Annotated in this window: 44 protein-coding genes, 3 tRNA genes and 1 riboswitch (1 of these 48 running past the window's edge); of the genes, 9 read left to right on the top strand and 38 right to left on the bottom strand. The window is 36.9% G+C overall.

The window, feature by feature from the left end:
• From JCM15579_RS13730 to nagB, 9 genes are all read right to left on the bottom strand, one after another.
• On the bottom strand, window positions 1-510 hold the start of the coding sequence (locus JCM15579_RS13730) for an AmpG family muropeptide MFS transporter (RefSeq protein WP_054721027.1). Its footprint begins 795 nt before the window's first position; the window shows 510 of its 1,305 coding nt (coding positions 1-510); it begins with the start codon at window positions 508-510; the stop codon falls past the left edge of the window.
• Between the two features lie 342 nt (window positions 511-852).
• Complete coding sequence (locus tag JCM15579_RS13725; protein ID WP_054721026.1) at window positions 853-2,175, bottom strand: SpoIID/LytB domain-containing protein; 1,323 nt, start codon at window positions 2,173-2,175, stop codon at window positions 853-855.
• A gap of 116 nt (window positions 2,176-2,291) precedes the next feature.
• The gene (locus JCM15579_RS13720) at window positions 2,292-3,203 is read right to left on the bottom strand and encodes a GNAT family N-acetyltransferase (RefSeq protein ID WP_054721025.1); all 912 of its coding nucleotides are present in this window, start codon (window positions 3,201-3,203) and stop codon (window positions 2,292-2,294) included.
• Between the two features lie 162 nt (window positions 3,204-3,365).
• Window positions 3,366-4,352, bottom strand: a complete 987-nt coding sequence (locus JCM15579_RS13715; RefSeq protein ID WP_054721024.1) for a DUF4922 domain-containing protein — start codon at window positions 4,350-4,352, stop codon at window positions 3,366-3,368.
• 20 nt (window positions 4,353-4,372) lie between these two features.
• Window positions 4,373-5,254: an N-acetylmuramoyl-L-alanine amidase-like domain-containing protein gene (locus JCM15579_RS13710; protein WP_054721023.1), complete on the bottom strand. Its 882-nt coding sequence runs from the start codon at window positions 5,252-5,254 to the stop codon at window positions 4,373-4,375.
• Between the two features lie 95 nt (window positions 5,255-5,349).
• Window positions 5,350-6,804 carry a glycosyltransferase family 2 protein gene (locus tag JCM15579_RS13705; RefSeq protein WP_054721022.1) on the bottom strand — a complete coding sequence of 485 codons (1,455 nt, stop codon included), beginning with the start codon at window positions 6,802-6,804 and terminating at the stop codon, window positions 5,350-5,352.
• Window positions 6,805-6,833: 29 nt separating this feature from the next.
• A complete protein-coding gene (locus JCM15579_RS13700) occupies window positions 6,834-9,947 on the bottom strand; it encodes a golvesin C-terminal-like domain-containing protein (protein WP_083464689.1) in 3,114 nt (1,037 codons plus the stop codon).
• Between the two features lie 82 nt (window positions 9,948-10,029).
• On the bottom strand, window positions 10,030-10,668 hold the full coding sequence (locus JCM15579_RS21540) for a PIG-L family deacetylase (RefSeq protein WP_245625903.1): 639 nt from the start codon (window positions 10,666-10,668) through the stop codon (window positions 10,030-10,032).
• Window positions 10,665-12,011 carry a glucosamine-6-phosphate deaminase gene (gene nagB, locus JCM15579_RS13695; RefSeq protein ID WP_245625902.1) on the bottom strand — a complete coding sequence of 449 codons (1,347 nt, stop codon included), beginning with the start codon at window positions 12,009-12,011 and terminating at the stop codon, window positions 10,665-10,667. The genes JCM15579_RS21540 and nagB overlap by 4 nt, the downstream gene beginning before the upstream one ends.
• A 271-nt stretch (window positions 12,012-12,282) precedes the next feature.
• On the opposite strand from nagB, the gene JCM15579_RS13690 reads away from it, so the two are divergent.
• Window positions 12,283-13,113: a hypothetical protein gene (locus JCM15579_RS13690; protein ID WP_054721021.1), complete on the top strand. Its 831-nt coding sequence runs from the start codon at window positions 12,283-12,285 to the stop codon at window positions 13,111-13,113.
• A 10-nt stretch (window positions 13,114-13,123) separates the two neighbouring features.
• Entirely contained in the window at window positions 13,124-13,960 is an 837-nt protein-coding gene (gene murQ, locus JCM15579_RS13685; protein WP_054721020.1) for an N-acetylmuramic acid 6-phosphate etherase, read from the top strand.
• Between the two features lie 85 nt (window positions 13,961-14,045).
• Here the strand turns inward: murQ and JCM15579_RS13680 are convergent, their stop codons facing one another.
• From JCM15579_RS13680 to JCM15579_RS13660, 5 genes are all read right to left on the bottom strand, one after another.
• Window positions 14,046-14,762, bottom strand: coding sequence for a FadR/GntR family transcriptional regulator (locus JCM15579_RS13680; RefSeq protein WP_054721019.1), 717 nt, complete (start codon window positions 14,760-14,762; stop codon window positions 14,046-14,048).
• A gap of 320 nt (window positions 14,763-15,082) precedes the next feature.
• Complete coding sequence (locus JCM15579_RS13675) at window positions 15,083-16,456, bottom strand: dipeptidase (RefSeq protein WP_054721018.1); 1,374 nt, start codon at window positions 16,454-16,456, stop codon at window positions 15,083-15,085.
• A gap of 359 nt (window positions 16,457-16,815) precedes the next feature.
• Window positions 16,816-17,397: a DUF3109 family protein gene (locus tag JCM15579_RS13670; protein ID WP_054721017.1), complete on the bottom strand. Its 582-nt coding sequence runs from the start codon at window positions 17,395-17,397 to the stop codon at window positions 16,816-16,818.
• 96 nt (window positions 17,398-17,493) lie between these two features.
• A complete protein-coding gene (gpmI, locus tag JCM15579_RS13665) occupies window positions 17,494-19,023 on the bottom strand; it encodes a 2,3-bisphosphoglycerate-independent phosphoglycerate mutase (RefSeq protein WP_054721016.1) in 1,530 nt (509 codons plus the stop codon).
• A 242-nt stretch (window positions 19,024-19,265) separates the two neighbouring features.
• Window positions 19,266-19,338, bottom strand: a tRNA-Phe gene (locus tag JCM15579_RS13660).
• 243 nt (window positions 19,339-19,581) lie between these two features.
• Between JCM15579_RS13660 and JCM15579_RS13655 the strand changes: the two genes are divergently transcribed.
• On the top strand, window positions 19,582-20,880 hold the full coding sequence (locus tag JCM15579_RS13655; RefSeq protein ID WP_054721015.1) for a S41 family peptidase: 1,299 nt from the start codon (window positions 19,582-19,584) through the stop codon (window positions 20,878-20,880).
• 46 nt (window positions 20,881-20,926) lie between these two features.
• Here the strand turns inward: JCM15579_RS13655 and JCM15579_RS13650 are convergent.
• Window positions 20,927-20,999 (bottom strand) — tRNA-Phe (locus JCM15579_RS13650).
• A 32-nt stretch (window positions 21,000-21,031) separates the two neighbouring features.
• Window positions 21,032-21,104, bottom strand: a tRNA-Phe gene (locus JCM15579_RS13645).
• Window positions 21,105-21,231: 127 nt separating this feature from the next.
• Between JCM15579_RS13645 and JCM15579_RS13640 the strand changes: the two genes are divergently transcribed.
• Both JCM15579_RS13640 and JCM15579_RS13635 read left to right on the top strand, forming a co-directional pair.
• Window positions 21,232-22,452: a M16 family metallopeptidase gene (locus JCM15579_RS13640; RefSeq protein WP_054721014.1), complete on the top strand. Its 1,221-nt coding sequence runs from the start codon at window positions 21,232-21,234 to the stop codon at window positions 22,450-22,452.
• Between the two features lie 2 nt (window positions 22,453-22,454).
• On the top strand, window positions 22,455-23,096 hold the full coding sequence (locus JCM15579_RS13635; RefSeq protein WP_054721013.1) for an O-methyltransferase: 642 nt from the start codon (window positions 22,455-22,457) through the stop codon (window positions 23,094-23,096).
• A 4-nt stretch (window positions 23,097-23,100) separates the two neighbouring features.
• Here JCM15579_RS13635 and JCM15579_RS13630 read toward each other — a convergent pair whose 3' ends face one another.
• On the bottom strand, window positions 23,101-23,874 hold the full coding sequence (locus JCM15579_RS13630; RefSeq protein WP_054721012.1) for a histidine phosphatase family protein: 774 nt from the start codon (window positions 23,872-23,874) through the stop codon (window positions 23,101-23,103).
• Between the two features lie 130 nt (window positions 23,875-24,004).
• Between JCM15579_RS13630 and selD the strand changes: the two genes are divergently transcribed.
• Both selD and yedF read left to right on the top strand, forming a co-directional pair.
• Window positions 24,005-25,045 carry a selenide, water dikinase SelD gene (selD, locus tag JCM15579_RS13625; protein WP_054721011.1) on the top strand — a complete coding sequence of 347 codons (1,041 nt, stop codon included), beginning with the start codon at window positions 24,005-24,007 and terminating at the stop codon, window positions 25,043-25,045.
• Between the two features lie 2 nt (window positions 25,046-25,047).
• A complete protein-coding gene (yedF, locus tag JCM15579_RS13620) occupies window positions 25,048-25,389 on the top strand; it encodes a sulfurtransferase-like selenium metabolism protein YedF (RefSeq protein WP_054721010.1) in 342 nt (113 codons plus the stop codon).
• A gap of 195 nt (window positions 25,390-25,584) precedes the next feature.
• Here the strand turns inward: yedF and JCM15579_RS13615 are convergent, their stop codons facing one another.
• Complete coding sequence (locus JCM15579_RS13615) at window positions 25,585-26,529, bottom strand: endonuclease/exonuclease/phosphatase family protein (protein WP_218186174.1); 945 nt, start codon at window positions 26,527-26,529, stop codon at window positions 25,585-25,587.
• Between the two features lie 167 nt (window positions 26,530-26,696).
• Between JCM15579_RS13615 and JCM15579_RS13610 the strand changes: the two genes are divergently transcribed.
• Window positions 26,697-27,059: a hypothetical protein gene (locus JCM15579_RS13610; RefSeq protein ID WP_054721009.1), complete on the top strand. Its 363-nt coding sequence runs from the start codon at window positions 26,697-26,699 to the stop codon at window positions 27,057-27,059.
• Window positions 27,060-27,150: 91 nt separating this feature from the next.
• Complete coding sequence (locus tag JCM15579_RS13605) at window positions 27,151-29,388, top strand: TonB-dependent receptor domain-containing protein (RefSeq protein ID WP_054721008.1); 2,238 nt, start codon at window positions 27,151-27,153, stop codon at window positions 29,386-29,388.
• A 1-nt stretch (window position 29,389) separates the two neighbouring features.
• On the opposite strand, the gene JCM15579_RS13600 is transcribed toward JCM15579_RS13605, so the two are convergent.
• The 20 genes from JCM15579_RS13600 to JCM15579_RS13505 all read right to left on the bottom strand — a co-directional run bounded on the left by JCM15579_RS13600 (window position 29,390) and on the right by JCM15579_RS13505 (window position 57,617).
• Window positions 29,390-30,814, bottom strand: coding sequence for a bifunctional metallophosphatase/5'-nucleotidase (locus JCM15579_RS13600; protein WP_054721007.1), 1,425 nt, complete (start codon window positions 30,812-30,814; stop codon window positions 29,390-29,392).
• Window positions 30,815-30,941: 127 nt separating this feature from the next.
• Window positions 30,942-31,430, bottom strand: a complete 489-nt coding sequence (locus JCM15579_RS22000) for a cobalt-precorrin-5B (C(1))-methyltransferase (protein ID WP_054721006.1) — start codon at window positions 31,428-31,430, stop codon at window positions 30,942-30,944.
• A gap of 23 nt (window positions 31,431-31,453) precedes the next feature.
• The gene (cbiD, locus tag JCM15579_RS13590; protein WP_054721005.1) at window positions 31,454-32,773 is read right to left on the bottom strand and encodes a cobalt-precorrin-5B (C(1))-methyltransferase CbiD; all 1,320 of its coding nucleotides are present in this window, start codon (window positions 32,771-32,773) and stop codon (window positions 31,454-31,456) included.
• Window positions 32,774-32,960: 187 nt separating this feature from the next.
• Window positions 32,961-34,733, bottom strand: coding sequence for a precorrin-4 C(11)-methyltransferase (gene cobM / locus JCM15579_RS13585; protein ID WP_054721004.1), 1,773 nt, complete (start codon window positions 34,731-34,733; stop codon window positions 32,961-32,963).
• A gap of 249 nt (window positions 34,734-34,982) precedes the next feature.
• A complete protein-coding gene (cbiE, locus tag JCM15579_RS13580) occupies window positions 34,983-36,161 on the bottom strand; it encodes a precorrin-6y C5,15-methyltransferase (decarboxylating) subunit CbiE (RefSeq protein ID WP_054721003.1) in 1,179 nt (392 codons plus the stop codon).
• A 569-nt stretch (window positions 36,162-36,730) separates the two neighbouring features.
• Complete coding sequence (gene cobJ, locus JCM15579_RS13575; RefSeq protein ID WP_054721002.1) at window positions 36,731-38,134, bottom strand: precorrin-3B C(17)-methyltransferase; 1,404 nt, start codon at window positions 38,132-38,134, stop codon at window positions 36,731-36,733.
• Window positions 38,127-38,816: a precorrin-2 C(20)-methyltransferase gene (cobI, locus tag JCM15579_RS13570; protein WP_054721001.1), complete on the bottom strand. Its 690-nt coding sequence runs from the start codon at window positions 38,814-38,816 to the stop codon at window positions 38,127-38,129. Before cobI ends, cobJ begins: the two co-directional genes overlap by 8 nt.
• Window positions 38,813-40,132 (bottom strand): cobyrinic acid a,c-diamide synthase CobB, encoded by a 1,320-nt coding sequence (locus tag JCM15579_RS13565; protein ID WP_054721000.1) that lies wholly within the window; start codon window positions 40,130-40,132, stop codon window positions 38,813-38,815. Before JCM15579_RS13565 ends, cobI begins: the two co-directional genes overlap by 4 nt.
• 233 nt (window positions 40,133-40,365) lie before the next feature.
• The gene (locus JCM15579_RS13560) at window positions 40,366-41,175 is read right to left on the bottom strand and encodes a nitrilase-related carbon-nitrogen hydrolase (protein ID WP_054720999.1); all 810 of its coding nucleotides are present in this window, start codon (window positions 41,173-41,175) and stop codon (window positions 40,366-40,368) included.
• Window positions 41,172-42,191 (bottom strand): ABC transporter ATP-binding protein, encoded by a 1,020-nt coding sequence (locus tag JCM15579_RS13555; RefSeq protein WP_054720998.1) that lies wholly within the window; start codon window positions 42,189-42,191, stop codon window positions 41,172-41,174. Before JCM15579_RS13555 ends, JCM15579_RS13560 begins: the two co-directional genes overlap by 4 nt.
• A 2-nt stretch (window positions 42,192-42,193) precedes the next feature.
• Window positions 42,194-43,240, bottom strand: coding sequence for a FecCD family ABC transporter permease (locus JCM15579_RS13550; RefSeq protein ID WP_054720997.1), 1,047 nt, complete (start codon window positions 43,238-43,240; stop codon window positions 42,194-42,196).
• A complete protein-coding gene (locus JCM15579_RS13545; RefSeq protein ID WP_054720996.1) occupies window positions 43,237-44,358 on the bottom strand; it encodes an ABC transporter substrate-binding protein in 1,122 nt (373 codons plus the stop codon). Before JCM15579_RS13545 ends, JCM15579_RS13550 begins: the two co-directional genes overlap by 4 nt.
• Before the next feature lie 10 nt (window positions 44,359-44,368).
• Complete coding sequence (locus JCM15579_RS13540) at window positions 44,369-45,244, bottom strand: sirohydrochlorin cobaltochelatase (protein WP_054720995.1); 876 nt, start codon at window positions 45,242-45,244, stop codon at window positions 44,369-44,371.
• A 4-nt stretch (window positions 45,245-45,248) separates the two neighbouring features.
• Window positions 45,249-46,727 carry a PepSY domain-containing protein gene (locus JCM15579_RS13535; RefSeq protein WP_157471479.1) on the bottom strand — a complete coding sequence of 493 codons (1,479 nt, stop codon included), beginning with the start codon at window positions 46,725-46,727 and terminating at the stop codon, window positions 45,249-45,251.
• 2 nt (window positions 46,728-46,729) lie between these two features.
• Window positions 46,730-48,913: a TonB-dependent receptor gene (locus JCM15579_RS13530; RefSeq protein ID WP_054720993.1), complete on the bottom strand. Its 2,184-nt coding sequence runs from the start codon at window positions 48,911-48,913 to the stop codon at window positions 46,730-46,732.
• 115 nt (window positions 48,914-49,028) lie between these two features.
• Window positions 49,029-49,246: riboswitch (cobalamin riboswitch) on the bottom strand.
• A 407-nt stretch (window positions 49,247-49,653) separates the two neighbouring features.
• Window positions 49,654-50,322, bottom strand: coding sequence for a hypothetical protein (locus tag JCM15579_RS13525; RefSeq protein WP_054720992.1), 669 nt, complete (start codon window positions 50,320-50,322; stop codon window positions 49,654-49,656).
• A 233-nt stretch (window positions 50,323-50,555) separates the two neighbouring features.
• The gene (locus JCM15579_RS13520) at window positions 50,556-53,366 is read right to left on the bottom strand and encodes a M16 family metallopeptidase (RefSeq protein WP_054720991.1); all 2,811 of its coding nucleotides are present in this window, start codon (window positions 53,364-53,366) and stop codon (window positions 50,556-50,558) included.
• 94 nt (window positions 53,367-53,460) lie between these two features.
• Entirely contained in the window at window positions 53,461-54,834 is a 1,374-nt protein-coding gene (locus JCM15579_RS13515; protein WP_054720990.1) for a thioredoxin family protein, read from the bottom strand.
• A gap of 44 nt (window positions 54,835-54,878) precedes the next feature.
• Entirely contained in the window at window positions 54,879-56,207 is a 1,329-nt protein-coding gene (locus tag JCM15579_RS13510) for a thioredoxin fold domain-containing protein (protein WP_054720989.1), read from the bottom strand.
• 54 nt (window positions 56,208-56,261) lie between these two features.
• The gene (locus tag JCM15579_RS13505) at window positions 56,262-57,617 is read right to left on the bottom strand and encodes a thioredoxin family protein (RefSeq protein ID WP_054720988.1); all 1,356 of its coding nucleotides are present in this window, start codon (window positions 57,615-57,617) and stop codon (window positions 56,262-56,264) included.
• Window positions 57,618-57,671 lie beyond the last annotated feature (54 nt).

Genomic DNA, 57,671 nt, shown 5'->3' with positions numbered 1-57,671 from the left:
TAGATCTGTTGTTTCAAAAATCCCGGCAAGGAAAACCAATGCACCTTGTCCAACAATCATAGCCAATCGATAAAAAGTACTTCGTATACCTATAAAATAAGCCTGTTGACTATCATCGATCCCATACATGTAAAAACCATCAGCAGCAATATCGTGAGTAGCTGAACTAAATGCCAACAACCAGAAAAATGCCAGTGTAGATTGAAAAAACAATGATGTTGGAACGGTAAAGGCTACTCCAGCCAATCCTGCTCCAATAAACAATTGCATGGTCACAATCCACCAACGCTTGCTTTTCAGAATATCAACCAATGGACTCCAAAATGGTTTGATTACCCATGGCAAATACAACCATGATGTGTACAAAGCAATATCGGTATTCGAAATTCCCAATCGTTTGTACATGATTACAGCAACTGTCATCACTACCACATATGGAAGTCCCTCAGCAAAATACAAGGATGGAATCCATGCCCAAGGCGAGCGAGTTTTTGATTTTGTTTTAGACATTATTTATAATTTTTCAATCTGACTAATAACTTTCAATTTTATATTCTCCCTTTTAGGGGAGATCCCGACAGGGAGAGGGGTGCTTTTAATATCTTATCCTCCTTCACCCTTTAGTCTGTCGACAGTTTCCCTTTTAGGGAAACATTCATCTAGAAACCTAGATTCAAATTTTGATCCTATCTCTTAGAAAGGGCGCCAATATGTTTCTTTTACCTCACCTTAAATCCCTCTCCTAAAGGCGAGGGATTTTTGATGTTTAGTTTTGGTGCTCTCACTTCAAGTGAGGGTATCAATATTTTTTATTTGAGATTCTCACTTAGAGTGAGAATCTCAAATAAGCAATTAATATCTTTTCTCTAATTCGGCCCCTCTAAAATAGTGAAGCAAAATTTCATCGTGTTTATATCCTTTTGTACCCATTACAGCAGCACCAATCTGACAAAGTCCTACACCATGTCCCCAGCCTGCTCCAATCAATACAAATTTCGAAGGTACTTCATTAACTACATCTAGCTTGTCTACCACAAATTCTGAACTGTAAAGATGCGATTCTGAAAGCACTTTGCGGATTTCCAATTCTTTTCCGATAGTTAATGTACGCTTGCTACCCACAATTTTTAAGGTGATTAATCTACCTGATTCTCCACGTTCGCCTGGAATCAAATCTAAAATCTGACCAAATTCTTTTCCTGTTTTTCTTTCAATCAGTTCAGCAATTTCCTCTTGGGTATATTCAACTTTCCAGCGGTAGAAATCCATGGTTTCCTGATCGTAATCATTCAGTACCTGAGATAAAATTTCCTTATCGGTAGTATTACAGAATGCTTCTGGTGAAGTACGAATAAATTTATCTGCAGCTTCCTCCTTGGTCAAATCCATATCATATCCCTTTGGAGCTTGAGGATTATCGATTACAGCCTGCAGGTATTTGTGGTTTTCAGGTTCCCAAACATTCTCAAAGGTTTCTGCTACACCTCCACAACATTTTGAGAATCGTGCATCACAAATTTTTCCTTCACTGGTCAATACAAGACCACGCGTTTCATTAATTGCATCCACCACCAATGGAGTCGATTGCTTTGTCATTCCCTGGTAACGCTGACAATGGTCGTCCGCACAAACATCAAAGTTTACATGGTCTTCTCTGTCATACCAACGAACAAAAGAGTCTTCTGTTTCTACAATACTCTGATATTGAGTGTCCGAATTCTGTAACTCTTCTCCCTTTATAACCTGAGCCATTAGCCATGAACGGGAAATAACCGCATGCGCCTTTAACAGCTCAAAACTACTGGTCGCACTCATCTCTGAAGAAATCACACTTACCAAATAATCCTCAAGTGATAACACATTGATTGCAGTTAGTTTTTCATCCTCACAAATAAAATGCAAACTTCCTTTGAATCTCTGATCTTCCTTACGCTCCCAGTGAAATTTAATTCCGATGGTAACTCCAAACAAATCAAAGTTACTTGCATCATACTCTTTAGGATTGAAAATTAATTCTTCCTCAATGATTCCATCGAAAGAGATTTTGCCATCAATATATTTTGCCTGTTGTTTTCCAGTGTATTCTTTTCCATTTTGCTGTAGTACGTAGGCTCCATTCAATTGAAAGGAAATTTCCTTTTCGTACATGATTCCAACTCGTAATTGTGGTTCCATAATGTTTAGGTGTTAAACTTGCTACTCTCACTCTAAGTAAGGGTACCAATATGTTCTTATAACCTCACCCTAAGTTCCTCTCCTCGGGGAGAGGAACTTTTGAGGCATCTTTGTTTTTAGTTCAATTTTTTCTCGTATCTCCAAAATATTCTTTCTACAACAGCACCGGTATGATGCGAATAGAAATCAATTGGGCCAACCCAAGGAATGATTGCTGTTTTATACCCTAAGTTTTTCAAATCTTCCAAACAATGATACAATAATACTCTTCCCATTCCTTTTCCTCTTAAATCGGGATGTGTACCCATTGGACCAAACCAAGGCAAGCCTTTATTATTTGCTGAATGCGCCGAAAAAGCACGAATCTTACCATTTAGCTTTGCGATATGAATACCGATTGGTTCAGTTTTGTAAGCCATTTCCAATTCATATTGCCACAACTTCCATTCTTCTTCAACAAAATCCATTAGCTCTTGCTTGTCTTCTGGTGTAGCTCGACAAACTTCAATTTTATCCGCCTTTAGAGCTTCTATCTTTTTGAGATCATTCCAATCTCTATTATCCAGATCTACCAAAAGATTTGAGGTATCCATGAATCTATGGAATCCCATTCGGATGGCGAAACAAAGAGCTGGCGTATATTTTGGATCGATACCCGGCATGAAATAATTCATTGGCACATCGCCCAAACGCATTACCCCCACTTTTCTCTGTTTCAGTTCAGATTCCAATAACTCATACATCGATCTTGCAATTCGATTTCTTCTGTATGCATTATCTACAGCCATCATTTTTACATAGCCATAGTTCACTCCTCGAATATCCATTCGACAAGTTCCCATCAGGAATCCAACAATTTTATCCTGATCGCATGCAATCCAAACTAATTCTTGCTCATAAAACGGATCCTCGTAGATTTTCTCCTTTAGCAAATCCTCACTAATCACATCCAGATGATAGCTTTCCTGACACAATGGTAATACCTGTTCAAAATCGGAATCCTGATATTGGCGAATGGTGTAATTCATAGTTTTCTTTAATAACTCGCCCTGTATCCTTCTACTAAAGGCGAGGGACTTTAGGGTAGATTGTTTTTAAAGTTTGGTATTCCGACTCAAAGTCGGATTACCAATATTCTCTTATTACTGAGAGCCTCACGTGGAGTGATCCCCTCAGATTATTAACTCTGACTAAGCTTTTATTTTTTCGCAAAGCAATGAGAAAACATCCTCATCAACACAAACCTGATTGAAAATATCTTCTATATCCTCAGCCGTAATTTTCTCAAAGTCCTCTCTTCTTGGAGTAATAAAAACACCTCCAAAATCAACAGATGCAGGACTAATCAATATCTGATCATCCCCTTCTGCAAAATATTGAGTTGGGCGATGTAATTTTCTTGGGAACAAATGCATGATGTATTTTCCATCAACATATGAACAAATCACATTCAACATTGGCTCTTTTTCTTCTGCTTGCATTGATGCAAATGCATTGTAAAATTTACTTACAACAGCTATCAATTCTTCAACACTAGTAGTCTCAACACTAATCATCTTTCTTAAATAATGATTGAATGCACGAACTTCTATCTCTTCTGATTTCACAAGCAAATCAGCCTTATCTTTTAATGCAAAATACTCTTCCTCAACTGGCATAAAGCCTTTGTTTCCTCCCTGGAAATGCATGTGATCTGGTGCCGAAGCTCCACATTTAGGTCCGTTGTAGAATAGTGTATACCCTTGCATATCCTTCACCAAAGACAACATTCCTTCCAGATTATCCATGAAGGATTGATCTACATGATCAACTTTTGGAATAGTAAAATGCTGAGGAATAATTGGGAATGGATTCACCAAAACAACATACTCTTTGCCTTGAGCAATTCCTCCCTGTTCTGCCGGTAATTTATCCAAACACAAGAAACAAGCACGATTTTCAATACTCTTCTTGTCAACTTTAGCTGCAGAAGACCGAATTCTTTCCGGATTAAATTGAACTTTCATTTTAAATCCATCAAAACCAAATTCTTTTTCCTCTACTTTTTCCAATCCTTTAAAATTCCCATTGGCAAGAGGCCAATCTCTAACTTGTTGATTTAAAAAATCACTTAGTATTTCAACTGAAGATTTCTCTTTCAGTAGATCTTCAATCTTATCTATGCTGTGTACATCCATTTCTCTGAACAAACTATTATTTATTGTACTCTGGCAACCATTATTCCCGATTGCAATTTATTTTCCTTTAACATATCGGCTAATGGAATATCTGAGATCACAACTTCTTTTGCCAAGCTGGATGCATGCATTAAGTGCAATCTATCATTTACATGAATAGCAATGCCAACATGCGAAATATCCAAGCCCTTTATTTTTGTAGTTATGGCAATTAAATCTCCGTTATGAATCTTATCCTCCACATTCTGAACACTATCCTCTGGGATATAGAACAAATCTCGCCCATTGATTGCATTTTCCGTATTTTGAATCGATACAATCAATGAAGAGTCTGCTTTTAGTGCCGAATATGAATCAACATGATTACTCATGAAATTGATTTCTTTCTTGTATTCTACTCCACCAATTTCTGAAGTAACATTCTTTACAATCCCTTTCTGCTCATTCTCATAAATCCAATCAGAAAAGTAGTGTAATCGGGAGGTATAATCCTTAATTTCTCCTTTTCGATAACGCAGTTCTTTTAGCTTTTTCAGAAAATCATTTTCGGAAAATTTATTTTGCTTAGAAATTGATGAAAGCACAACTACATTTTCAAGATAAGTGGAGCAATCCAGCTCTCTTAAGTTTACCACCAATTTTTCATCACCATCAGCTTCCAGAGTTCCCCCAACATAAGGAGTTTGCAAAAACAATTTTCCTACCTCCAGTATTCGATCGGCATTTTCGAGCTGAGAAAAGGAATTTTCTCTTGCCAAATCCTTGATCGAATTAAAAATCGACTGATCAAGAGTATCTGTAAACTGAACTACTTTACTGTCTTCATTTTGCTGAACAGCTTTTCCTTTGCAAGCCACAAGGGCAAATAAAAGGATTAACAATTGCAAACTCAATAATTTCATAAGTCTAACTTTTGCGGATAAATATTCCGAAATTCAATCTGCTTATAAGGAACCAGGAGAATACTCCCCTGATTCCCAGCCAAGCATACATTTTTTTATTTCGCCAATAGTTTTCTGGCTTTTAGTTCAATTGTACGAACTCTATCTTTATAGGTATTGTGTGCGTTCATTTTCTCGATATCCAATGATGCATCTGAGTTATCTTCCCAACGACGACATAGGTAAATCGGATTATAAATTCTACCAATTTGATAGTTACGAGAGATTGCCAAACCAAGTGCATAATCTTCACCATAGTTCACATTTGGAATTGGATTTTTACGAAGAACTGGAGTGTAGAAAGCACGCGGTGCACCCAAGCCGTTAATACGAAGTGCATTATTTCTGCCATTCTCAGGAGTCCATTCTCTGTGATCAATAATTCCCGGAGGAATTTCTTCCAACTTGAAGTTCACCATTTGGTAGGTTCCAACAACCATTGCACAATTTTCTCTGTAAAATGCATCCACAACCTGCTGTACTGTTGTTTCATCAGCATACAAATCATCACTATCTAACTGAATGGCAAACTTACCACAAGCCTCATGATTTACTGCCTCGTTCCAACATCCTCCAATTCCCAGGTCTTTTCTCTCTGGGATAATATGTATCAATCTCTCATCTTGTTCTGCATATTTCGCAATAATTTCTGTTGTTCCATCTGTTGAGTAGTTATCAACAATAATCAAGTTGAAATCAACATTTGCCTTTTGAGAAAGAACTGATTTGATTGCATCTTCAATTGTTTTAACACGATCGCGAACCGGAATTACAACAGAAGCCTCTACTTTAAAGTCTCCTTCATCAAAAGCTACATCCTTAAATTTAGGCTCCAAATAAGCACCAATTCTCTTCAAATGCTCAGTACATGCTTCTTCCATTTCAACTTGTACAGCACGGTTTTTAGGATCAACGTAGTCGAATATCTTTTCTCCTGATTTTCTAGTATCCATCTCTTCCTCTGTGTACAACACTTCTGGAATTCTCATGAATTCAGAACGAGCAGCAACAGCCAAACGCAATGCATACAAACCTGCATGTTCATATTTAGCATCCACATCTTCTACTGCATACTTAAACATTTTGGCATCATAAAAAAGAACTGAACCAAAGTTGAAATCATCTCTCAAGCTACCTTCCTGATAATCGATAACGGGTAGATTTTCTACTTTACCTTCTTTAATTGCACGATGATTTGAATACACCAAACCGCTATTGGTATCAGTTGCTACTTGATAAAAACGCTCAATAGCCAATTGTCCCAATGTCAATGCACTGGTTTTAGTATAAAGCAAAATATATTCTGAATCTGATTTCTCAGCAATTAGCTGAATGGTTTTTCCATTTGTCAAGGCATCACAATTCAAAACTTCCGCACCTTCAACTTCTTCAGCATTGTTTCCAACAATGAAAATATTAGATACCAATTCTGATTTTCTTAACTCACTTACAGTAATTGTTGTTTCTTCTTTTGTTCCAAAAGGCAGAAAACATGTAATTTTTGCGCTCATTCTTTTATAATTAGGCTTTTGTTATTTTCTTATTTATTAAAAAATCGAAAAATCTTCTTCATCAAATCATTACGATCTTCCTTTGTTTTAAGTGTTTCAAAAGGGAAACCCAAAATGATTGACTGATAGTCTCCATCGTAAACAACACCAGCACTTTTGGTATTGTTTGTATATCGTAGAAACACTTTTGCATTCTTACCCAAAGGCTCTATGGCATCCGGAGCTTCTACTTTGTATATCTGTTCATTCAATCCTGTTTCGAATTGATAATTTCCTGTAAAATTTGCTTTTACTTCATTGGGATGAGATATGGCACCAGATTTACTTGCATAATTGGTTCTGAACAAGAAATGCAGTTCCTTTTCCGTAAAATCTTTGATCAATGTATCGCCACATTCTACAACATCCGTCCCCAAGTATGCTCCCGAAAGAATCAGTTTTGCATCTTTTAATTGAATGTATTTTCTGATTGCCTTCACCATATCCGGAGTATAAATCGTAAAATCCTTATTCTCTTTTCCGTATAATCTTTTGGTGGTTTTTTCTTCTCCAAAAATGAGATCCAACGCCTTGTAATCTGAAGCTTCCCAGTTTCCATTTTCAAAAGACTCATCACTCATGGATACAAAGCCATATCCGGCAGATTTAATAGCTTCGCCATGTACATAAGGGTAATCAAAACTATTCCCAGCAATGATCTTTTCTTCCTGATCAGCATAACTTGAACCATGTCCCGAAGCATCATCATCTAACCATGGTGATTTTCTATCGAAATCGTACTGATCACCTACATAGGCAATGTTTCTTTTATAAGCAACTCCTTCATCCATAGCACTGTTGAAACCAGCATATTTACCATCATCAAACCCTTGTGGCGAAGCGATTCTGTCGAAACCATTTACAATCAAAACAGGCTTTTCACCATTTTTAGATTTGCGATAAGATAAAATCTCGGATGGAAAACTTTCACCACCCTCGTTCAAAGCTGTTATCTTAAAACTGTAGATATTTTCTGAACCTAAATTTTTAACTAGCAATTCCTCTTTTTCAACCAGTACACCATTGTCAAATCCACCATCATTCAATCTGGTGTAAACCTTATATTTTTTTGCCACTGCACTTTCTTCCAACGGATCGGCAACAGCTTTCCAGCTCAGTCTGATTCCATTTTCGTTTTCATCAATTCTAAAATGATCAACAGGCAAAGGTTGTACTACATATTTTTTTCCTTCCTGCGAAGCCAAAAATCTCAACACTCCCTTATAATATGCACGGCTAATGTGAAATTTAAATTTCGGATCCATTCCCTGGTACATATCAGCAAAGTTGTGGTGCGAAAGCATTTCCGACAACATGGTAGGAACCTTAGGTCGATAAGCTTCTGAATATTGCTTGTTCCACATTCCTCTTCTTGTCCATTTTGGCTCGAACAATTTTCTGATATCTTCAACCACCTGAGTTTGCACAATGTCTGTTAAATCTCTACTAGCCCATTTCGACTGTCCATTTACAAATTTATCCGTATTATCACGAGTAGTATTATAGATTGCTAAAGTCCCAATAATGGAATCATTCGGTGTAAACCCAGCATCGGTATGAAAGCCCAAAGCCATATCAACAGGAATTCCAAGACCTTTTGCATTTACATGCTTCGTTGGTCCATTAGGTGCACCAATTAAATAGTCTACCCATTCACCACGACTCATATAATCATCCTTGTAATCGGTCTTCCCACTTTCTCGCTTTTGAAACTTTGCTGCATCCTTTCCTCTGTTGCTATAATCTGCTTTATAATTCTTGTTGATACTATAAACAATTGAATCTGGCATACCAGCATATTGCAGATAATAACGGGCAGCTTCGTGGTATCTCGGACGATTACTAGTATATCTTTGCCACTTGGCTGAATCCATTGCAAAGCCTAGATCGTTTCTTTCCTGAACCAATTCATTCAATTCGTCTACCTTACCTCTGGCAATATTTCCCATTCCTCCCCCAAAACGAACAGCATCAGCAGAAACCCAGTTTCCTTCTTCCTTACTTTCATTGGTAAGTACTACTTTAGCGCTTTCCGGATTTTTTCCCTGGTCAAACAAGAAAGTTCCCAGATAAATCCAGGTATTACCCCCCATACTCTGATTCACAAGAAAATCTGTTTTGCCTCCGGCATGATAAACTGAATAATGAGCATCACTTACATTATCATCATCAAATGAATAAGATACGTAAACAGCATATTCTCCTTTTTCAGGAATATATGGAGTGTATTCCACTCTTGCAGTCTCAGATGAAAAGGCCTCAGTTTGCAAACTACTTCCCATTTCGAATGGATTTTCACCTTCAGCATAAAACGGATACTTGTTGGTAAAACCAGGTTGAGAATTGGTTTCCCAATTTCCGGATTCTTTATAATCCGACAGAATCGAGCACCAGTCAGCATCCACAATTACTTCATGGGTTTGAACATCACGTTCTCTTGGAAACAAAACGTTTGCACCAGCATTTTCCAACATAGGTGCTATATAAGGAACCACAAACTCCATGGTCCACATATCTTCAACGGTAGTATACACTCTGGCTCTTTGCCACTCCCAACGATCCAAAGTATTCTCGTAATACCATCCATGTGAATGCCATAAGGCAATATGCTTATTTTCTAATCCATTTGAATAGATATCATTACCAAGTTTTCGAACCAAAGGCTTCACATGATCACTTTCAACAGACAAACGATCTTTTGCCAAGGGAAATAATTCATCTCTGTAGTAATTAGGAACCAATTCCTCTATTTCCATTCCCATACTTTCGATACGAACATCGTATTTCTTGAACTTACGACCAAGAATTTCCTTTAACTCATCATGATATTGCTTTACCGTATTGGGTCTGAAAGGAATATAGGAAAAAGTAGAATTCACATATACTGTAATTTCTTTTTTACCAGAATTCACGTGTAAACTGTCCAGCTTAAAACGATATACAAACTCATCCGAAGCCTGTTTTAAAAATTCTAAGGCAGCCTTCTCAGCTTTCTTATTCAAACGATCGGATTTCTCAGCCGCCTGAACCGAAAAACCAATCAGTAAAAAAGTAAATAGTATAAGGATATTCGACTTTGTAAGTCTGTTTGATATAGAACTCATATTCCTAAAATTCAATGCAATATTATCAATCTATGTATGATTGGGCAGAACTTCTCCTGCCCAATAAAATGTAATGATAAATCTAAACAATAAACCTGACAAAAGCTTCGATTGCTTCATATTCTGCCAAGCCTAATTTATTAAACAAATTGGCCGTTGCTCGGTTTCTGGCTTCCGATCTTTGCCAAAACAATCTTGAATCGTTACCCATATATGGAGCACTTTCCATCTGCGATTGATGACGCAAAATTGCATTTCGCTTGTGTTGCAATTCTTCCGGACTAATCGGCACTGCCATTTGAATTTCATCCAAATCCCACTCTTGCCAAGCTCCTCGATATAGCCATACATAGCAATTATCCATCCACTCTTCATCTTTTACAATCTGAAGTGCCTGGTAAATTCCTTCCCAACAAACCCTGTGAGTTCCATGTGGATCAGACCAATCTCCTGCCGCAAAAATCTGATGTGGTTTAACCTTTCTCAGCAAATTCACAATAATTCGAACATCTTCTTTTCCCAAAGGATTTTTCTTCACCTTACCTGTTTCATAAAAAGGCATATCAAGGAAGTGAAGATTTTTAGAACGAAGACCAACAAAACGACAAGCAGCTTTTGCTTCACCTCTTCGAATCAAAGATTTCATTCTGCGAACTTCAACAGTATCCATCTCGCCCGGAGATTTATTCTCCAATAAAAACTTGCGAATATCTTCAATCACACTTGGCAAATTGCTTCATTGGTATCATGCGTTTGTGCAAAACTTTTCACAAATGATAAGTATCGAATTGCCTCATCATCAGCCACCGCAATATTACCCGATGTTTGATAAGCAACATGTACTTCATGACTTTGATCAACCAATCTCTTAAGGGTTCCCCCCATTGAAATTACATCGTCATCAGGATGCGGACTAAACACCAATACTTTCTTTTGTCCTGGCTCAGCTCTTTCCGGACGATTCGAGTCGTCAGCATTTGGCTTACCTCCAGGCCAGCCAGTAATCGTATGCTGTAAATCGTTAAAAACTTTAATATTTACTTCATAAGCCGATCCATACCAAGCAAGAAGTTCACTTAATCCATTATCATTATAATCTCTATTGGTCAACTTTAAAACTGGTTTTTCCAATTTATTACAAAGCCAAACCACAGCTTTACGAATCCAATAACGATCCCATTCTACACTCCCTACCAACCATGGCTGTTTCACTCTTGTTAGTTCATTAGCTGCAGGCACATCTAGCACAAATTGCACATCATTATGACGTTGCAAATAACTAGCAGGAACAGAATCACTCTGGCCTTCCTCTAATGCTTTTTTTACAATAGGAGCTTTACCTTCTCCCCAAGCCATCAGAATCACACGCTTTGCTTTAAATATGGTACCAACTCCCATAGTAATTGCAGCTTTAGGCACCTTATTTAATCCGTTAAAATCTTTTGCAGCATCACGTCTGGTTAAAGCATCAAGCATAATTAAACGAGTCTTGGAATCCAATTGTGAACCTGGCTCATTAAAACCAATATGTCCTGTTCTACCAATCCCTAATATTTGCATATCAAGTCCTCCAAAAGAATCAATCTTTGCTTCGTATTCAGAACAGTAATTAAAAATTCCTTCTTTGCTCACTTCCCCATCAGGAACATTGATTTGCTCCCGAGGGATATCTATATGATTGAAAAGAACATCATCCATATAATAATTATAGCTCTGTGCGCTCTTATTATTCATTGGATAATATTCATCAAGATTAAATGTAATTACATTTTTAAACGACAAACCTTCCTCTTTGTGCATACGCACTAATTCAGCATATACTCCTAATGGTGTTGCTCCAGTAGCTAAACCAAGAACACAAGAATCATTATTCTCTGCCTTTGCCTTAATTAAATTTGCGATTTCATGAGCTACCCATTTTGCACCCTTTTCCGCCGTAGCAAAAATATCAGCAGGCATTTTCTCATATCTTGTTTTTACCGTTTTATCGAACTCATCCGATGGCTGGTAATACAACTTAGCTTCATCCAGCTCTCCTCTAAATTGTAGTATTTGATTTTCCATATTGCTAACTCCTGATTTAAATTACTTTCGCATCAAAAATAGAACAGAAATTCAAAAAATCCAAAATTGGTATTACATGTTATATAATACTTTTTCAATGGAATTTATTTTTCTATATTTGTATCATGAAAATGAAGTTCCTTTTAATACAGGGTTTTCATAGTAATCAATTCCTGAAAAGGATTACAAAAGCTGTCTCAAACTCTTCATTAATTTGTAATTTTATTTTTCTGCAACACTCATCATACATGTTATAAAAATAAAAACGGATATGATTTTAATTGCCGAAAGCGGATCAACAAAAACAGACTGGGTTCTTTTAAAAGAGGACAAAATTCAAAAGCAACAACAGACTTTGGGAATAAATCCTTTTCACCAAGACATCAGTTCGATTATTGATAATATCAAATCACTTGAAAATTTTCATTCAGTTGAGCAAATCTTTTTTTATGGTGCTGGTTGTGCGACTGACGAAACAAAACAAAAGGTGAAAGATGCATTGTTGGAAGTATTTCCTTCTGCATCTTGCGAAATTCATAGCGATGTACTTGCCGCTGCAAGATCGGTATGTGGAAGAGAAAAAGGAATTGCGTGCATTATAGGTACAGGATCAAATTCATGCTTATATGATGGTAAGGACATCACTCACAATGTTCATCCTTTAGGATATATTCTGGGAGATGAAGGAAGTGGTGCAGTGCTGGGAAAAAGACTTATTGCAGACATATTAAAAGGTGTAGCTCCTGAAGACATTACTACTTCTTTTTATAAAAAACATGACCTGGAATATGCTTATATCATTAATAAGGTTTACAGAGAAGAAGCACCAAGTCGATTTTTGGCACAGTTTACAGTTTTCCTTTCTGAGAATATTGAACATCCATATGTATCAAACCTGCTTCAGGAAGAGTTTACTAAGTTCTTTGAACGAAACATCAAACAATATGATGGCCATTCAAGCCTTCCAATTCATTTTATTGGTAGCATCGCATACTATTTTAAGAAGGAATTAAATAAAGTGGCCGAAAAATTAAACTTAGAGACTGGAAAAATCATCAAAAGTCCGCTTGAAGGATTGATTGAATTCCATATTGCAGAATAAAATTTAAATCATGAATAACACACCAAATAAGAAAACCAACAACAAAATAACAGAAGCACCTTCAAACTTTTCCAACCTGGAGAAAATGTCGGTAAGTGAATTATTGTATGGAATTAATCAGGAAGATGGACAAATACACCTAGCTGTTAACAAAGCCATTCCTGCAATAGAAAAATTTGTAAGTCTATTGATTGACAGAATCAAATCAGGCGGACGATTATTTTACCTTGGTGCGGGAACAAGTGGTAGACTTGGTGTTCTTGATGCTTCTGAACTGCCTCCAACATTTGGTGTACCTGCTAATATTGTGATTGGTTTAATTGCTGGAGGAGAAAAAGCATTAAGAAGCGCCGTTGAGTCTGCAGAAGATGATCCTGAAAAAGCATGGCAAGAACTGCAAGATTACGATATCAATGAAAATGATTCAGTTTTAGGGATTGCAGCATCTGGAACAACTCCATATGTTATTGGTGGTGTTAAGAAGGCTAAAGAAAATGGATTACTTACTGCTTGCATTACTTGTAATCCTGATTCTCCAGTATCAAAAGAAGCTGAAATTGTTATTGAAGCCGTTGTAGGTCCAGAATTCGTAACAGGAAGCACAAGACTGAAAGCCGGAACTGCTCAAAAAATGATCCTGAACATGATCACAACTAGTCTAATGATTAAACTAGGAAGAGTAAAAGGAAACAAAATGGTAAACATGCAACTGACCAATAAAAAGTTAGTTGAAAGAGGGACCTTAATGATTATGGAAGAATTAAAACTTGATAAAGAAACCTCCAAAAGTTTATTACTTGAACATGGTTCTGTAAAGAAAGCAATTGAAGCTTATAAGAAATCTTAAATAAGTACCACACACATAAATACGAAAAGCGGAGTCTGAAAAATTATTTTCAAACTCCGCTTTTCATTTACCCAAACTTCGAGAGTTACTTCAAATATTGAGTATATATTTCTAAGGTACGATCAATTTGTCCAGCCATTTCTTTATAAGCTCGCTCTCCATCCTTATCTCGAATGGCCTCAAAAATTGCACGATGTGCTTTTATAGTAAAATCCTTTTCGCCGTCAACATTGGCATAAATGAGATTACGCATTCTTGGTAGTAATGAATAGATAGGTTCCATCGAAATAATCATCACCTTATTACCTGTTGCTTTGGCTACATTTAAGTGAAACTTATTGATGATGTCAGCCTCCAATTGCGTATTATCAGGATCACAATCGGCAAGATCTGCAATATTTCTATTTAATACAGCTAAATCTTCATCCGTTCTATTCGTAGCTGCAATTCTTGCAATTTCAGGTTCAAAAACTCTACGAACTTCAATAATCTGAGAAATCAAACCGCTATCAAAACTTAGGTCGTAATATAGATTCAAAGATTCAATTGCATCTTCAATCTTCAGTTCACTAACGAACATTCCACTACCCTTCTTGATTTGAATTAATCCTCTTGCACTTAATCGACGTAATGCCTCACGCAAAGCCGTTCTACTAACTGCAAACATTTCGCAAAGTTCACGTTCCGAAGGCAACTTTGTTCCGACAAGTAATTTTTTTTGTCGAATTGCTTCCTCAATTCGACGCTCAATTTTTTGACTGAGAGTTTGCGCCGTACCTATTTTTCCAAAAATTTCGTCCATGTATGTCAATTTACTTCGACTTGTATGATCTCTGATAATCCCTGCCTATCTTCATGTTTAATTTACGATAAATTGAGAATCAAATCACACAAAAGATCTTACTACTAATTTAGCTATAAATATGACTAAATCCAATATTATCAATACATATCGAATCCTTCAATTCATTTACATAGGAAATATAATAATTATATTCTAAATATTCTGACGAATGTCGCATACTTTATAGCAGAATGCAAAGTTATCATACCAAAATGTGAATTCCAATAAAAAAGGGTATTTCTAATTGAAATACCCTTAATTTATAGTCATTTAACGAACTATTTTTTTAATAATTCAGCGTAATGCTTGTAGAACAAAGGAATTGTATTGATTCCATTAAAGAATTGCTCCAATGGATAGTTTTCATTTGGCGAGTGAATTGCATCACTTTCCAAACCGAATCCCATCAACACTGATTTAATACCCAAAATCTCTTCGAAAGAAGAAATGATTGGAATAGATCCTCCTGAACGTACAGGAACAGGACGCTTTCCATAAACCTCAGTGTAAGCTTTTTCAGCTGCAATATACGCTGGGAAATCTATTGGACAAACATATCCTTGACCACCATGCAATGGAGTAACTTCCACTTTAACACAATCAGGAGCAATTGCTTCGAAATGCTCTTTGAAAAGAACAGAAATCTTTTCCCAGTTTTGGTTTGGAACCAAACGAGTAGAAATCTTTGCATGAGCTTTTGAAGGAAGTACAGTTTTTGCACCTTCTCCAATGTAACCACCCCAAATACCACAAACATCAAATGATGGACGGATACCTGTGTGCTCCGATGGAGTATATCCTTTTTCACCTGCTAAAGCTTTCACATCAATTGCTTTTTTGTACTCTTCCACATTGAATGGAGCTTCAGCCATCATAGCTCTTTCTTCTTTTGATACTTCGATTACATCATCATAGAATCCAGGAATGGTAATATGACCATTCTCATCAACCATTTGAGTAATCATTTTTGCCAATACGTTGATTGGATTTGCTACAGCACCACCAAACAATCCTGAGTGAAGATCACGGTTAGGACCTGTAACTTCAACTTCCCAGTACATTAAGCCACGAAGACCTGTTGTAATAGATGGTATATCCGGAGCAATCATTCCAGTATCAGAAACCAAAATTACGTCAGCTTGTAACATTTCCTTGTGATCTTCACAGAACTTAGGAAGGTTTGGAGAACCTACTTCCTCTTCACCTTCAATCATGAACTTCACGTTACATGGAAGACAGTCGTTCTTAATCATGTATTCGAAAGCTTTCGCATGCATGAAAGCCTGTCCTTTATCATCATCAGCACCACGAGCCCAAATTTTACCATCTTTAATTACTGGCTCAAATGGATCAGTATTCCAAAGATCGATTGGATCAACTGGCATCACATCCATATGACCGTAAACCATTACAGTTGGTAAACTAGGATCGATAATTTTTTCACCATAAGTAACTGGGTTACCTTCTGTTTCAAAAATTTCAGCTTTATCAGCACCTGCATCTAAAATTAGTTGCTTCCAGTATTCTGCAGCTTTGTACATGTCTGGCTTATGAGCCTCAATCGAACTAATAGAAGGAATTCGAATTAATCCGAATAATTCCTCAAGGAATCGTTCCTTATTCTCTTCGATATATGATTTAATATTTTCCATACTTAAGTGTGTTTATTGGATTTAAATATTTTCGAAAGGTAAATATACAATAGATCACGAGAATACAAATATGTTCTTGCAGGATTTATAGCAAATTAAGTCATCTGTCTTTTTATAACGTGACTCGTATTTTTAAATATTTTAGTCCCCGGATCTCTTATAAAAACTTTAAATTGTTTTTATTTTTAATATATATCAAGATATATGTTATACTGGCAGAATGTCAAATATCCGAATGAGGTTTTATTAGATATTTTAATCTAATAAAACAGCCTGTTAGAAATACTACTCCTTGTAAAACAAAAAACAGCAACCAAACTGGTCACTGTTTCTTTAAAATATTATAGTGATATATTCTATTATCGCATTTTCATGATTTCGCCAATATTCTCAGCTGCATATTCCAATTCGTTATACCAATCTTCGCCATATTTACGAATCAATGGTTCTTTTAAAAATTTATACACTGGAGTTCCATTTTTAAACCCAAGCTCTCTAGCTGGTTTACAGATATCCCATTTGTTGTAATTCACAGCGTCAAACTCCGCATACTTATCAATTCGTATAGGATATAACTGACAGGAAATCGGTTTGCGATACGAAATCTTTCCATCAAAAAAGGCTTTTTCGATCCCGCACATGGCATTGCCATTCTCAAAAATTGTATAGACACATTCCTTGCCATCGATTATAGGAGTTACCAAATCACCATCGCTATCAATAACTGTTGTTCCTTGCTTTTCGATTTCTTCTATTCCTCTTTCGGTAAGATATTCTTTAATATCAGGATAGATATCTTCAATGATTTGTTTTTCTTTCTCATCCAACGGAGCTCCCGAATCTCCTTCAACACAACAAGCTCCACAACATTTTGAAATGTCGCAAATGAACTTCTTCTCAATCACATCAAGACTAACTATGGCTTTTCCTATCTGTAACACTATTTCCCTATTTAAATTGTATCAGTTATACGAATAAAAAAATCCGCACTATCGTGCAAAGATAGTACGGAATGTTTTATATACGGTTACAATCTTTTATTTTATCAAAGATTTTCCAGTCATATCCTCTGGCTTCTCAATGCCCATAATATCCAACAAAGTTGGTGCAACATCAGCCAAAATACCATTCTCCAATTCTTTTGGATTTTCAGTTACCCAAATACAAGGAACCGGATTTAATGAGTGAGCTGTATTTGGAGAACCATCAGCATTTACTGCAAAATCAGCATTGCCATGATCAGCAATAATGATTACATCGTATCCGTTTGCTTTTGCAGCTTCAACAACTTGTTCTACACACTTGTCTACAGCCTGAACAGCTTTTGAAATCGCTTCATACACACCTGTGTGTCCAACCATATCGCCATTAGCGAAATTCAAACAAACAAAATCTGCCGATTGAGCATTCAACTCAGCGGTAATTTTATCTGCAACTTCAGGAGCTGACATTTCTGGTTGAAGATCGTAAGTAGCCACTTTTGGAGATGCAACCAATAAACGGCTTTCACCTTCGAACTCATCTTCACGACCGCCTGAGAAGAAGAATGTTACGTGAGCATACTTTTCAGTTTCAGCAATACGAATTTGCTTCTTACCAGCTGCTGACACAACTTCACCCATTGTGTTCTGAACGTTCTCCTTATCGTAGATTACATTCACACCTTTAAAGTTAGCATTGTAACAAGTCATTGTGTACCACTCCACATTCATGGTATGCATTCCGAATTCCTGCTTGTCTTCCTGAGTGAATACAGTTGTCATTTGACGCAAACGGTCGGTACGGAAGTTAAAACAAATCACTACATCGCCTTCTTCGATTTTAGCCAAAGGAGCACCAGCTTCATCAACCACCACAACTGGTTTGATAAACTCATCGGTTACACCTTCTGCATATGATTCCTCGATAGCAGCAACAACATCTGTAGTAGCTTTACCTTCACCTTTAGTGTAAAGATTGTAGGCCAACTTCACACGATCCCAGTTACTATCGCGATCCATACCATAGTAGCGACCAATTAAAGAAGCAAATTTTGCTGTTCCTTTGCTTGTAATATCATTTACGAAAGTCTTAACGAAATCCAATCCTGATTTAGGGTCAGTATCACGTCCATCCGTTAAACCATGTACGAATACATCTTCCACTCCAAATGCTTTTACAGCATCACAAAGAGCCAAAGCGTGCTTACTTAAAGAATGAACTCCACCATCACCAATCAAACCGATTAAATGAACTTTCTTTCCATTTTCTTTAGCGTGAGTAAATGCTTTAACAACTTGCTCGTTATCCTTTAGAGTATCTTGCTCAACAGCCATATTGATTTTTACCAAATCCTGGTAAACAACACGTCCTGCTCCAATATTTAAGTGACCTACTTCTGAGTTACCCATCTGTCCTTCAGGTAACCCAACAAATCTGCCTGCAGCTTGCAATTGCGAATTTGGATATTTTTCCAATAAGCTATCCATATAAGGAGTTGCAACTGAAGAAATCACATCTGCATTCGATTTGTCCCCGATCCCCCATCCGTCAAGGATCATCAATAAAGCTTTTTTGCTATCTGCCATTTTAAAGTATTTTATATCTTAAATTCTGTTTTACTTGATCTTAGTCATGCAAAAATATCTTATTAATTCTAATAAAAAAAGCACTTAGACAATTGAGAGTCTTTATTTTAGATCGAAAACGTTTGTAATTTGAAAATTGTTCAAAGACGAACAGAATAAGTATCAGAAATTGAGAAAAAACACGAATAGGGAAGTCTTCTTCTCAATAAAATACAAAAAGCCGATCAAATGATCGGCTTTCGTGGTACCACCTGGAATCGAACCAGGGACACATGGATTTTCAGTCCATTGCTCTACCAACTGAGCTATGGTACCCTTTGTTTTTGGTGCTACAAAAGTAAGCAAAAATCCTTTTCTACAAAATAATTTATGATGCACACTTACGAAAAATGCAAATACATTTCTGAAAATACTTCAAAATCAATTTTTTCGTCGCAATTTAGATTAATTTCAAATATTTATTTTTTATGCAATACGTATTCTTATGGCTCGTTTAAATAATAGGTATAGTTTTTGTTATTTTTATATCCGTTCATTAATCACTAAATCTCCAAATCGATGACTGAAAATAGATTATTCAAATCATTTAAGTTTTTCCTTTCTCTTTTTATCTTCTCTTCATTTATTATTGCCTGCAGCGATGATGACAATAATAACTATGAAAGAGAAACCAAAACCATTTACGAAACTATCGACAAAACAATGAGTGAATGGTATTTGTGGAATGAAGAACTACCCAATATCAATTCTTCCAGCTATTCGGATGTAAATAAATATTTTGAAGACCTACTAGTGAACCAAGATAGATGGAGCTATATTGCTAACCTTGATGCATTGATTGCATATCTTGAAAACGGAACATATAAAGGATATGGTTTGGCATTCAAATATGATTCAGAAGATAACCTTAGAGTAAAATTGATTTTCGATGAATCTCCCCTTGCTTCAAAAGGAATTACCCGAGGATGGAAATTGATAAACATCAACGGACTAAATATTGCAGATTTAACTGAAGATGATGTTTTGAATGAATTAGATAAGAATACTTCAACATTTATATTTGAAAACAATTTAGGAGAACAAAAGGAAATTACCGCAAGTCAACAGGAAATAGATCAAAACTCGGTACTAAAAAGAGAGGTAATTAATTACGAAGGTACAAATGTAGCTTATCTAGCATTTGATAGTTTTCTGGGAAGTTCAGAAGATGCCTTGAATGAAGCTTTTGATTATTTTAAAACCAATGCGGCAAAAGAATTGGTTTTGGATTTACGCTACAATGGTGGAGGTAGTACAACCATATCAAATCAGCTTTCAAGTTTAATTACTGGAAATCTTTACGAAGGAAAAATTTACTCCAAAGTATTCCATAATGATTCCAAAAGTGATGAAAATTTCACATATGCCTTTAGCAACCAATCATCTGCCTATAGTTTTGAAAGAGTTTTCATAATTACAACAGACAGAACTGCATCGGCCAGCGAAATGGTAATTAATGGTTTAAAACCATATTTAGGCAATGATAACGTAATTTTAATTGGCAGTAAAACGCATGGAAAACCTGTAGGAATGTATGTTTTTGAAGAACCTGACTTTAATTTGGCCATTGTCCCAATTAGTTTTTCGATTACCAATGCAAATGATGAAGGAGATTATTTTGATGGAATTCCTGTTGATTTTGAAATTTCTGACGATTTAAGTCGTGATTTTGGTGATCCCGAGGAGAGCAATCTTCAAGCAGCACTCCAATACATTAACCAAGGTAATTTCCCAGCTATTACTGCAGCCAAATCTTTATCTATAACCGAGAGAGAGTTTAAAAAGAAAGGATTTGATTTATTGATTGACGCAAACTAAAAAGTTTAAGATACAAAAAAGCCGATCGTTTGATCGGCTTTTTTCGTGGTACCACCTGGAATCGAACCAGGGACACATGGATTTTCAGTCCATTGCTCTACCAACTGAGCTATGGTACCCCTTGGTATTAATTACTCGAAGAAAAAAGTTGTGGTACCACCTGGAATCGAACCAGGGACACATGGATTTTCAGTCCATTGCTCTACCAACTGAGCTATGGTACCCTCTTTACTTGAGCGATGCAAAAGTACGTAAAAAATTTACATCACCAAATAAAATCAAGAAAAATAGAAAGGAATTTTAATCGGATTCTAAACTTCTTGTTACCTTTGCAGCCTAATAAAAAAGTATATGGTATTCGAAACTTACACATTATCAAATGGTATCCGGTTAATTCACCGACCAGTTAAGGCAAGTGTTGCCCATTGCGGAATTATTTTGAATACCGGTTCCCGTGATGAGAAAGAGGATGAATGGGGAATTGCTCACTTTATAGAGCATGTTGTGTTTAAAGGAACAACAAAACGTAAAGCATATCACATACTTAGCCGTATGGAAGATGTAGGTGGGGAACTAAATGCCTACACCACAAAAGAGGAAACATGCATTTACACTACTTTTTTGGATAAGGATTACAAAAGAGCTCTTGAACTAATAAGCGATATCACCTTCAATTCTATTTTCCCTGAAAAAGAACTGGAAAAAGAAAAAGAGGTAATTCTTGACGAAATCAATTCCTATAAAGATTCTCCTTCCGAACTTATTTTTGATGATTTTGAGGAATTAATTTTCAAAAAAGATCCAATTGGAAGAAATATTTTAGGAACACCTAAGCATATCAAAGCTTTTAAACGTGAGGATATTTTAAACTTTATTAGAAACAATTATCACACAGATCAGATGGTAATTAGTTCTGTAGGAAATATTCCTTTCAAGAAATTGGTTAAGATGGTTGAGAGGTATTTTGGAGGAATTGCTGAAAACTTACGTGTCGACAAAAGGAAAAGGCCAAATTCTTATAAGCCAAGAACTCAGACTTTGGTTAAAAACACCTATCAAAGACATTGTGTTTTAGGAAATGTAGCATACGATGCCAATGATGATCGCAGAATTCCATTATCACTTTTAACGAATATACTGGGTGGTCCGGGGATGAATTCTCGTCTAAATCTCTCCCTGCGTGAAAAACACGGACTGGCTTACAACATAGAAGCCAACTATACCTCTTACGCTGACACAGGAGTTTTTAGCATTTACTTTGGTACCGATAAGGGATACTTGGACAAGTGTTTAAGTTTAATTCACAAAGAAATGGATTTGCTTTGCACAAAAAAATTGGGGCCTGGTCAGTTGACCAAGGCAAAAAATCAGATGATTGGACAAATTGCCATTTCATCAGAAAACAACGAGAATTTAATGCTTAATGTTGGCAAAACTTACCTTCTTTACAATCGAGTTGATTCTTTAGAGGAGATTTACCAAAAAATTGAATCGATAACAGCGGAACAATTACTTGAGGTTGCCAACGAAATTTTGAATAAAGACCGATTAACCACTTTGATGTATAAATAATCATGTTGGAGATTAATAAAGAGCTGGAGGAATACATCCTAACACATACTGAAACAGAAGATCAAATTTTAAAGGATCTTACTCGGGAGACACATGTTAAAATGCTTCGCCCAAGAATGCTTTCTGGACATATGCAGGGTAAATTTCTAAAGATGATTTGTCAAATGATGAATCCTAATCGTATTCTGGAAATTGGAACTTATACTGGATACTCGGCAATCAGCATGGCTATGGGAACATCAGATGATTGTATAATTCACACCATTGATTGCAATGATGAATTGGAATACTTCACTCGCAAATTTATCAAACAATCGGGTTACGAGAACAAAATAGAATTCCACATTGGTGAGGCTTTAGACATTATTCCAAATATTGCAGAAGAATTTGATTTGGTTTTTATTGATGCCGATAAAAGACAGTACACCGAATATTTTGAGGCAATATTTCCAAAATTAAGGCAAGGAGGTTTTGTTTTGGCTGACGATGTTTTGTGGGATGGTAAGGTTTTGGAAGACGTTGAATCGAAAGACAAGCAAACTCAAGGCATTCTTGCATTCAATGAATTCATACAAAAAGACGAGAGAGTGGAAAATTTAATGCTTCCTATCCGTCATGGATTGATGATGATTAGAAAAAAATAATTTTCTATTCTAAATCAACAATCTTAACTAAAATAGTAGCCCCCAGGTTGGCTTGTCCGTTTTTTTGAATGACTTGCCAGCCTTGTTTTTTCAAATGATTTTCCAATCCATGGTTCAACATCCCATGAGCTACTAGAACTGCAGTTTCTTCTTTTTCGGCAACTTTTATCAGATTTTCAACTGCATATTTCACTCTTTGTTTAGTCTCTTTCCGACTTTCAATTCCTTTGTGGTTAAAACCTAACAACCAACTCCCTCGGCTAAAAAACTGCCAAATAGGCAAAGGCAATTTAATAATACTACTGGCTTTTACCACTTTAATTTCATATTCTCGGAAAATCGAATCGGACACTACAGGATAATCCTTTCCAAAAATTGCCAATGCAGTTTCTTGCGAACGCGGCAAGTTGGAACAATATATGAAATGGTTAGGATTTAGATTTACCTTTACCATTTCCGGATCGAAGGGAACAATTGGCACTGAATTGTAATCATAAACATACTGCTGAGCCTCTTCTGCTGAATAAAACAGTTTCTTTTTCAGATTAGGCTTGGCATGGCGAATCAAATAAATCTGTAATTTTCGTTTGCCCTGCTTTTGCAGTTCCAACTGTTCAATTGCATCTACTTCGTTAACACACGTAAATGCATCGTAAGTATTTACAGGTTGCATATATCTATTCTGTGTAACACATGATTGCATTACAAAACCGCAAATAATCAGCAATAAATATTTTATAGGAGCAAACTTTTTCAATCCTCTATCATGTAAATTCACAAATATCAAATTTAAGAGATTTAACTGATCGCAAGCAAATAAATATTGTAAAAATTAGACCTGAAGTTGAATGACAACCATTATTAAAAAGTGATATCTTTGCCAGATAATTTAACAGATTACAAAAACAATGGAAACAAAGAAACTGACACAGTTTAGTCCGGGAGCCGGATGTGGATGTAAAATCTCACCGAAAGATTTAGAATGCATTTTAAAAAGCAGCACACCTAGAATTCCCAATCCGAACTTGCTGGTTGGTAACGATACTAAAGATGATGCTGCAGTTTACGATTTGGGTAACGGTCAAGCTCTGATTAGTACAACCGATTTCTTTACTCCAATTGTAGATGATCCATACGATTTTGGTCGAATTGCCGCTACAAATGCCATAAGTGACATTTATGCAATGGGTGGTAAACCAATTATGGCCTTAGCTATTCTTGCCTGGCCATTGGAGAAGCTTTCTACCGAAATTGCGCAAAAAGTAGTTGAAGGCGCCAGAGATGTTTGTGCAAATGCTGGCATTCAACTAGCAGGAGGACACTCTATCGACATTGGCGATCCTGTTTTTGGCTTATCAGTTAACGGAATTGTTGCAACCGAAAGAGTAAAGAAAAACAATACAGCCAGTCCAAAATGCACCTTATTCCTAACAAAACCTCTTGGTATTGGAGTATTAACCACTGCTGAGAAAAAGAAATTAATTGCTCACGAAAACAATCAAATTGCAGTTGATTTAATGTGCAGCTTGAACAAAGTAGGCGTTGTATTTGGCGAGCAAGAATACATCAAATCGATGACTGATGTTACTGGTTTTGGTTTATTGGGTCACCTAAGCGAAATCTGTGAAGGAAGTAATGTAAATGCGGTAATCAATTACAATGATGTCCCAAAAATTGAAGGCGTGGAAGAATTGATTCAGAAAGGAAGTACTCCTGGGGGAACAAGAAGAAACTGGGCTTCATACGGACATTTAATTGGTGAAATTACCGAAGATCAGAAAGCATTACTTTGCGATCCGCAAACAAGTGGTGGCTTATTGGTTGCTGTTGACGACAATCATACTGAAGAGTTTATCTGTCTGGCTAAAAGAGAAGGATTTGATTTAAGTCCAATTGGAAAATTGGTAGAAAGGATAAACAGTAACGAACCTTATATCAGCGTAAATTAATCATGCATAGAAATACATTGATTCAAGTTACTCAAAATGGAATGGGTAATGGTAACGAAGAATTGGGCTTAAAATTGGCTACCAATTACTTTAAACTATTGGATGCAGAAAACAGATTGCCAAAAATAATTGTATTCTACAATGCTGGTGTAAAGTTGATTTGTGAAGATTCTCCAGCCTTGGAAGGTTTACAAAACCTGGCAAATAAAGGAGTAAGCATGCTGGCCTGCAAAACCTGTCTTGATCATTACAATTTACTGGATAAAGTAAAAGTTGGTAATGTTGGTAGCATGCCTGACATTATAACACTTCAAGCCGATGCCGATAAGGTGATTAATCTTTAAAAGCATAACTGAAGTATTTCAAGGGAATGGATTGAGTTCTCCACTATAATAACCAATGTGGCATCCCAATCCATTCCCTCGAAATTTTATATTCTCAACTGTTACTACTTTTTCAAATTGAATGTGGCCAATACTGCTTTGTGATCGGTAGGCCAAACATCCAATGGCTGGAGAAAAACATCTTGAGATGTTTCTTCAATTCTTTGGTTTCGACTTACCGACTTTGGGGCCAACAATAGTAACCTCTTTTAAACTTAGGTTTGCATTGGGATAATAGAAAATAAAATCGATACGATCTCTATCATCCGCATCGGGACTCCATGCCAAACGCTTAATATCAACCAAAGGATTATCGGCAGGGTAAGTAAAACCAGGATGACTTATCGGATTAGGATATATTTCTCTGTACGTATCAATAAAACCCGAATTTTCAAGAGAAAGAGTATTATGCCACTTCATCACAACTCCATTATGATCGTATAAATTTTTATTTTCTTCCACCCAATCCCTATGAGAAGGTTCATTAAAGTCTCCTCCTAAGAAAACCAATCTTCCTTTTTCCAATTCTTTTTTAGCATCGGACAAAAACACCTGAATAGCATCATCTCGTTTTGAAGCCAGATTATCTTCTCTAATTACATTCAAATCGGTTTGAGGCACATCCAGTTTTTCCCAACTTGAACCATCATATCCTCTTGGTAAGTACAATGCACAATTTCTATAATCCAAATGAGCGCTATAGAAAGCAACCTTAACACCCTTCACATCAATAAGTGCTTTGTATACTGATCCTCTGTCGTCTTTCACAGGATAAAGAGCCTCCTGAAACGTAATGGGATAACGCGACAATATGCCAGAATCCTGACTTTTCAAAGAATAATACTCAAATCCCTTCTTCTTAAGGGATGCAACCAATCGTTCTGACAAATTGGTATCATTATAATTTCGAACCTCACTCAAAGCTATTAAATCAGCTTTCGTCCTGATAATCTCGTTAATAATGGCATCATATCCCCCTTCTACCTGGGTTCCCTCTTGCCAAATATTAAACTGTAATACTCTTAATTCTTCCGCATCTTTTTTTCCCGAACAAGATGCAACAAACACCAATAGCAGGAACAATATCAAAAATTTATTCATATTTTATTCATTTTTCAGAACCATCAAAATTCTTAAATTCAAAATTGATCTGCAAATAATTTTCTTACTTGCTTAGGTTTTTACATCTATTTTTTTGATTTAAAATCTTTATATTTACTATTTATCCATCCGAATTATAATACTTATTGAAACATTTCCTCACATACATGTTAATACTGATACTTTCCGTTCAATCAACCGGGAATATCATTATCATACTACATTATAAGTTTAATCAGGACTTTTATGCTTCGGTTTGTGAAAACAAGGACAAACCAGAAATGGAGTGTAATGGGAAATGTCATCTTAAAAAACAACTAAAGCAACAAGAGGAAAATGAGTCGGAAAAGAAAAAAATCAATATCGAAAAAGAGAACTTAAACTTCATTTCAACCTGTTTTGATTTAATTCCTGCTCCTAAAATTTCAATCGCTCCAACTGATGTAAATCTTCCCCATTTTCAGCTCATAAAAAAGCATGTGTCAGATATTTTTCATCCTCCACAACAAAGCTCATTTCTATTTTTTTAATGGCCTCAATATTGTAAATGCTACAGTATTGCGATTTTTTGTGCACTAATAATTCTGATGCACAATAGTTTCGAACACATAAAAATGAAGGATGAAAAAAATACTTACTGCCTGTATGCTATGTATTTACATACAGGTTTATTCTCAAAATACGATTCAGTTATTAGATCAGGAAACTGATCATCCCATTGCATTTGCTCACTTTCTTCATCAAAATCAGAAAGGAAATACCAATGCAAATGGTGAATTTACAATCAAATATATTGAAGGTGAAAAGCTTTACCTATCGCATGTTAATTATGGGAAAGTTTCGTTTACCGATAGCGAGATAAAATCTGCATTGCAATCGGGCAAGATTTATATGAGTAAAACCTATGTTAGCTTACTGCCAACCACAATTATTGCCAGAAAAAGAACTGCAAAAGAATCAGAAACCATGCAAATTAGTTCAAGCGATAAACTTTCGCATGATGCAGGTGATTTCTTAAGTCAATCGGGTTTAATTGGTGGTATCAGAAAGAGTGGAAGTTACGGATTCGACCCGGTAATGCGAGGTTTTAAGTACGATCAGTTAAACATTGTAATGGACAATGGAATGAGTGCTACAGCTGCTTGTCCCAACCGAATGGATCCACCCATTAGTCAGGTTCCTTTAAATATGGTCGACAGGGTAGAAATCACAAAAGGTCCGCATTCGCTGCGATATGGGAATTCTTTTGCAGGCAGCATCCATTTCAAATCATCGACCAATGGATTTTCTGATAAAGCCAGTGCATTTGGTCGCGCAAGCGGAAGCTACGAAAGCAACGGAGAAATTTTCAGAACCGAAGCTTTGGCAGGTGCCAAAGGCAAGTTCTACAATTTCGGTGTTTTTGGTGCTTACAGCGAGGGTACCGATTATGAAGATGGCAATGGCTATAAGGTGGCTTCAGGTTTTAACCGAAGAAACATTGGACTTGCAGCCAACTTTAAACTTTCCAACTCTCAAAATATCCAGATATCTGCCAATAGTAACTATGCCGAAGATGTTGATTTTCCAGCATTAAATATGGATTTGCGAGAAGATGACACAAAAATGATCAGTCTTAGCCACAAAATCACTTTCAAAAATTCGGCCTTGGCTTCCATTTCAACATCAGCAAACGCATCATTCGTTGATCATGAAATGGATAATCTGACAAAGAATTTAAATCCAAGAAAAGTAAATGCCATTACCAAAGCAGAAACAAAAAATTACGCTTTTAGATCGGAAGCTGCTTTTCAATTTAAGGAAAGTTCCTTGTTTGCAGGCGTTGATTACAAATCAGAGGAAGCAGATGGAACTCGTTCTCGTGAAATATTAATGGGACCAATGGCTGGGGAAACAGCTTACGATAACATTTGGCAAGACAGTAAAATTGAAAAACTGGGTGCTTTTGGTGAATATCATTTCTCTGTAAATGAGACCCATTTTATTGCATCAAGCAGATTGGAACACAATTCGGCCAAAAGAAAGTTTAAACCAGTTAGCGATATCAATTCTGTTATTATTGATCCTTCCAACGAAATGAATTTTTCGTTTAGCATTGGTGCAAGCAAAAATCTATCGGAAAGTATTAGAATGGGAATTTGGTTTGGAAGAGCTGAAAGAAGTGGAAGTTTAACCGAACGGTTCATCAATCATATTCCCGTTGATGTGGATCCTTATGAAAGAATTGGTAATCCTGATTTAGATCCGGAAATTAACTATCAACTCGACTACAATATCAATTGGAACACTAAATATTTCTCATTGGATATTAATCTATTTAATTCTTGGTTGAGAGATTACATCAGCTCTGAAATCAAATCGGATGTTCAGCCATTAATGGCAACGGCTCCTGGAGTAAAACAATTTGTAAACATCAACAAAGCTGTGATGCGAGGATTCGAAATCGGTTTTAATCAATCCATCACAAATCATTTGTATCACCGATTTAACCTGGCTTATACCTATGGTAAAAACAAGGAGATCAATCAGCCATTGCCCGAAATTCCTCCTTTGGATATCCGATACAGCTTGGGAGTTCATTTGTGTAAGCAAAAGTTTACTCCTGAATTTATGCTAAGACATGCAGCCAAACAGGAACGAATCGCAAAAAATTATGGAGAAACGGAAACGCCAGATTTTACAGTTCTTGATTTTAAAGCAAGCTATCTGTTTTCCGACCATTTTCAAATTATTGGAGGAATCAGAAATTTATTCGATGAAGCTTACTATGAACATTTAAGCCGATCAGTAAAAGACAGCAACCAGGCAATTTATGCACCAGGAAGAAGCTTTTACCTTACACTTAGTTTGAATCTGTAAACTACTCACGGACAATCACGAATCGGCCTTGTACCTTAGGGTGCAAGGCTTTTTGTTTTTTACAGAACTGACGCAATACTTCGTAGTCTTCTTTGGCATTTACATCAGTTTCATCAATTAAAATATCACATTCCACCTCAAGCTTTTTCAGAAAATAATTGTTCAAGGAAACAGTTAGCAATTCATCATCAGAAAGTACCTCTCCTTTCCATTTCACTTGAATTGAATCATTTTTCTGATAGTATCGATACGAAATACCTGACACATGTAACAATTGTCCTTTGGTATTGCAAGCATATTTCTTTAGCAAAGATTTGAGCTCCTTTCCTTTTATCAGGATCTGGCAAATCTTATTACCGAATGGCAATAAGGAACGGGCCGACTTTAAAGTAAAATCACCTTTGGGAATATCAGCTCTAATACCACCTCCATTTATCAGGCCAACATCTGATTTGTACCCTTCCTTATAGGCATCACTCACCAAATTACCAGCTGCACTTTCTTTGGTAATTCCATCTCTAAAATTCAACGGAACCTCCAGGTAAGAAATCTTTTCAGCCAATTTCAGCTCCATGTCTTTTTTATAATAGATTTCCATGTCACGCAAATACTTCTCCGAAACAATATTTTCATCTAGTGGAATGATATCAATCAAAGGCCTTACGTCTTTTTGCAAACTGATTTTCGCAACAGAACTCATGTTGCCTGCCGTAGCCACAATGGGCTTGTTTCCTTTGTAGAACACATTGCTTTCGTATTCATATTGCTCCTCGGTAAGCACCAAGTCGATATCCGGAAATTGCTCCAAAAGTTTTCTGTTGGTTTCTAAATCTGTTTGGGTAATGGCAATTAAAAAATCTACATTTTGCAGTTCTTCAATAATCTCCGAAATCGCAACAGACAAATCTTCCTGAATTACTCGATTGCTTTTCATGGTAGAATTCATTGCATCGGTTAATCCGATAAATGCAATCTTAATTCTTCCCATCTTTTTAATCAGATAGTTTGGTAAATTGGCAAAAGTATCACCATCTCTGTTTTTCAGGTTAGAGCTAAACCATTCCGATTTTGATTTACTTAAAAGTTCCAATGTATGATCTACACCAAAATCAAACTCGTGCTGACCAAAATTACAGATATCGACAGGAACTTCATTAAAAGCCTCAATCATAGGCAAACCTTTGTACATTCCGCCAAACAGAACGCCACCACATAAGTCGCCACCATGAATTACCAGGGTATTTGAATTATCCGATTTGCTTTCATCTACAATAGTCTTCAAACGAGCCACTCCACCTCGGCCTCCTTCTACATCATCAACAGGAAAAATACGGTGAGCATCGGTAAAGTAAAGAATATCTACCTTTTGAGCTGATAAATTGATATTTACCAGAAATAACAGGAATGGGAACAGAAATTTTATCATTGAGTTTATTTTTTATCAAAATTACAACAATGAGTCATATACTATACAATCACATTTAAATTAAAACTTAAATTTTCTCGCAGATAAACGCAGATCTTTTCCACAAATACACGCAGAAAAATCAATACTATTTTGCGATAATCATTCCCTCATCGCCAACCAAAAGAAATAACTGTATTGAGCAAGAATCATTTAACAGCTGTTGACAATTTTTTAAGCATTTCTGAGCTACCAAATTGTAGAATGCTTCATTCTCTGAAAAAGGAATGATATCCAAAATAGCATTGGCCAATTTCAACTCCTTGATTTGATTTTGGATTTCATCAGAATATCTGGCTTGTTTCGCCAAATCAGCAACAAAATCAGCATTTAAAACCACATTCTTGCTGTGGGTATTCATGTTTCCTTCCGCAAGCTTTACTGATTTTCCGAACATAATGGCCACATTGATTTTCTCCATTCCCTCATCAACTCCCAATTGAATGGCATCACCAACCAAGTTTCCAAAATGAATGTAAGCGACTTGTGGCAAATGTGGAAAATTCTTCTTCAAACGGTTTTCGCTTCTCTTACCAGAAGTCAGCACAATTTCGGCACATTGATTTCCTTTGGCCACTTTCACCTGTTGTTTGATGCTGGCTAAAAATGCCTCATTCGATAAAGCTTTACAATTCCCGTTGTCCCGATAATTGAAATGCCACCTTCCACTCCAATTCTTGGGTTAAAGGTTTGTTTCGCCAATTCCTCTCCTTCAGGAATAAAAGCTTTTACCTCGAAAGCCAAGTCCATTTCGTATTGTTCAGACAATTTTTCCAAAACATTGGAAACCATTTTTCGTGGAACCGGATTAATGGCTGGTTCACCAACAGGAACCTGAAGACCAGGCAAAGTAACCATTCCTACACCTTTTCCTCTTACAAACTGAACTCCTGGCTGTTCGGAAAATGATAATTCACAACCGATTTCTTTGCCATGGATCACATCCGGATCGTCGCCAGCATCTTTTATTACTACACAGGAAGCTGATTTGCTTGATAGATTCACTGGAAAAATAGCATATCTGGTTTTTTCTCCTCCCGGTAGATCAACCTCAACCCATTGGGGGAATTTCTTTTCTATCAAGGCGATAAAGCAGGCTTTTGTCGCAGCAGTTAAGCAGGTTCCGGTAGTAAATCCACTTCGCAATTGACCTTCAATCTTTAGACTCGTTTTCTTTACCTGATAAAATTGCTGCAGGAAAGCTTTAGGATCATCCACCACATAATCGAAATCTGGCAAAGCTGGACGCTTTACTACCCATAAAGGAATATTCAACTGCTCGGCAACTTTCTCTTTCGTTTCAAACAAACCTGATTCTCCACTCTCTTTCGAAAGCAGTATTTCTGCATTCAACTTCTTTGTTAACATCGCCAATTCCTCAACTCCTGCCTTTGGATCCATGGGAATTACAAACTGATAATCCAGATCGGTTTCCCTTGCCTTTTGTCGACTAAGATCAGTATCCAATATCCTGAAATAACAAGTTCGTTGCCTCCAAAGCGGCTTTAATTTGTTTATGGTTTGAACACCTGTTAAAGCCAATACATTCTGATACTCTTCTTGTAAAAGTGCCTCTGTCATGCACTCGTAGGAATCGAACATGCGCACCTGTTTCGACGATTTGATTTCTGGAAACTTTCGCTCGTAACGAATGGTTGAAATTCCCAATTCCTGAGCTGCCCGATAAATGTTATCATGCAAATAAACGGCAAAAGGGTGAGCCGCATCAACAATCAATCGAATGCCATTGGTTTGGCAGAACTCTTTGATTTTAGTGCTATCCATATCACCAAAAACACGCTCGCCTTTAATTTGTTTGTGCGAATCGGTTTTTGTGGAATAAAAGTATTGCTGATCGATAATGTCGAATAGTTCAGCAACTCTCTTTCCTTCTGTTGTTCCGCCAAAAATTAGTACCATAAGTTTCTGCGTTTCTAAATGAATGTTTCCCTTTTTAAGGGAAACTGTCGACAGACTAAAGGGTGAATTCCTTAAAAATCTACTCAATAGCACCCCTCTCCCTGTCGGGATCTCCCCTAAAAGGGAGAATTCAAGATTTTTATTGAGAACCTCACTTAAAGCGAGCCCCTCAAAGTATTATAATACTCTATTTTCCCTCGCGAAATGCGTGAGTAAATTTCTTATCGTACAGTTTTGAAAATCCCGATCGGTTGTCTATGGCTTTCCCCACAACAATCATGGTAGTCATTTTCAAATTATTTTCTTCTACAGTCTTTGCCAAAGTTTCCAGTGTACAACGATAGATTTTTTCATCCTTCCAGGTTAATTTGTAGCAAACCGCCACAGGTGTTTCCGGTGGATAATGCTCCGAAAGTTGTGCCTGAACTTTTTCGGCAATAGAAGCACTCAGGTAAATACACATTGTACTTTGCGATCGGGCCAATTTGTTCAATTGCTCACGATCTGGCATTGGCGTTCTTCCCTCTCCACGAGTCAAAATGATGGTTTGTACCTCCTCCGGAATGGTAAATTGTGACTCCAAAGCCGCTGCTGCTGCCTGGAATGAAGAAATTCCCGGAGTAATGTGATAATTCCATTTCAGTTGATCCATAATGGCCATTTGTTCTTGAATGGCACCATAAATACAAGGATCACCAGTATGCAAACGCACCACAAACAATTCACGATCGTAATATGGTTTCATGCTTTCAATCTGAGTGATCAAATCCATGCCAGCCGAGCTTTTTACCACACATCCAGGCTTTGCATAGTTGGTCAGTTCTTTAGGAACCAAGCTGCCTGCATACAGAATCATATCGGCCGTTTGAAGCATTCTTTTTCCACGAACCGAAACCAGTTCCGGATCGCCAGGACCTGCCCCAACAAACTCTACAAAACCTTTACGTTCACTATTCCTATCCATTGCCAAAGCAAAAGTGAAGTACTTCTCACCTGCTTTTGCTTTTTGTTTTTCTACCAACAAAGCATTTCCCGAAAGATGCATGGCTGCAGCTTCGGAAACGCTGTAACTTCCGGTTACCTCGCTTACTTTTTGCGATGGATTTGGAATATCATATTGTGATAATACTTCTTCCCCAAATGGATTCAATGGAATGTTCCATTTTGCAGACAGTTCAATCAATGCCTTTTCATTGGCTTTTAAGTCAACCGTTCCGATAGCAGCAATCGATAATGGAGAAATTTGCTGCGATTCCAATTTCGAAAGCAATTCCATTTCGAAAGCCTCAAAAGGAAGATCGCGCTGACAACCTACGCCCAATTGTACAACTTTAGGACGGTAGTAAATCACTTTTGCTCCAAAATCATGAACAAATGGTGTTACTGCCAAAATCACCTGGTACTCTTCCAGCTTGATTTCATCAGCACTGAAAAACACATCTACATGTTCAGGTTTTTCTGTTTCCAAAACCAGACTTCCTTTATCGCGCACCTCAAGCAGCAAAGCGGTTTTCTGTTTGTTCACAAAAGCTGCCATCAATTGGGTAAGATTGCCCTTGCAATCCAAGGTCCAATTGTGTTTTTCCGGCAATAAATCCAATGCCCACAAGCCTGATGTATCGCTAACGGTAGTAACAACAGGTGTTGCTCCCAACAGACGAGAAATATCTTCCGCCAATTGATTTGCCCCCCCCAAATGTCCCGACACAACAGGTTGAACAAATTGTCCGTTGGCAGCTATATTGATCACCGCAGGATCTGTTTTTTTATCATTTAAAAAAGCGGCAATCTCGCGCACGCAAATGCCCAAAGCTCCAATAAAAATTAACGCTTCGTATTTGTTCCAAAGCTCTTCGTAGTTCTTTGGCGAGCGCATAATTTCAGCCTCAAATCCATTATTTGTAATGTATTTGGCAAGCGCCTCCCCCTTATCGGAATGTGTGATTATTATTTTTGACATGATGTATTTTGTTCTGTTTTGGTCTTTACTTACTACTTATTGTTTCTCGTTGGAAACTGCATAAAATCATCTCCCGTTTCAAATTAAATTTTTCCCTTTTAGGGAAAATGTCGATAGACAAAAGGGTGAATTTTGGAAAACAATACACCCCTCTCCCTGTCGGGATCTCCCCTAAAAGGGAGAATTCTATTTTTTTTATTGAGAGCCTCACTTGAAGTGAGACCCTCAAAACATATATCTAATTTTCTTTTATTTCTCAGCTACTAAAATGGTTATCGGATTAAATTCATCCACACTTACCAGCATTTCATGCTTCATTCGATATGACATTTTTTTGCACCATTGTTTAAATCCCAATTTGCTTTTTTCGCTTACCGAATTGAATGCAATGATTCCCCCTTCCAACAAATGCAAATCAATATCATCCAGTACCTCATCCATTTTTCCACCATAACCGCCAACAAATACGGCATCTGGTTTTTCTATTTCTGCCTTATCGGTTTGTAAAAAATCTCCAATAAAAATATCGATTCCCGGCGTTTGGAAGGTTTCTGTATTGCGCTTAATGATCCCTCTTGACTCTTCACGAATCTCAAAAGATTTTACCTTCAAATGCGGATGGTTCAATCGAGCTTCGATGGAAACACTTCCCGTGCATGCTCCCACATCCCAAAACACCTTTTTATTTTGCAATTCCATTAAGGCAAGGGTTGCCAAACGAATGGGCATTTTGGTAATCATTTTTGGTCGACCATCCAAGGGTTCAAAATCTCTTTCTTTAATTCCCTTTTTAGGAATCGCCTCATCGGTTTTTTCCAGGTAAAAGCAATTCGGATGATTAAAATCCAAACTCAAGGCTTCTTCCAAGCTCAACTCCTTTACAAGTTCCCTTTCGCCTCCCAAGCGCTCACCATAGTACATTTTGTAGTTCGAATATCCATATTGTAACATTCGCTCGGCAATGCTTTTGGGCGTATTTTTTCTATCGGTAAGAATTCCCATTCTCTCCTGACCTCTAATCAATGCCTGATCGAATCGCTCGAAAGATCGGCCGGTAAGCGTAATGGTTTGAAACTCGCCATAAGGCAATTTAAAACGATGCGCCAGCAATTGCAGGGAATTAAAATCAGGAAGAATATCAAGCTCTGCATTGGGAATCTCACGTTTTAATGTAATGCCAATCCCATAAAACAATGGGTCGCCCGAAGCAAACACAATCCAATCGCTGTTGGAATGGTTTATGGCATCGTATAGTGTTGACAAGGGCACTACAATATCATGCCAATGGTGTTGCTCTGGCAGATAATCTCCCACCAATTCACGGTGACGACTTCCTCCTGCAAAATATTTTCCCGATTGAATCAGAGTCAACTCCTTCTTTGTAAAATCAGGAGTTAAATCTGATATTCCTATGATGCTTATTTTCATTTCGTTCTCGCTGATCTTCTCAAATTTTAATTTGATGTTCTGACTCTAAGTCAGGATATCAATAGTTCACTTTATCTATCATTTTCAAAATGAGTTTTTCCCTTTTAGGGAACCGGAACGAAGTGGAGCTCGTGAATACATTAATGTAAAAATTGTATGTGAACAAACTGTCGACAGACTAAAGGGTGAGATAAGACAAATATAATCCAAAATACACCCCTCTCCCTGTCGGGATCTCCCCTAGAAGGAGAGAATTCAAACATTTAACTGTCTACAAATTATTTATTCATAGATTCCCAACAATATTCTGCGAGACACTTACAATTCCGATTTAGGTAAAGCTTTTTTTCATTTTTTACGATGCCAGTATTGGTAAAGCTCAAAATATTCAATTTTAAGCGATGCCAGCTTAGGCAAAGCCCAAAATATTCAATTTTAAGCCTTGCCAGTTTAGGCAAAGCTCGAAATATTCAATTTTGGCTTTTGCGAGTTTAGGGAAAGCTCTTTTTCATTTTTTTCAGTGCCAGTTTAGGCAAAGAAAAAAATGAACTTTTCCAATTACCTAAAATCTACAAACCTTCACCCGGATGCATTTGTTCCGCTTCGCTCCAGCTTAAAATGGCATTGATAATGGTTGCTGCCACATTGCTTCCTCCTTTTCTGCCATTTACAAAAACTGCAGGAACATCCGGACAACCATATTTTAACTGCCATTTACTTTCTTTTACATTTACAAAACCAACCGGAGCTGCAATCACTCCCGCAGGATTTGCTTTTCCATTGCGAATGAATTTAATCAACTCGATTAATGCAGTTGGTGCATTTCCGAATGCAAAAATGGCGTCGGGATGCTCTTCTACTGCCAACTGGATTCCAGCCTGAGTTCTTGTAATATTTTTCTGCGAAGCCATTTCAGCCACGCGCTCATCATCCAAATAACATTTAATTTCAAGACCTAATTTGGCTGCCGTTGCTCTGCGAATTCCTCTTGTCACCATCGAAACATCGGTAACAATAACTGGTGGTTTTCCCGAATAAAATTTCTCGTGCAATTGCTCCACCACATTATTGCTCAGCTCAACCGATTCGTTCAATTTAAAATCGGCAGTCGTGTGAATACAATGCAATGCCACCCAAACATGAGCCAACGATTTATCTGTGATATCGATATGATCCAAAATGGTTTGGAAACTTGCGTTCATGATACGGCGTCCAAGCTTGTCCTGGCTATTGTTTTGATTAGCATAGTAACCTCTTGGTGTTACCATCTTGCCTTGAGCCTTAAAAGTTTGGCTGTTACCAATCACAATAACGGTAAACATATCGGCTTTGGTCACATCCAATTCGGCAAGGGTAATTACCTCAATGCTCTCATCTTCTCTTCCCACATTTCGGGCAATTCCAACTGGAGTTTCAGGCGAACGTACTTCCAGGAACAATTCCCTCAACCTCATCAATTGCCAGAATCTGCCTTTGCTTAAGGGATTGTAAACCGCTGTTACAAAATCGGCATTAGCTGCAGCTACAATTCTTTTCTCAATTTTTTCCCATGGGGTTAACAAATCCGACATGGAAATGGAACAAAAGTCGTGTCCCAGAGGTGCTCCCAATTTTGATGCGGCTGCAAACATAGCAGAGATTCCCGGAACTACTTCCAAATCAACATCCGAAGCTTTTTCTGCTTTCATTTCCCAAAGCAAAGGTGCCATTCCATACACACCAGAATCACCACTACTAATAACGGCAACAGTTTTTCCTGATTCGGCTATTTCAAATGCTTTCTCTGCTCGTTGGCGCTCTTTTTTCATACCCGTATCAACCAGCTCTTTTCCTCCTGACAACTGCTTGATGTGTTCAAAATAAAAGCTGTAACCAACAATCACTTCTGCTTCCTGAATGGCTTGCAAAGCCTGTGGAGTAAGGAATTTCTCATTCCCTGGTCCAATTCCTATGCTATATATTTTCTTAGGCATAAATTATAATTAATGAAAAGTAAGGTATTGTTCGCAACTTTAAATCCTGAACATCACTTGTGGAATACTGTTGCGGTGTTCCCACACGTTCGATATAAAAAAATGATCTATTTTGTTTCTCAAGAAAATCACTCCAGTTATCGAGCACACTCATTTTCATTACAACCAATGTTTGATTTTCTTTCAACGCTTCTTCTATTTCCTCAAAACCTTTTGGTCGGGCAATTACCTTTAAGGCCTGATCGCCTTCGGTAACCGATTTTTCTCCTTCGGCTCCTGTCGCTATAAAAGCAGGTATTCCGGGAATTACTTTACAGTCAACATTTGCTTCTTGTGCTATCTTTAAAATGTATCCAAAAGTGCTATAAAAAAGAGCATCGCCTTCGGAAACCACAGCTACATTTTTTCCTTTTTTCAATTCTTCATGAATCTCATCAAAGGCTTTTTGGTAATGCATCTCCCTGTTTTTCCCTGTCATGGGAATCACAAGCGGCAAACACTCGGTTTCTACACTCAACTGCTTTAATATATCGTATGAAAAGGAAATTACTTTCGATTCCTTTATGCTCGATGCCGGATAAAAAATAAGATCCGCATTCTGAAGTGCCTTTAAACCCTTAAGTGTAATCAATTCCGGATCACCAGGTCCTAATGCAACTCCAATTAATTTTCCCAAACTCATAATCCCAATTCTTTTATCATTTGCAACATTTTCTCTCTTTTTCCCAAGTACAGGTGCATGTAGGAAGCCCAACAATTCTTTCTTCTGAATACAGGCATTTCAACATCGCGCCCTCTTGCCGTTTTGGCCTGATAATCTGCACTGGCTTTTTCCTCTCCAATCAGATTTGAATAATGAAACTCGTGTCCTTTTATACTGATATCCTTTCCTTTCAAATCGCGATATCCCAAGTGTAGCTTCATATTTTCAAAGGAAGTATCAAAGTCAAAAACACCTGTCATGCTGTAAGTTTCTCCTTCTTTGGTAATGATATTTTTTCCCAGATACATCATTCCACCACATTCAGCTATCAAAGCTTTGCCACTTTCAATGTACTCAGCAATGGCCTGTTTCATTTTTTCATTGTTCGCCAATTGCTCTGCAAACAACTCCGGATATCCGCCCGGCAACCAAAGCAAATCTGCCTCGGGCAATTCTTCATCGTTCAATGGACTAAATTCAACCACTTCTCCCAATTCTGCCAAAACATCACGGTTTGCCTGATAGGAAAAGTTGAAAGCCTCATCGTGAGCCAAAGCAATTTTGAATTGCTGCTTTGTATCTATATTTTGGTTTGTTAATGGCTGAATTTCCTTCTGCGTAATTTCCAGAAGCAAATCAATATCAACATGATTCTCCAGCAATTCAGCCGCAACATTTACGATTTCTCGATTTTGATTCTCACCCGGAAGGTGTAATCCCAAGTGTCTTGATTCTATGGCCAGTCTTTGGTCACGCGGCATGTAGCCCAATACATGAACACCTGCATCTATGGCAGCTTCTTTTAAAAACTGAAAGTGTGATTCACTTGCAACCTTATTAAAAATAACTCCTGCCAGATTTATGCTTTTATCGAAATTCTTAAATCCATACAACAAAGGAGCTACAGAATAAGCCGTACTCGATGCATCCACAACCAAAATCACTGGCAGATCAAGCAAGCGGACAACTGCCGCAGAACTTCCAACATCTTTTTGAGCTCCGTCGAACAAGCCCATTACACCTTCGGCAATGGAAACATTTGCCATAGCAGCATGCTGAGTAAATGTTTGTTGAACATGATCCTCATCTGTCATCCACATGTCCAGATTGTATGATGGCTGACCTGCAATTTTAGTATGGTGCATGGGATCGATATAATCGGGTCCGCATTTAAAGGGCTGAACCTTCAATCCTCTATTCACCAATGCCTGCATTAGTGCAAGAGTAATCATGGTTTTACCAGAATTACTCTTTGGTGCTGCAATTAAAAAAGCATTTGTATCTATTTTATCCATTATTCAAATCCAGGTTTTGAAAATTACTTTTATATCCTTTTGCTCAATTAAAATTGTCATCTCATTTTCGAGATGAGTTTTTCCCTCTCAGGGAAAATGTCGACAGACAAAAGGGTGAAATAAGAAACTCAACTAAACACCCCTCTCCCTGTCGGGATCTCCCCTAGAAGGAGAATTTCAAATTGACTGATTCCTTTCTCTTTTTACGTTCTTACTACATAAAGAAAACTTGATTAACTTTTATAGTATTCTCTTAACCATTCTGTTCGTTTATGAGCATTAAAGTATGCCATTTTCGATTCTCTTATCCTATTGATTGCATGGAAATCAATATTCGCCACAGCAAATTCATTTTCTTCTACAAAGGATTCTGAAAGCACTTTTCCCTTGGGATCAATAATCAGACTTGCGCAAGGAAAAACCGTTCCTCTTTTATTTGTGGTGACCTGATTGCAAATCATCGCAAAGCAAGAATTATCGTATGCTCTGGCTGGTATATATCTTTTAAATCTTTCAATTTTATCCTGACAAGTTTCTTTTGGAGATGCAAAAGCCATTGCCAATACATTGGCTCCTTTTTGTGCTTGAATGGCACTGATTTCAGGAAAGTGTGTTTCGTAACAAATCTGAATGCCTACAAGCATTTCTTTCACAGGAAATACATTTATCTCATCACCTTCAGAGTAAACCTCTTTTTCGGTAATGCTTACATGTGTTTTTCGATGTTTCCCAATAATTTTTCCTCCGTCAAACACAAAATGAGTAATAAAATACTTTTCTCTTTCTTGTTCAGGAAAGCCTACTGCAAATGCTGAATTCGTATTCTTCGATATTTCCATTAAAGATGTAAATAAAGCCTCTTTCTCTAGCAATACCGTTTTTAGAATCTCAATATCTCTTATATAACCAGACAAATTCAACTCTGGGAACAAAATAAAATCTACTCCTTGTGCATCGAAGCTTTTAATCCAATCCATCGTGGTGGATAGATTAAACTCCACATCGCCAATTCTACTTTTTGAACTTACTGCTGCAACTATCATCCCCGATTATTTAGAGTTAGAGTTAGTAAGTTCTCAATGGTTTCCTCTTGTCCCACACATTCTCCATTTTGGAAATACTTAAAACTCGTACTTCCATTTTTGCACACTTCAAGCCAGGTGGTATCTTCCTCTGCTTTGCGTATGGTTTTTATTCCATTTCTGGCAAAAGCTCTTCGAAGCAATACATATTCAAAGCCGTGACCTTTTACTGGAATCTCATGATTGTAGTCATAGCCAACTCTAAACAATCCTGTTTTGTTATCAAACTCAATTCCTTTATTCTGAAAAATGGTTTGAAATTCATTTCTCAATAACAAATCTTCAGGCGTTCCTGTTAACAAGCCTTTGTCTGCTGAAAGTAGCCATAACTTATCTGCCATTTGTAAGGCCAAATCCAAATCGTGGGTTGACATCAAAACTGATTTTCCTGAATTACTTGCGATTTGTCTTAGTAATTGCATGATCTCAACACGAGCGGGCATATCCAAAAAGGCGGTTGGTTCATCAAGAATAATAATCTGAGTATCCTGTGCCAAAGCTTTCGCTATAAACGCCTTTTGTTTTTCTCCATCACTCAAATTCGATAATCGTTCCTTTTTCTTGTGCAGAATCCCACATTTCTCAATGGAAGTGTGAACAATTTCTTTATCCTCATCATTTAAGATTCCGAATGTTCCGGTATACGGACTTCTTCCTAAGCCCACCAATTCTTCTACGGTAGCATTGGGCACAATTACACGATCGGTAAGTACTACGGATGCCATTTTCGACAATTCCTTTTCGGAAAGCTTTAGCAGATCTTTGCCAAGAAGAGTAGCTTCCCCTCCCAATGCTGGTTGAAATCCGCAAATCGTACGAATTAAAGTACTTTTTCCTGTTCCATTCTCGCCTAGTAGACAAACCAATTCGCCAGCAAACATTTTAGCTTGCAATTGATCATGCACCACTTTTGCACGTTTACCTTTTCCGTAACCTATGCACAACTTGTTGATATGAAGAATCTCTTTTTCTGCCATAACTACTCCAATCGATTTTCTTTTCTACGCTTCCAAATTACCCAAATCACAACTGGTGCTCCAATAAATGCAGTTACCGAGTTGATAGGCATTTCCTGCTCCATTCCTGGCATTCGTGCCAAAAGATTACACAATAAGGCTGTTGCTGCTCCCAGCAAAGCTGCATTCAATATCAAATAAAAGTGGTTTGATGTTTTAGATAACAATTTGGCCAAATGCGGTACTGCAACTCCTATAAAAATAATAGGTCCGCAAAAGGAAGTCACAATGGCCGTTAAAAATCCCGAAAAGGCAATAATTAAAAAGCGTGCTCTTTTGATATTCAAACCCAGGTTTGAGGCATAACGATCTCCCAAAGCCAAAAGATTTAAGGACTTGCTTAAAAATGTTGCCAAAATAGAAGGAATTACTGTAATTAAACCAAACATCATTGCACGCTCGCTTGCCAAACGGCTAAAACTACCTAAACCCCAAATCACATAATTGTATACATCTTCTTCAGGGCTATAGAATTTCAGTAAACTTACCAATGAACTGCTTAAGTATCCAATCATCACTCCAATAATCAGGACACTTAAAGTGCCTCCAATACGATGCGATATAAAAAGGATCAAAGCCAAAACCAAGGCCGCTCCAATTAAGGATGAAAATACAACCGCAAAATCTCCCCAAGCTCCCAGACTGGTAAAGGTAAATCCCAGAATATTTCCGGTAAATAGCATTACAAAAGCAACACCAAGACTCGAACCTGATGAAATTCCCAAAACCGACGGGCCGGCAAGCGGATTTCGAAACAAAGTTTGCATCAACAAACCTGCTACTCCCAAGGCCATACCTGCCCCCAGAGAAACTATAGTTTGGGGCAATCTTGTTTTAAGAATGATGTTTTCATAAATTCTGTTTACCTCTTCTCCTGTAAACAAAATTGCTTTAATCTCCGACAATGGGATGTGTATGGATCCCAACACCAGGTTCAATAAAACAAGAAAAACCAGCAACAGTGTTGCCAGTGTAATTACAATTGATATTCTTCCTAATTTATGGATCATTTCAGCCTTTCGTAAAAATAAGGTTTATGCTCCGGCAATAATTCCGGATGAAAAAAATGAATGTAATCTGCCAATAAAACATCAGGTTTCATACCTGCTTGTTCATAATATGGTTTTTCACGAATGTTGCACAAAATTACATTCTTATTCTGAAATGCATTAAAATCCATATATCTTGGGTCCTGCTCACCCAAATCTTTTAAGCTTAATCCTGATTTTTCGGGATGAATAATTCTCCAAAAATCACATTTGGAAGCCTTGCTGTATATGGTCTCAAAATCTACCGGATAAGCTCCTTGCATATCATCTTTGATAATGTAATCAGCTCCAGCATCGCGAAAATAATGCGCATAAAAACTATTTCCTCCTGGAACATACCAACTTCCCGATCTCATCTTTCCTGAGAAGACTGTTGGTCGCTTTTCAACATTCGAGGCAATTTTTTTTAGGTTTTGGTATCGGGATTCAATTCCATTGAAAATAGAATCTGCTTTCTCTTCCTGCCCCACAAAAAGAGCAAGCATTTTAATCCATTCTGCACGTCCCAATGGTGTTTCCTCATTATAGGCAGCCATTGGCACCAAAGGAATCCCAAGGTTTCTCAATACATCGAAACCTCCAACTTTAAACGGAGATACAAATATTACATCCGGATCGAGAGCAGCCAGCATTTCAAGATTAAAGTTTCCTTCTTTTCCAATTCTTTTCACCTTTCCAGCTTCAACCAAGGCTTTCATTCCTTCGTGTCGCAGGTAACGACTACTGTTTATGGCTACGATATCATCAATATCATCCAAGGCAAAAAAGTAACTTAACTGCGTACTCGAAAGGCAGACAATTCTCTTGCAAGGAACCGGAATGCTATTGGGAATACCTTTTGCCTTGGCTTTATCTTTTGCAAGATTGAAAGTATCAAAAACTCCATCTTCTCCTTTTTTATGAATCTTTACAAGTGTCTTGTCACCATGCTTTTCAATCTTGAATTCTTTAGCATGATTTAATGATATCTCTATGACTTCCTCTTGTTTGTTTTCTTTTTTTGTTTTTGATGACTTGTTATTACAAGCATAAAAAAACAAGCTTAAACTTATAGTCAGAAGAAAAATAATCTTTTTCATGATTCAGATTTTAACGAATTCCTAGCTCTTGACAAATTGCTTTCAAATGTTCAACCCAAATTCCAACAACAGAATCATATTCCGCCAAGCCTATCATATCAATTTCTGTGGTGAATCCCTCTTTTTCAAGAATAGTTTTCCAACTGTCTTCTTCACTTCCAGCCATATCATTTCGCGCGTGATCACCAGCTACCGACATAAAAGGAGTTAATATTACCTTTTTAATTCCATTCGATTTTAACTGAGGAAGAATAGCATCCAACAAAGGAAAACCTTCTACAGTTCCTACAAAATACTGATCAGATTTTTGCTTTAAATAGTACTCAAATCCTGGGTAATAAATATTGGATTGATGATGAGAACCATGTCCCATAAACAGAACTGCTGTTTTTGAATTCAATTTGTTTTTAAACTGTTGGTGAAGAGCATCCGCCAATTGCATATGATCATGATCTAAGAAAAGCAGTGGAGTTCCTATCTCTGTTACTTTAATTCCTTTTGGCATTCCATTGAATGCTTCTACTGTATGCTTCAAATTATCATACTCTTCACCAGGAATGATATGTAAGGATTGAACCGCAACATGCGTAAACCCATCCTCTCCCATTTTAGCTAATGCCTCAGCAGGAGAATCAACTACACCTCCTCGTTTGCGAATGATCTTTCGAATCATTTTTGAAGTATAAGCCCATCTAATCTCCACATCAGGAAACTCAGCTTTTACAATTTTATCAATATTCTCGAATGCCACTCTGGTCTCAGGATAACTACTTCCAAATGTTACCAAAAGAATGCCTTTTTTGTCCTCTGCTTTTTTATGCGCATATGTCATTTGTACATTCATTATCAGCAAGAAAAATATACTTAAATGCAAAATTCGTTTCATAGTGCTATAATTTTTTAGTTTTAATTAGTTTGTTGTAATTTCTTCTAAACCATTTAAAAGAAAGCCTCGTTCCTGTAATACTAACTGCTAAACCAATTAGTGATAAGAGAACTAAAAGAGTTTTTCTTATCGTGTCATATTGCTTTAGTATGGCTAAATCCAATGTGTGAAAAAAGCGATACAACCAACGACGTAATCGAGTATTTTTAGTTAATTTTTTAATGCGTTCTCCACTTGCAGGATCAATGTATAACCAAGTTTTTGCAACATCATCAATTTCAATCTTATATGCCATTCGTGGCATATAATACATAGCTGATCCAGAGTAATAATTGTCGTAATTTTGCTGCTCAACCACAGAAAATGAGGTATTCTTGAATTTCTCTTCGGACTGTTGTTTGATATCCGCTAAACTAAATTTCTTTTGTGGAATCACTTTACCATCATCTAAAGTGTAAATCTCAGATTTTTGATAATCGTCGTAATAAACTCTGAATTGAGGAGTATTTAAAACGGTTTTCCACTCAATTTTGCGAACTCCTTCCTTATTGTTTAGAGCTGTAAAAATTTCCTTTGGTACTATATTTTTATGACCCGATAATTCTAACTTTTGATTCCATTCAATGTCAACCTTCTCTTTAGAATTTACACCAACCATCCAGTCGGGGATTGAAGTAACAGAAACCAATCCACTCAAAATAAAAGTGAACACAAATATACCAAAGAAAAAACCTGTTAGGTGATGCCACTTGTACCAAAACTTCTTGTATGGACTGATTCCCTTTTCTTTTCTCTTTCGAAGTCGAACCAATCCAGCATAAATGCCTGTTACAGACATCAAAATTCCTAATGAGGATAGAATGATAATGACCAATCTCCATGTATCTTTCGCCAAGCGAAGTTTTTTAAAGTAAATCCAATGCGGAATTGCTCCAAACCGTGCACTCCATCTGGCCCTTCTGTTGGTTTCCTGTACAATCTCACCTGTTTTTTCTGAAATGTATAAAACAGTATGAGCCGGGTCACTCATTTTGCATTTGTACAATGGCAATAAAGGTCGATAGTAAGACCATGGCATCCAATCGTCCAATTCATTCATCTTTTCTATTTCCTTTACAGGATATCCGTTAAAAGATGAGCTTAGCTTTTTGGCATGATTTTCATCAAAAGAAGCGAGCTGCTTTAAACTTATGGCATCATAAGTTTTTTGGGATTTTCGGCCTGATTTAACTCTATAAACAGGTTTTCCATCGCACAATTCCAATGTAACTTTACCATTGAAAGATTTTGGAGGCGCTTGTAAATTCTCAAAATCCTGTTTATGAAACTCGGTAAGATGTAAAAATCGATCTTTGCGAGAAGCATGAGGAAAACCATCGAAAATAAGAACGATACCAGAAATGAACCAAACCACAAACATCAGGCTCAATAATGAACCTGATATGTTATGGATTTGAATGAGATATTTATTTAATCCTTTCAAAACTATTTAGCAAAATTGATTGTAATACCAGCGAAAAATGTGCGCCCTGGATTAATGGTTCCGTAATGAGAGCCATAAGGACTATCATCTACATGGTCGAAAATGTTATCAACTCCAAGTTGAGCTTCAAAAATGAATGAGCCAAGATTTAAAAATTTGTGATTAGTAGTTAGCTTCCAGATATCGTATCCTTTGGCATTATCATCATCATTATCATACGATTTTTCATCCTGAATACGTCCCAGAATCGTTGCGCTAAACGAATAGTTCTTCCATGAACGATCGTAAGCCAAACGAACATTTCCATAATTTTCAGCAACTCCATCTAATTTTTCTCCTGTAGTTTCATCTTTGGCATTAACATAGCTGTATCCACCTCCGAGCGTAAAACCTGCTCCTAATTTAGCATTCAGTAAGAAATCAATCCCTTGAGATTTCGATTCCTCAACATTGTAATGTTTGAGTCTTCTTGTGATTTCATTTTCTGCATCACCAGGTTCAAGATCAATAGTCTCATATGCGATCAAATCATCTACATTATTGATGTATCCTGTAATGCTTGCCGAAAGGAAATCATTATGAAACTCTACACCTAATGAAGAATATTGCGATTTCTGAGGATCCAAATCTTCATTACCTAAATAAAGAGTTCCTCCTTTTTCGTAGGCGTAATACAATTCTTTTACAGTAGGAGCTTTAAATCCATATCCATAAGTCCCACGGAAATTAAAATGATCTAGCTTGTAAAGTAAAGATACTTTTGGAGTAAAAGCACTACCAAATTCATTGTGCTTTACATAACGGGTTCCTGCTACCAACTGAAGTTTTTCAAGCAACTTGATTTCTTCCTGGGCATAAAAAGCTATTGTTTTGGCCTCAGCCTTTCCGTTTACCAAACGATCTTCAGATACCATTTTCTCTCTCAGATAATCTGCACCTAAAGTAAGAGTGTTATTTTTAGAAATGATATTTACATATTTCATTCTAAAATTGCTCATTCTTTGATCATTCTGAATGTCTTTATCACTTTTCTTATAACCCTTGTAATCTTGATTGTATCGATAATAATATCTGTACTGATCAAAGTTATAGTCAACGGATACGTAATCTTTTTTATTTAATAAATACTTGGCTCCTGCTTCAAAAGACTTATCGGTATAGAAATAACCATATTTATAAATAGAAGTAGGTCTTATTACATGCTTTTTGAAAAATGAATTCCCGGCATAAACTTCCAATTTCTTAGTGGCACGAAATTTTAAAGTTTGAGCGAAAGTAAAATCGTTGTACTCATATTGTGCTCTTTTATCCGTTTCAATCAGTTGTCCTTTTTTGATTTCAAAAGGACTTAATTTCCATCCATCGCTTCTTTTGTGGTTAAAATTTCCATTCCATGAAAACTTACCCAGGTTAAGATCAACCGTATTGCTTTGTTGATAAGTCCGATATTCGCGAATACGACTCGTATTGGAAACATTTACCTTTTGTTTTGATTTTTTTGTAATGATGTTTACAACACCAGCAATAGCATCCGATCCATATAGTAAAGAAGATGCACCTTTTAATACTTCAATACGCTCAACATCATCAGGATTAATTCTATTTAGATCGGTATTTCCACCAACATCTCCATACATACGTTTGCCATCAACAAGCACAAGAATAAAGTCGTTTCCCAAACCATTAATGGTCATCATGGCTCCCATTGTTCCTGGATTAAAATCAAATGATGGACTTACATTCATCATCAACTCGTTAAAATCTGAAGCTCCTGCACTTGCAATGGCTTTTTTACTAATCAATTCTGTTTGAACCGGAGCTGTTTTTAAATGATGCGCGGTACCAGTTCCAGTTACAACAATTTCTCCCAACTGACTTTTGGATTCCATCATTGTAAAATTAAGAACATTGACACCTTCCTTAATGATGATTTTCTGCTTTTGACGACTATATCCCGAAAAGGATACAACCAAATCGTAATCCCCTGGTGCTAAATTCTTAATCTGGTATTCGCCTTTGTTATTTGTCGCTGTACCTGTAGTAGTGCCTGAGAAATATACACTAGCACCAGGCATTGCTTGTTGGTTACTATTTTGGGTTACCACCCCTTTTAGCACAGCATTCTGTGCATTAACGAAAGTCACTGAAATCAGTAGCATAATAGCTACAACATAAATCTTTTGCATAGCAAGATATTAAAACATTAATAACTTCACTTTGCAATCCTTATGAACAACGAGAATAATTCAGAACATTAAAACCAATAAGTCCCAAACACAAACTTCTGTCCCGGAAGCAAAATGTTTAATCATTGTGATGGCAGGTCTTCTGACTTATCCTGATTTTTATGCCTTCCCATTCAATCTAAAATCGAACAGTGGCTGTAGTATAAAAACCGCGATCCCAAAACTCTGGAACCAGACTTACAGCAGCGGGAACTGTTGCAGATTTTCACTGCATTCCCTTTTAATCCTATTGCACATGAAGATGCAACTAGAACCATTACTGTCGCAAAAGTATATATTATTTTCTTACTGGCAAGTGTGCTATTCAGCAGGAAAGTTTATTGCATAAAAAAAGCCGTTTCATTTCTGAAACGGCTTTTATCCTTTCTCTTCGGGAAGGACTTAAACCCAACCCATATATCTCTTAATTTCAACAATTTTATTAGAGTTTGAGAGCAGAGAACGAATTGATAAATGTGCATGGGAAATTATTCGTTTTACCTCTGCTCTCATTCATGGCTATTCAAACATAACCAGTTAACTTAGTTAGAATATCATTTTCTAATAAATATTTCAATACATTACAGACTTTATGAAGAGGCTGCCTAATAAAGATTTTATATTTGGAGAGATATCTATAAGATTTTTCAAATCCCCAACGCTCCACGACTTTTGATACCAGCTCTTTTTTTCTAACCTGTTTAGTTTTTTAATTGCCAATTGACTGCACAATCAGAAAAATACTTACTTGCATTTTTCAAACACTCTTCCTTCTGCCATGATGTTAAGTTTTCAAATTCATCAAATATCAAAGCCATAGCAATCGGATTTTGAGGTTCTTTTCTGTAAGTACTTAGAATTGATTTTTTACGAAGAGTAACAGCCTTCTTTATTTCTTTACGATATTTAAACAGTTTACCTTCATCCTCTTCACATAAATTCTCTTCGGATTTGTGAGTTTGCACCCAACTAATTTTTTCTGCTAAACTGTCCATGTAAGCTTTTTGATATTTTCTTAAAATCCGATCGTATTCTGTATTCTCAAAAGAATTATTAACAATAACCAATTCTTTTTTATCTATCTCAAAATTAAACTTCCCATAACGAAATATCCAGATATCATATTCTTTCTCTGCATCAACTACCAATGTCATCTTAAAAGGTGGTTTTACATTTTCGATAAATGCATCAAACACCCCATCTTTAAGTTGAACATCCGATAAGATTGTTTTTGATTTCTCGCTTTTGGTATTCAGCTTTAATTTTATTTTAGAATCACCTACACCCTCAATTTTACCTAAAATTCTAATTGATTCTTTGTTGCATGAAAAAAAACAACAAACTACTACTAATAATAATAAATTTCTCATTCTTAATATTTAATACTACACCAAAATAAATACAGCCAGTTTAGCTTTTAGCCGAACTACGATTACCATCATTTAAATGACAATGCATAGCCTCATAAACCAACTCCTCTTTACTGATGTTTAAATAATTCTCTAATAATAACCATTCCCTCCTTTGCCTCTTTATTAAAAAGTAAACTTATTCAGCTCTTTGCTTTTTTTCACTACAATTAAATTTAAAGCAAGCTTTTCGTTTACTTAGCCTTCGGCAAAAACATTATATCCAATACATCAGCCTTTTTTAGGAATTTCTTAGCTGCTTTAGCAATTTCTTTTGTGGTCACATTATTAATCACATCGTCGAAATATTCGGGCAACATTCTGTTTTCTCCCGTTTCGTAAAACTTAGTCAATACAGATAACCAATAATTGTTATTCATCAGAGCTTTGCGGTTATTCTTTTTCATATTCAAAACCACCTTATCCAAATCGGACTGAAGCACTGATTTCTGAACCTGTTTTAGCTCTTTATATACCAACTCTTTTAAATGATCTGCCTTTGCAGGATCACAATCAAAGCGTATCTCTAATCCCAGTTTCATTTCAGGAATACGAGAGCCTGTAGGGCGTACATTGACACCATAGGTTCCTCCTTCCTTCTCACGAATATTTTCGGTATAGCGAAGGTTAAGTACAGAACCCAATATGTTGTGGTAAATAATTGTTTCTCTTGAATAATCAGCATCAGCTCTCATCTTCAAATCAACAGTAGCTTTTGGCTCTGTCATTGGCAGATAAATGCGGTGCTCATGTTTCCCTTTCGGAAAATAGTCTCCATTATCTACCCACTCTTCAACTTCACCTGTTGAATTAATGGCTCCAATATACTCCTCCACCAGTGGTTTAAGTGTTTCGGCATCTACATCACCGATAATGAAGAATGTGAAATCTGCCGCATTAGATAGACGCTCGAAATAGATCTCCTTCATACGTTCGAAATCCATCTGTTCTAAGTAGTCTTTGTCAAATGCTAACAAGCGTGGATCACCATTATTGCTAAGGATGGTCAAGGTATCCCTCATGAGATCTTTAGCCGTTTCCACCTTATTATTAATGTTGTAATAATTGCGTTCCATGAGTTGATCATAAGCATTACGGTCAAAGCGTGGCTCTTCAAAACGCATATAGACTAACTGTAACATGGTTTCCAAATCCTTAACCATCGTACTGGCTGAAACAGATTCCTCATATTCTCCGAACTTAAAGCCACACGAGGGTGTTTTACCAGCAGTAATCTTCTTAAACTGAATAGGATCGTGAGCACCAATACCAAAACCAGATACAAATGCTGAAGCAGCTCTGAATGATGGTATATCTTTCACATCATATAACGACTTTCCTCCCTTGCTGACCGCCTTGAGGATAACCTTATTGGTCTTATTATTAACTTGCTTAAAGACCACCTTAGCGCCATTTGAAAGCGTCCATTCCTGGGCTTTAAACCCGTCAATGGTCTTCTCACTAACAACTTTACCAGGTATTGGAGTGGTGCTCATTAATGGAGCATCCACTGGCGTGTTATCCACATAAGGCTCAATAGTGCTTTGTTCCACCATTGCTATTATGGCTTCAATCTCCTCTTGTGTAGGTAAAGAATCCGCCCCATTATCGGGACCGGTCACCACATAGGCCCTGTTGATGTCACTCAAATATTTTGAGGCCACAGCAGATACTTCCTCCACCGTAATACCAGGAATAATCTCTTTGGCAAAAAGGTATTTGAACTTTGCATCAGAAACAGCCTGACCTTCCAAATACACTCTTTTAATGGCTTTACAGTAGCCATCAGAGCTAATGCTGTTTCTTTTTTTATAATTGTTTTCAACAGCAACCAGAGTATTGACTTTCAAACGTTCCAACTCTTCGTTGGTAAAGCCATGCTGAATAACCCGCTGCAACTCTGTATAAGCCGCTTCAAACGCCTCCGACTCTTTCCCTATATTAGCGACTGCGTACACATCAAAAGTACTATAGTCTCTTTCAAGAGGACCATAGCCTGCACTTGCCGATAAAAAAGGCACTTTTCCTCTTAATACCAATTCTTTGTAACGCCCTTTCATTAAAGCATTAAAAAAGCTGTTTACATATGAGTCCCGAAGACTTTGCATGGTGTTATCCGTGCTTTTTTTATGCCTTATTTTCAGATTGATATTAACGTTTTTATACTCTTTATCTTTTACCTGAACATACATTGGTTCCTGGTTATCCAGAATGATCACAGCCTTACGCTCTTTGGGATTCTCAATGGCAGGTATAGCAGAAAACAGCTCAATCACACGTTGCTCCATTGCATCCACATCAATATCTCCGACAATAGCAACCGCCTGTAAATCCGTCCGATACCACTCGTGGTAAAATTTCCTAAGTTCTTCCGGGTCAAAGTTCTGAATCACATTCAGTTCCCCAATCACATCACGGTAAGCATAGATACTGCCATTATAAATGGTTGGTGCTATTTTTCCCTGTAATCTGAAGCCAGGTGTATGGCGCGTGCGCCATTCTTCCGATATCACCCCTCTTTCGGCATCAATCTCTTCCTCATCAAGCGATAGCTCATCACACCAATCGCGTAAAATCAACAGGCACGAATCAACAAGACCACTGTCCTTTGTTGGAACACGACTCAGATTATAAACTGTTTCATTTTTTGTGGTATAGGCGTTAATATCCTTCCCAAACTTCACCCCATTATGCTCCAGCATATTTAACATTGCTTTACCTGGAAAAGTGTTTGTACCATTAAAGGCCATGTGTTCCAAGAAATGCGCCAGGCCATCTTGTTGCTCTGTTTCAAGCGAAGCTCCCACATTCTGGTAAATATAAAAACTGGCTAAGCCTTTAGGATTGATATTACGCTTCAAATAATAAGTTAGGCCATTAGGTAATACACCCTTTCTAATAGTCGTATCAAAAGGTACTGGTTGCGATAAGTCAGCGAATTGCTGTGCCCCTGCAATATTGCTAATTAGGTTTAATCCTAATATTAATAACAGTAGTTTACGCATAAAAATATTATTTTTCAAATAAGACTAATATTATTCAATTTTAATCTTATAATTCATTACTATTAAACTTCAGCTTTCACTTTGTTAAGTACATTTACTTGCCATTCACCGCAATTGTAAGTAAACCTTCTCCTTGTTTCATTAAGCCTAATTCATGTTCAACATTCACTCTTTTTTTATAATTGTAGGGGAAGTCACTTAAAGCTTTGGTTTTTAATTCAATTGCTTTAGTGGTTTCTCCTTGTTTATAAAGATTATTTGCCTGAAGATTCTCAACCAAATACTTATTGGGAATAAGCCTATTACAGTAACTGATCCAGTCATTTATATATTCAAAATCTTTTTCATTGTCTGCATATTGCAAATAATAGTGAGCTACATCAACTATATCCTTTACAATTTGGTTGGCTTGCATTCCTTCTTTTAACTCTTTCAAAATATTTTTACCACCAGCATCTGTTCTTTTTTCGTAGCTTTTCTTTCTGCTGTTGTATTCTGCTTTGTCAGCTTTTCTGACTTCATCTACAGGTTGTACAGTCTTTATATTTTCAACGTAGGTTATTGCTTGTTTTTTAAACATGCCTATTTCATTTGAAAGCAGTTGACACATCAGCTCGTAATATTCCATACTCTTATGTCTGTATTCAGTATTTCCCAAAGCTTTATTTTTGTTAATAAACAGGTGCATCAGTTCAGGACTTTGAAGGCGATATGCTTCGCTGATGGTATTTCTCAACAAATCACTTTTCATACAATCAAGTCTTCTTTTCTCAGACTTATTGGCAAGTTTTGTATAGCTATCGTAGTATTTGTCAACTAAATTCCATGCATAACTATCTGCCATAAAATATTTTTGGCTGTTTAGCAGATATTGAAACATTTCCTTACTGTCTTCCTCTATTTCAGTTTGTATTCGCAACCATGCTTCAATGCCTTGTGTTGGACTTACTCCGTATTCGGTCATTTTACTGATATATTGTTTCAGAAAGGCTTCATCGTTTTTCTTTTGCTTGAATTCGGTTTGTAATTTTTCCAAATTGTTTCCTTGCTCAAGAGCTTGCAATGCTTTTTCACCAAATCCAATCATGTCGCTACCGTGCTTGTTTCCTCCTCCCCTATAAATCATTGTTCCGTCTCCTTTTAAAAACATCAGGGTTGGATATGAGTTTACTTTGTAAATTTTAGCCACATCAAGTCCTTCTTTTTCGGCATCTAATTTCAGGCTAATGAAGTTTTCGTTGTAAAAATCCCCAACTTCAGGATCAAGAAATGGCCCTTTTGCCAATCGTTTGCAGGGACCACACCATTCGGTGTAGAAATCAATAAAAATGAGCTTGTTTTGCTTTTCTGCTTTTTTCAAAGCCTCATTAAATGTGATGTTTTTAAAATCTATTCCTGGTTGTTTTTCGGCACAAGCCGTTATAAAACTTAAAAACACAAATACAATCAGTATATTTCTTATTTTCATGATGTTATTCTTATTATAGATGGTAAATTATTGATTATTTTTTCCTATTTAAGATAAATTTTACCGCCTGCTTTCATGATTTTCAAATCAGCCTTGATTCCTTCCGCATTTTTACTATCGCTTTTTAATGCAGCTTGATATGCCTCTTCCATTACTTTAACAGCCTCCTCTTTGCTATTACCATATAAATAAAACACTATGGCATATTGGCTCATTATTTTTGAATCGCCTGGGATGATGTCATAGGCCACTTTCATCCAACGCACAACATCAGACTTTTCTTCATCCATTTTAGCAAAGCGAGCATAATTGTAAACCATTGATGCAATTTGTTGACTAGTTCGAACGGAAAAAGGAGTAGAGGATTTGGCTCTGACATCGCCAGCTTCCAATTTAAGCTTCCAATTCATGTACTGCTCACGTAATTTATCAACTTCAACAGACTGAATAAAAGCCTCATTATCATCATGTACTAAAGCTTTGTATTTCTCACCTTGCTCGGTTCGTAAATAGAAGAAAATATAGGTTCTTTCACGTTGTTTTTCGTCAACCTTGGCACCTGCCTCTCCTGCACGGTTCAATACCAACTCTAATATTGCCGTATCTTTTTTGGCAACAGCATAATCAGTTGTGGTTTCAACCATGTTTCGGGGTAATTTCTGATATTCTTCACGAATGTCTTTTCTTACATAAAGTTTCCAGGCATCAGAACCGTAATTACGCTGAATAATCTCATCAGCTTTACCACCATAAATTATTTCATCACTATGGTCGGCCAATAAAACAACCATTTCCTTACTCAATTCATCAAAACTTTTTTGAATAGTTAAGTACTGCTCCAGCACATCGGTGTAACCGATTGAGTTCCCTTCTTTTAACTTGTTCAAATAAATACGAAGAAACTGTTCGTTATTCTTTTCTGCCTCGTAACGGCCTGTTAATTGACTTAAACTATTATCATTTGAAGCGTTGAGAACAGCTGTTTTTATGTGTGACATAAACCGATCTGTTGGCATTGCACCTGAAAAACGATAAACAACATTATCATCCCGATCAACAATAATATATCCAGGTAAACCACTTATACCATACTTTCGTTTGATAGCAGGTCCTTCACCTCGCTCAACATCCATCTTAATGGCTACCATATGTTCATCAAAATAGTCACCTACCTCTTTTTCCAGAAACACTGTTTTGGTCATTTTTTTACATGGTCCACACCACACAGCATAACCATCAATGAATAACAGCTTGTTCTGGGCCTTTGCCTTTGCCAAAGCCTCGCTGAATGTTCCGTGTTCAAAATTGATACCCTGCGCCATTAATAACATTGGCAATAGCATCATTGCCAATACACTATATAATTGCTTCATTTTTTTTGCTGATTAATCGAATTTGAATTAATAATAATTTCAAGCTGCTCTTGATTACAACTTCTCGCCGTTTTTCATTTTATCAAGTTCCTCTTGGATTGAACGACGTCTTTTATCACGTTCGGGCAGTTTAGCTAAAGCGGCCTCTTTAAAGGTTATTGCTTTCTTTTTCTTTCCTTGCTTGTATAAAGCCAATGCCATCAGGTTATCCATCCTGTAATCTTCGGGCAATAGTCTGGATCCATAGTTAATCCAAGTTGTCAAACGCTTATACTCTTTGGATTTTTCAATATGTTTTAAGTAATAAGCACCTGTTTTGGTGATGGAAGCTACTTGTTCACGTGCCTCTTTGCCTTGCTTAAGCTTTGCCAGTGTGGCATTTCCGATAATGCTGGGCGCATACCTGTTAGCCTTATAATCCTCGTAGTAAGCTTTGTCTTCCTTTTTTATCTGTTCAATTGGTTTCGCCGACACAATACTATCTAAATAAATTGCCGCCTGTTCCTTATAGGCTTCAATATCTTTCGACAGCAAAAGGTAGTCTAACTCGTAATCCATCAGGTTACCTGATTTCATTTCTCCCCCCATCCAGTTCTTTTTCTCTGGCAATTTTTTCCATGCTGTTATAAATCGGCGCATAGCCTCAGGGCTCTTATTATAATAGGCATAGCTTTTAGTGTTCTCAGCCATTTTATACTTGAAGTTTTCTAAAGTACTTTCTTCCGCTCTCGTTGCAATGTCCCAATATTCCTTATAGTTATCCTGAATTATTTGCTCGGCTTTACCACCAACCAGCAAGTAACGCTGATTATCCATCAAGAACTCCATCATATCTACGTCAGACTCTTTTATCTCGGTCTGCACCTTTAACCACGCCTCGATACCTTCGGTAGGACTGACACCATATTCTATCATTTTCTGATAATATAATTTCAGAAATTGCTCATCCTGAGGTTTCAACGAAAATTGCTCTTGCAAGGCTTTAAGACTCTGGTTACCCTTTGTTGATTGCCTAGCTGCCTCACCCGACTTAATTAAAGACTCAACATCGCGCGAACCGGTTACTTTGTAAACTTTCTCACCTTTTGCATTGATAAACAGAAGCGTTGGATATGCCGTTATTTTATATTTTTTAGCAACTTCTCGCCCTTCTTTTTCAGCATCTAACTTTAAATTAATAAAATGCTGATTGTAGTAGGCTCCTAATTTTTCATCCAAAAAAGGCCCTTTGGCCAATGCCTTGCATGGCCCACACCAAACGGTGTAAAAATCAATAAAAATTAGTTTATCTTGCTTTTTGGCCTCTTGCAAAGCCTCCTCATGTGATATATGCTGAAAATCTATCCCTTGCGACACAGCCACACTTCCCGTAAATAAGAATAGAAAAAATGCTAATCCAATATTTTTCATACTATTTAATTATTAGTTGCTTTAAGGTAATGATATCCGGCGTCAAATTTGAGC

It is taken from the genome of Marinifilum fragile JCM 15579, assembly GCF_001310955.1.
Classification (GTDB): domain Bacteria; phylum Bacteroidota; class Bacteroidia; order Bacteroidales; family Marinifilaceae; genus Marinifilum; species Marinifilum fragile.
This window is presented reverse-complemented; position numbering and strand designations above follow the sequence as displayed.

Excerpts from the sequence above, each read along its gene's own strand:
- JCM15579_RS13725 (WP_054721026.1), bottom strand. The coding sequence starts at position 2,175 with ATGGAACCACAATTACGAGTTGGAATCATGTACGAAAAGGAAATTTCC.
- JCM15579_RS13720 (WP_054721025.1), bottom strand. The coding sequence starts at position 3,203 with ATGAATTACACCATTCGCCAATATCAGGATTCCGATTTTGAACAGGTA.
- JCM15579_RS13715 (WP_054721024.1), bottom strand. The coding sequence starts at position 4,352 with ATGGATGTACACAGCATAGATAAGATTGAAGATCTACTGAAAGAGAAA.
- JCM15579_RS13710 (WP_054721023.1), bottom strand. The coding sequence starts at position 5,254 with ATGAAATTATTGAGTTTGCAATTGTTAATCCTTTTATTTGCCCTTGTG.
- JCM15579_RS13705 (WP_054721022.1), bottom strand. The coding sequence starts at position 6,804 with ATGAGCGCAAAAATTACATGTTTTCTGCCTTTTGGAACAAAAGAAGAA.
- JCM15579_RS13700 (WP_083464689.1), bottom strand. The coding sequence starts at position 9,947 with ATGAGTTCTATATCAAACAGACTTACAAAGTCGAATATCCTTATACTA.
- nagB (WP_245625902.1), bottom strand. The coding sequence starts at position 12,011 with ATGGAAAATCAAATACTACAATTTAGAGGAGAGCTGGATGAAGCTAAG.
- JCM15579_RS13690 (WP_054721021.1), top strand. The coding sequence starts at position 12,283 with ATGATTTTAATTGCCGAAAGCGGATCAACAAAAACAGACTGGGTTCTT.
- murQ (WP_054721020.1), top strand. The coding sequence starts at position 13,124 with ATGAATAACACACCAAATAAGAAAACCAACAACAAAATAACAGAAGCA.
- JCM15579_RS13680 (WP_054721019.1), bottom strand. The coding sequence starts at position 14,762 with ATGGACGAAATTTTTGGAAAAATAGGTACGGCGCAAACTCTCAGTCAA.
- JCM15579_RS13675 (WP_054721018.1), bottom strand. The coding sequence starts at position 16,456 with ATGGAAAATATTAAATCATATATCGAAGAGAATAAGGAACGATTCCTT.
- gpmI (WP_054721016.1), bottom strand. The coding sequence starts at position 19,023 with ATGGCAGATAGCAAAAAAGCTTTATTGATGATCCTTGACGGATGGGGG.
- JCM15579_RS13655 (WP_054721015.1), top strand. The coding sequence starts at position 19,582 with ATGACTGAAAATAGATTATTCAAATCATTTAAGTTTTTCCTTTCTCTT.
- JCM15579_RS13640 (WP_054721014.1), top strand. The coding sequence starts at position 21,232 with ATGGTATTCGAAACTTACACATTATCAAATGGTATCCGGTTAATTCAC.
- JCM15579_RS13635 (WP_054721013.1), top strand. The coding sequence starts at position 22,455 with ATGTTGGAGATTAATAAAGAGCTGGAGGAATACATCCTAACACATACT.
- selD (WP_054721011.1), top strand. The coding sequence starts at position 24,005 with ATGGAAACAAAGAAACTGACACAGTTTAGTCCGGGAGCCGGATGTGGA.
- yedF (WP_054721010.1), top strand. The coding sequence starts at position 25,048 with ATGCATAGAAATACATTGATTCAAGTTACTCAAAATGGAATGGGTAAT.
- JCM15579_RS13615 (WP_218186174.1), bottom strand. The coding sequence starts at position 26,529 with ATGAATAAATTTTTGATATTGTTCCTGCTATTGGTGTTTGTTGCATCT.
- JCM15579_RS13610 (WP_054721009.1), top strand. The coding sequence starts at position 26,697 with ATGTTAATACTGATACTTTCCGTTCAATCAACCGGGAATATCATTATC.
- JCM15579_RS13605 (WP_054721008.1), top strand. The coding sequence starts at position 27,151 with ATGAAAAAAATACTTACTGCCTGTATGCTATGTATTTACATACAGGTT.
- JCM15579_RS13600 (WP_054721007.1), bottom strand. The coding sequence starts at position 30,814 with ATGATAAAATTTCTGTTCCCATTCCTGTTATTTCTGGTAAATATCAAT.
- cbiD (WP_054721005.1), bottom strand. The coding sequence starts at position 32,773 with ATGGTACTAATTTTTGGCGGAACAACAGAAGGAAAGAGAGTTGCTGAA.
- cobM (WP_054721004.1), bottom strand. The coding sequence starts at position 34,733 with ATGTCAAAAATAATAATCACACATTCCGATAAGGGGGAGGCGCTTGCC.
- cbiE (WP_054721003.1), bottom strand. The coding sequence starts at position 36,161 with ATGAAAATAAGCATCATAGGAATATCAGATTTAACTCCTGATTTTACA.
- cobJ (WP_054721002.1), bottom strand. The coding sequence starts at position 38,134 with ATGCCTAAGAAAATATATAGCATAGGAATTGGACCAGGGAATGAGAAA.
- cobI (WP_054721001.1), bottom strand. The coding sequence starts at position 38,816 with ATGAGTTTGGGAAAATTAATTGGAGTTGCATTAGGACCTGGTGATCCG.
- JCM15579_RS13565 (WP_054721000.1), bottom strand. The coding sequence starts at position 40,132 with ATGGATAAAATAGATACAAATGCTTTTTTAATTGCAGCACCAAAGAGT.
- JCM15579_RS13560 (WP_054720999.1), bottom strand. The coding sequence starts at position 41,175 with ATGATAGTTGCAGCAGTAAGTTCAAAAAGTAGAATTGGCGATGTGGAG.
- JCM15579_RS13555 (WP_054720998.1), bottom strand. The coding sequence starts at position 42,191 with ATGGCAGAAAAAGAGATTCTTCATATCAACAAGTTGTGCATAGGTTAC.
- JCM15579_RS13550 (WP_054720997.1), bottom strand. The coding sequence starts at position 43,240 with ATGATCCATAAATTAGGAAGAATATCAATTGTAATTACACTGGCAACA.
- JCM15579_RS13545 (WP_054720996.1), bottom strand. The coding sequence starts at position 44,358 with ATGAAAAAGATTATTTTTCTTCTGACTATAAGTTTAAGCTTGTTTTTT.
- JCM15579_RS13540 (WP_054720995.1), bottom strand. The coding sequence starts at position 45,244 with ATGAAACGAATTTTGCATTTAAGTATATTTTTCTTGCTGATAATGAAT.
- JCM15579_RS13530 (WP_054720993.1), bottom strand. The coding sequence starts at position 48,913 with ATGCAAAAGATTTATGTTGTAGCTATTATGCTACTGATTTCAGTGACT.
- JCM15579_RS13525 (WP_054720992.1), bottom strand. The coding sequence starts at position 50,322 with ATGAGAAATTTATTATTATTAGTAGTAGTTTGTTGTTTTTTTTCATGC.
- JCM15579_RS13520 (WP_054720991.1), bottom strand. The coding sequence starts at position 53,366 with ATGCGTAAACTACTGTTATTAATATTAGGATTAAACCTAATTAGCAAT.
- JCM15579_RS13515 (WP_054720990.1), bottom strand. The coding sequence starts at position 54,834 with ATGAAAATAAGAAATATACTGATTGTATTTGTGTTTTTAAGTTTTATA.
- JCM15579_RS13510 (WP_054720989.1), bottom strand. The coding sequence starts at position 56,207 with ATGAAGCAATTATATAGTGTATTGGCAATGATGCTATTGCCAATGTTA.
- JCM15579_RS13505 (WP_054720988.1), bottom strand. The coding sequence starts at position 57,617 with ATGAAAAATATTGGATTAGCATTTTTTCTATTCTTATTTACGGGAAGT.